This window comes from Kribbella sp. NPDC058245, from assembly GCF_042882005.1.
Classification (GTDB): Bacteria; Actinomycetota; Actinomycetes; order Propionibacteriales; family Kribbellaceae; genus Kribbella.
Genome location: NZ_JBHVWY010000031.1, coordinates 1 through 44,455 on the forward strand (window position 1 = coordinate 1; position 44,455 = coordinate 44,455).

A 44,455-nucleotide genomic window follows, 5' to 3' on the forward strand; every position below is an offset into this window, starting at 1 on the left:
GGCCCTCGCCATCGTCGTAGAGGACTGACCCGAACCGGGGGCGACCGCCCCGCGCCCCCGCCGCGGCAGTAGCGGGGGCCTTGAACAGGTCGTGGTGGGCGTGAACAGGCAATACCTTGTTCACGCCCACCGTCGCGTGTTCACGCCCACCGTCGCGTGTTCACGCCCACCGGATCAGCCCGGATCGCCGAAAGCCTCATCACCGACCGCGAACGCACCTGGCTCACCCCCACCCCCATCTGATGGGTTGACCCATCGGCTGGCGGGTTCTGTACCCGCATGGGGGTCAGGAACCCACAATCTGGTGGGTGAACCCATGCGGTTGTGGGTGGACGCACCGCATGTGATGGGCTCTCCCGCCATTTGGTGGGTTGGCCCATGGGCTGGTGGGTTCTGTACCCGCATGGGGGTCAGGAACCCACAATCTGGTGGGTGAACCCATGCGGTTGTGGGTGGACGCACCGCATGTGATGGGCTCGCCCGCCATTTGATGGGTTGACCCATGGGCTGGTGGATGGACCCACCGCTCATGCGTTGAGCGATTCGCCGGTTGGTCGGCTGGCGTGGATTCTCGAGAAGTTCTGGGAATGGACCGATCCCGCGATCCGGCAGGTGCTAGGGCGTCGGCACCGGATCGTGCACTGGTCGGAGTTCAGCCGCGGCGGGCATTTCGCGTCCCTTGAGGTACCGGATCTGCTCGTGGACGACATCCGCCGATTCTTTCGGCTGGTCCGGTAGCCGGGCCGGCGCCACGAACGTCATCAGCGATCCGTCGCGTTCGGCCACCGCATCGGGCCAGCGGCGGCGGACCATGCGGAGGCTGGCGTCGTTCGAGGCGCTGACGACGAAAAGGAAATGCGTCGCGCCGGAGGCGATGGCGTCGGCGGCTGCGACGGCGAGCATGTGGACGCCGAGGCCGCGGTGCTGCTCGTGGTCGGCGATCACGGCGGCCAGCTCGGCGACTCGGCCATCCGCCTGGTCCGGGAGGCCGAGGGTGGCCCAGGCCCACATGGCGTGGCCGATCATGCGGTCGTCGCGGAAGGCTACCCAGGCTCCGCCGGCTGGGCGCAGCATCCGGAGCAGGAGCGCGGACCGTGGTGGGCTGCCGATCGCGGTCTGGAACCGGAACCAGCGACTGAGGTCGGACAGGCCGCCGAGCAGCTGCCCGAGCCCGTCCAGGTCGGCCTCGTCGCCCCGGCGGAGGGTCATTGGCTGAGTCTGGTTCACGGATTCAGCCTGACTCCACTTGGCTAAGTCTGTCAAGCAGACTTATCGTTGAGGTATGACGACCCAGGTTCCGGAGGCGATGGCCTACTCGACGGAGAACTGCACGATCTCGCGGACGATGGAGATCCTCGGCGACAAGTGGACCTTCCACGTCCTGCGTGAGCTGTTCGTCGGCGTCCGGCGGTTCGAGGACATCCGGACCCGGGCCGGCATTCCGCGACAGGTGCTGACCGACCGGCTGGCCGCACTGATCGAGCGCGGCGTCCTGCGTCGGCACCCGTACCGCGAGCCCGGCCAGCGCGAGCGATACGAGTATCGCCTGACCCAGGCCGGCCTCGACCTCTACCCGGTCATGGTCGCGATGATCCAGTGGGGCGATCAGTACCTCGAGACCGAGGGGGGTGCGCCGATCGAGCCGCGGCATCGCGATTGCGGTGAGCACGTGAGCGTCGTACTGCGTTGCGATGCCGGCCATGAGCCGGAGCCTCGCCAGGTGGCGATCCGGCCAGGTCCGGGTGCCGTGCGGCGGGAGATTGCCGGCTAGGCGTCGAGCTCTTCGATCGCGGCGCGGAGCAGCCGCTCGGTGTCGCGCGGCTGTGCGGCGGCGATGGACAGTGCGTCCATCGTGACGACGTACGTGTCGAGGTCCTCGCGCTTGTCCAGGTAGACCGCACTGGTCAAGTGCTCGATGTAGACGATGTCCGGCAGGTCGGAGTCGTTGAACCGCAGCAGCGTGAACGCGCCGCCGGTCGCGGTGTACCCACCCTTGCCGAACGGGATGATCTGCAGCGTCACGTTGTGCCGCCGCGACTGCTCGATCAGGAACTCGAGCTGGTTGCGCAGCACCGTCTTGCTACCGATCGGCCGGTGCAGAACGGCCTCGTCGATGACTGCCCAGAGCCGGGCAGGTCGCTGCCGCGTCAACACTTCCTGGCGGCGCATCCGCAGGGCGATCAGGCGGTCCTGTTCGTCGCGTGGCAGCGGCTCCTCGAACCGGCCCATCCTGATCACGGCCCGCGCGTACTCCGGGGTCTGCAGCAGGCCGGGAACGAACTGGAGCTCGAAGGTCCGGATCAGGTCCGCGGCCATCTCCAGGCCGAGGTAGGAGTGGAACCAGTTCGGCGTCAGGTCGTCGTACCGCTGCCACCAGCCAGGGTTGTTCGCCTCCCGGGCCAGCGCCAGTAGACGGTCCCGCTCGGCCTCGTCCTCCAGCTTGTACAGCGCGAGCAGATCCTCGACGTCGCGGACCTTGAAGCCGACCCGCCCGAGCTCCAGCCGGCTGATCTTCGACTCCGAGCCGCGGATCGCCCAGCCCGCGTCGGTCCGGGAGATACCGGCTTCCTCGCGCAGCCGGCGCAGGTGTGCGCCGAGCATGATGCGCAGGGCGGTCGGGCCGCCGTACGCCGGTTCCGTCACGCCTGCCCTCCCCCTCGGTTCTTGCCGTCGTCAGCGATCATTTCACAACAGAACGTGAACACGTCCAGGGCGACCCGCGTGCACGACGTGTTCACCAGGGCCTACTGTCAGTAGAGTCTTCCCACAGACTTCCCGACGGTTGCGAGGTTCATCGAATGCCCGACTCCAGCAAGGCTCCCAGTTCGGTTCCGGTCGGGGTGGATACCACCAGGGCCAGTATCGCCCGGGTGTACGACGCCTTCTTGGGCGGCAAGGACAACTTCGAGGTCGACCGCGAGGTACTGCGGGGGGTCCAGGCCGCCGCGCCGCAGGCCCAGGACCTGGCCTGGTCGAACCGGAACTTCCTGATCCGCTCGTGCCGGTTCCTGGCGGGCCAGGCGGGGATCACGCAGTACCTGGACTGCGGATCCGGTCTGCCGACCGCCGAGAACACCCACCAGGTCGTGCAGCGGATCCAGCCCGAGGCCAAGGTGCTCTACATCGACAACGACCCGGTGGTGCTCGCGCACGGCCGCGCGCTGCTCGAGGAGAACGAGAACACGCTGTTCGTCAGCGCCGACATCTTCGAGCCGGACGAGGTGCTGAGCAAGCCCGAGGTGCGGAACTTCCTCGACTTCAGTCAGCCGATCGCCGTGATCCAGGCCGGCACGCTGCACCACTACATCGGCTCCGAAGGTGGGCAGATCATGCAGAAGTACGTCGACGCGGTGGTGCCCGGGTCGTACACGGTGATCTCGCACTTCTTCGACCCGGAGACTCCGGAGCACACCGCGGTCGCCCAGAAGATGGAGGACAAGTTCATCCACAGCCCGATGGGCAGCGGCAGGTTCCGCACCCGCAAGGAACTGATGGAGTTCTTCCCCGGCCAGGAGCTGGTCGCCCCGGGCCTGGTGCTCTGCGACGACTGGTGGCCGGACGGCCCGCGGCTCAAGCCGCTGAACCAGGTCGAGGAGTGCATCGTCGGCGCCGTCGGCCGCAAGCTCTAGCCAGGCAGTAAGTCTTAGTATGGCGAAGTGCCCCGGGACTCGACGTGTCCCGGGGCGCCTCGCGTTCTAGGCCGGGAGCGTCCAGCGCTGACCGGCGGAATTGTTGCATGCGGCAACGGTTACCGGATCGCCGAGACGTGCCGGCGCCGTCAGGCACTTGCCGTTGACCCGCAGTGAGCCGTCGCTGGCGGTGGTCCACTGCTGGTTGGCGCCGCCGTGGCAGCCGTAGGCGATCACGGTGCCGGCCTGGGTCGCGCTCGCGTCGAGACAGCTGAACAACGCGTGCAGCGTGTGGTTCTCCGCATGGACCCAGTTCTGGTTGTCCCCACCGGTGCAGCTGTAGAGCAGAACCGTCGTACTGTCCGATCCGGAGACGTCCAGGCAGCCTCCGCTGCCGCGAACCTCGCCGGATGACGAGTTGCCGATCCCGTTCTCCTGTACGGCGGTTGTCCCGGAGATCGTCACTTGGCTGTCGGCCGCGCAGCCGCTGCTCTCCGAGCTGCCGGTGAAGTGCGCCGTACTGCTGCCGCTGGTCGGTGCGGGCATCGTCAGCTTCGCGTACGGCTCGTCGTCGCAGGTGGCCTTGCTGTTGTTCCAGTCGAAGTACTCGGTCCAGCTGACCATGCCCGACGTACTGATCTGGTTGCCGGCTCCCGTCTGCAGGCTGCCGAGTTTGAACGACGTACCGGCGGTGAGGTCGCGGACGGTCACGCCGTACCAGCCGCTGCCTTCGTCGGCGATGGCGAACGCGTAGGTGTGGCCGGCGACCGGGGTGCGGTCGAGGCGGCAGCTACCGCCGGTGCCATCCTCCTGGAACTTGATGCAGTAGGTGCCGGCGTCGCCGGCGCGCCAGTCGGTCGAGTTCCAGAGTGAGTAGATGAACATGCCGACGCCGTCGCGGTGGGTCTGCAGGCCGGTGTAGCCGCCGACGTCGCGCGCGGTGAAGCCGAACTGGTTGGCCCAGTAGACGTTCGCACGGCCGGGGGAGGCGTTGATCGTCATCCGGAACTCGGCCTGGGAGAGCGAGGCCGAGTCGAAGGTGTAGTTCACGTAGGTGCCGGGCGTGACGCCGATGGCGGCCGCGGGAAGCGCGGGCACCAAGGCGCCGAGGCTGAGCAGGGCGCAGAGCAGTAGGGACTTGAGTCTCACGGGACGGACCTCCAAGACGAAGTGGGCGGACTTCGGTGCAGGAGCGCGCTCGTGGATGATGATGCGCGGAGGTGCGCAGGAATGTCCAGAGGTGAGCAGTTAACGTTACACGTGCTCGGAAATGAGCGTGGCGATCGTGCGCTCCTCCAGCCCGACGAAGACGTGCGGCAGGTCGCCCGGGTAGGAGATGTAGTCGCCGGGGTGTAGCTCGACCGGTTCGTCGGCCGGGCCGATCAGCGCGCGGCCGGTGCCGAGGATGACGTGCTCGACGACGCCCGGGTTGTGCGGCTCGGACCTGCGTCCGGGGCCGGGGCTGACCTCGATCCGGTAGATGTCACGCCGCGCGTACGGCGGACTCGAGGCGACCAGCGTCGCGCTGTACTCGGGATTCTCGGAGTAGAGCACCGGCCCTTCGCCCGCCCTGATCAGCTGAACCTTCGGCCGGGGCGGATCGAGCAATGTGGCGAACGGCGTATCGAGCGCGACCGCCAGCGCCCACAGCGTCTCGACGCTCGGGTTGCCGGTCGCCGACTCCAGTTGGGAGAGCGTCGACTTCGCGACACCCGCTCGCTTGGCGACCTCGCTCAGCGAGAGCCCGGCCCGCGCGCGGTGCCGGCGCAGGGAGGCCGCGATCACATCCAGTGGCGCCTTGCTATCCATTGGGGTTGTCCATCGGTGTTCGCTCCATCGGTCCAGTCGTTCGAGTTGACGAACGCTCGTCTCGTGTTCATCATAATGTCCATGCGTTCGATCTGGCGAACACTCGACCCCCGGCTGGCCCGTGACATCGGCCTGGTCTGCCTGGCCGACGGCGTCGTCGGTCTCTCGTACGGCGCGATCAGTGTCGGCGGCGGTCTGCCCTGGTGGGTGCCGGTGCTGCTGTCGATCATCGTGTTCGCGGGAGCATCGCAGTTCCTGTTCGTCGGGATCGTGCTCGCCGGCGGCAGCCCGATCGCCGCCATGATCGCCGGGGTGCTGGTGAACACCCGGCACGTCGCGTTCGGTCTCGCGGTCAGCGACGAGGTCGGCTCAGGCTGGCGCCGCTGGTTCGGCAGCCACCTGATGACCGACGAGAACGTCGCCTTCGCCCTCGGCCAGGACAACCCGCGGCAGCGGCGAGCGGCGTACTGGGCTTGTGGAATCGGCATCTTCATCTGCTGGAACCTCGGTGTCGTGCTTGGCTCCGCGGCCGGTTCGGTGATCACTGACACCGACGTCTTCGGCCTGGACGCAGCCTTTCCCGCAGTCCTGTTGGCTCTCGTCCTACCGGCCCTCCGCGATCGATCAACCCGTACGGCGGCCTTGGTCGGAGCCGTGATCGCGTTGGCCACAACGCCGTTCCTGCCAGCTGGGCTCCCGGTGCTCTTCGCGCTGACCGGCCTGTTGTTCTACCGCACCCCTGCTTTGGAGCCCGTCTGATGAACACTCCGTTGCTGCTGGCAGGCATCGCGATCCTTGCTATCGGCACCTTCTCGCTGCGGATCGCCGGCCCGGCGCTGCGCAGCCGGTTCGAGATCCCCGAGCGAGTCCAGAGCCTGCTCGCGGCCGCCGCGATCGTGCTGCTGACCGCACTGGTCGCGACCGCCGCACTCACCGACGGAGGCGGCTCGGCCGGGGTCGCCCGCCCGGCCGGCGTACTGGTCGGTGGTGTCCTCGCCTGGCGCAAAGCGCCGTTCATCCTGGTCGTCGTCGCGGCCGCCGCAACTGCTGCTGGACTGAGACTCCTCGGCGTTCCGTAAAACGGCTAACGTGCTGCCATGAGCAGCCCCTCCGCCACCACTGCTGCGCCGAAACGAACCCTGATCTGGATCGCACTCGGGTGTTTCGTGGTCGGCCTGGCCCTGACGGCGTTCTTCGTCGTGCGGATCGTCACGTTGGCACCGGTCGCGCCGCAAGTGATCGGCGACGATGCGACGCCGGTGACGCTGGAGGAGAGAGGGATGACGATCTACTCGTCGATCCCGGTGCTCGAGGTGCCCTGCCGGATCAAGGATGCGCAGGCCGGCGACGTACCGGTCGTGCAGCCGCACGGCACCGAGCAGATCACCGTCAACGGGGACAGCTGGTATGTCGTCGCCCGCTCGGAGAACCCGGTCCCGGCCGGCGACTACGTGGTGACGTGCACCGACAAGGAGACCAGCGCGACGTACGCCGCCGGCCCGCGATCGACCGTGGCCGGGTTCATCCTGTCGATCTTCGGGGCGATCGGTTCGGTCCTGGTGTTCGGCGCACTCGGTGGAGTGCTGCTGGTGATCGGCCTGGTCCGCCGCCGCCCGAAGCCGGTCGGCCGAGTACCGGGCTACGCGCCCCCGCCCGGTATCCCCGCCCCGCCTGGGGCCAACACCTTCCCCCCGCCCCCACCCCCGCCGTACCAGCCAGGTCCGAACCCCGACCGCCCCCAGGACCGCTAGAGCGGCAGGTTGAAGGCCGACAGTCGCGTGTAGACGCCGGGGAAGCCTGCGCGGGCGCAGCCGTGCGCCCAGGAGGTAAGCCCGGCCAGCTTGCCGTCCAAGATCAACGGGCCGCCGCTGTCGTACTCACACGTGTCCGCCTGCGTCGTCCCGGCACACACCATGCCGGCATCGAACGAGCCGCCGTACGCCGTCGTACATGTCGAATCCGCCACGATCGGTACGACGGCCTTCCGCAGTACGGCGTTGGAGTTGTCGCTCTCGGACGTCGTTCCCCAGCCGAGGACGTCGGCCGGTGCGCCGGCCGGATAGGCCGACCCGGCGTCGATCAACGGGAGCGTGGCGCGGTTCACCGCGCGGCTCAAGGTGAGCACGGCGACGTCGTTGTGCTCGACGGTGTCGCCCATGAACTTGGTTTCCTTGAACCCGGGATGCACCCAGATCTTCTTCACCGACACGGTTTCGCCGTCCTTGCCGTGCAGGTCGGCGCGGCCGAAGATGCCGCGGAGCAGGCCCGGCGTGAGCTTGAACAGGTTCGCGCAGTGCGCGGCCGTCACCACCTTGTCGGGGCGGACGAGGACGCCGCCGCAGAACTGCCCTGACGGGCGGAGCAGCATCCCGGGACTCGAGACCGCGACCATCCACGGTGGCGGGTCGACCGTCGTACCGCCGATCACTGCGTTGGCACTCGGTGCGGACAGACTGGCGGCTACGGTGAGGACCGCCGCGGCAAGCAGGAGTTGGCGTCGCATGCCTCGCACGATAATGGCTGCATGGATCTCAACTGGCCCGGTTGCCGCAACGTTCGCGATGTCGGTGGATTGCCTACTGCTGACGGTCGCACGATCAGGCCGGGCGTGCTGATCCGCTCCGAGAGTCTGCAGTATCTGACGCCCGAGGGCGTCGAGGCGGTACGGCGTTCCGAGGTCAGCCGGATCCTGGACCTGCGGACCGACGGGGAGGTCGGCGGTGCGCCGACGCCGTTCACCGGTACGCCGATCGCGGTGCGGCAGCGGCTCGCGGACCCGGCCGATCCGGACCACGGGCAGCCGACGATCGTCGCGGCCTGCACCTGGATGCTCGACCAGCGGCCGGCGTTGTTCGCGGCCGCGGTGAAGGCGATCGCGGACGAGCCCGAGGGCGCGGTCGTCGTGCACTGCCACGGCGGCAAGGACCGGACCGGGATGGTCGTCGCGCTCGCGCTCAGCATCGCCGGCGTCCCGCGCGACGAGATCATCGCCGACTACTTTCGCACCCAGTCCCGGTTGGCGCCTTGGCTGGAGGAGCAGTTGGCCGCCGAGCCGGACGTCTCCAAGCACCCGGAGATGATCGAGTTCCGCGACACCCGCGCCGAATCACTCGTCGCGATCCTGCAGCACGTCGACGAGGTCTACGGCGGCCCCGAGGCCTACCTACGCCACGGCGGCCTCACCACCGAAGACCTCACCCGTCTTCGGAATCGCTTGGTTGGCTAGACCGCACGGGCCTCATCGCCTGACCCACCCCGCGACTGCCCTCCGCGACCGCCTCATCGCCGGACCCACCCCGCGACTGCCCTCCGCGACCGCCTCATCGCCTGACCCACCCCGCGACTGCCCTCCGCGACCGCCTCATCGCCTGACCCACCCCGCGACTGCCCTCCGCGACCGCCCCATCGCCTGACCCACCCCGCGACTGCGCTGCTCACTCAGCCCGTCCAGCCCACCGGCAATTTGACTGGATATCCCTCGAGGTTGTCCCTTCTCCCCTGAAATTTCGGGGGGAGAAGGGACCATTTGAGGGGAGATCCCCTCAAACGGTCGGTGCGGGTCAGCGGGTGCGGGGTCAGACCGTACGAGCCTAAACGGTGCGGGGCTTTTCGCGGAGGCCGATGAGGAAGCCTAGGCCCCAGGACATGTGCATGGTGGCGCAGACGAGGGGCATCCAGAAGAGGGCTTTCCACGGGAGGTAACGGCCTTCGACGGCGGAGCCGATCAGGAGCAGGACGCCGTACCCGAGGGGGGCCAGGAAGCCCAGGTCGAGCCAGGCGATGCCGGTGATCAGGCCGATGATGCCGAGGATGGTGCCGAGCGCGATGCCGATCACGGCGACCGGCGGCGCGAGGTAGCGCTTGCTCGCGGTCTCGGGGTGCCGGCGGATCACCTCGCGGCGCCACTGGCCGGTGTGGAAGAACTGCTTGGCCACCGCGGACAGCGAGGACCGCGGCCGGTACGTCACCGACAGGTCCGGGCTGAACCAGATCAGTCCACCGGTCTTGCGGATCCGGTAGTTCAGCTCCCAGTCCTGGGCCCGGTGCATGGTCTCGTCGAACCCGCCGACCCGCTCGAGCGCCGTACGGCGGAAGACCCCGAGGTACACGGTGTCCGCGGGACCGGCCTTGCCACCCTGGTGGAAGGTCGACGCGCCCAGACCCAGCCGGGAGCGGTACGCACAGGCGACCGCCATCTCGGTCGGGGTCCGGCCCTCGGCCGCCATCACGCCGCCGACGTTGTCCGCGCCGCTCTCGTCCAGCACCTCGACCGCGCGGGTGATGTACCCGTCGGTCAGTGCACCGTGGCCGTCGACCCGGACCAGGATGTCGTGCCGCGCGTGCGCGATCCCGACGTTCAGCGCGGCCGGGGTCTTGCCGGTCGGGTTCGCGATGATGCTGATCCGGCTGTCGCGGTCGGCGAGCTTGTCCGCGATCTCCTGGGTCCGGTCCTTGCTCGGGCCGATGGCGAGCACGACCTCGAGCTCACCGGGGTAGTTCTGGTCGAGCACACGCCCTACTGCCTCTTCGAGATGACGTTCCTCGTTCAGCACGGGCATCACGACGGAAACGGGCGGCCACTGGGACAACGGCATATCAGGTCAGGCCTTACAGATCGAAGCGACGTCGTCGACGTCGGTGGCGGGTTTGGTCGGTGAGGTCGTCGGCTTGCTCGTCGACGTACTCGGCGTCTTGGTGGTGGAGGTGCTCTTGGGGGTGTTGGTGGTCTTACCGTCTCCTTCGGAGGCGGCCTTGTCCAGCGCTTCCGATTTCTCGATCGCCTGGGCGACCTTGGTCCGGATCAGGTCGAAGTCCGGGTTACCGGTGTGGATCAGGGGTGGGACCGCGGAGAAGCTTGACACCGGCAGCTTCTTCGCGTCCAGCGCGAGGTCGGTGAAGGTGCCCAGCTCGCCGGCCGGGATGCTCGTCTTGACCACTTGTTTGCTGGCCGACGCGATGCCCTGGAACTTGGTCAGCACGGTCGACGGCGACAGCTGGTTCAGCATCGCAGACATCACGCACTTCTGCCGAGTCATCCGCTCGTAGTCCGAGGACTCGGCCCTCGACCGGGCGAACCAGAGCGCGTGGTAGCCGTCCAGGTGCTGGTTCTTGCCGGCCTCGATGTAGCCCTTGATCGGCGAGCTGCCGCCGCCGATCGGGACCCGCTTGCCGATGTCCAGGGTGATCCCGCCGACCGCGTTCAGCAGGTCGCGGAAGCCGGCCAGGTCGATCAGCACGTAGTAGTTGATCTTCAGCCCGGTGACCGCCTGGATGGCCTGCGTGGTCGCGGTCTCACCCGGGTTCGGGTCGCCGGGGAAGAGGTTCTTGTGACCGGCCGCGTAGGTGTAGACCGCGTTCAGCAGACACTCGGCGGCGCACTTGCTCCACTGGAACCCGTTCGGGAACTGCTTGGCCATCGCCGTACCGGCGGGGAACGGGACCTTGGCCAGGTTGCGCGGCAGGCCGATCAGTACGGTCCGGCCGGTGTCGGCGTCGATGCTGGCCACCGTCATGCTGTCCGGCCGGGTACCGATCCGGTCCGCGCCGGAGTCGCCGCCCATCAGCAGCACGTTGTAGCGGCCGTGCTCGGCCTTCGACTTCTGCCCGTTGCCGAAGACGCTGGCGACGAAGTCGCGCTGGGTGTTCACGAACGAGCTGGCCCAGATCAGCGCACCGGCGACGACGAACACCAGGACGCCGTCCAGGATGCTGGTCGCGAGCCGGTGGTTGCGCTCGAGCATCATCGGCTGTGCGAGCCGGTAGGCGTCGACGAGCAGCGCGGCCCAGCCGATCGCCAGCACGATGAGCAGGATCTGCACCACCCGCAGCGTGCCCGGCCGGGCGAGCAGGTTGATGGTTCCGGAGCGCCAGATCAGCCCCAGCACGACCAGGAAGACGATGATCGCGAGCAGCCCCGCGACGACCCGCCAGGCATACCGCCCGGCCCGTTTGCTGCCTGCCACGATCTGCGCCGACCCCGGCAGTACGAGGGTCATCAACAGCAATGCCAGGGCCCGCTTGAACCGCTTCGGCTCGCTGAGGTTGCGCAGGTCTGCTTTCTCCTGCGGCATGAGGTCCTTCCGTTCTCGGCTCGGGCGGGCTGTTGCCGACCGTACCGTGTCGTCCTGGCGGTCAGTTGGTACGACGTGCCGGAGGACGCGATGGTTCGAGCCGGAGCGGGTCCGAAAACGAAGAGTAGCAGGACCGACACGGAGTGCAGGAAAACCCCTGCGTACACCCTGTTATCGGGCAGTTTCACACGGTTGTGATGGTGTTCAGTAGGTGAGATCCGCTGAGATGGGGGTGCCCAAATCGACAGTGAGGAACCGCCCCCCATGAAACTGTTCCGTCCCCTTTTTGCCGTGGCTGCGGCCACGGCGACCATCCTGACCGGCCTCGGTACTGCGCAGGCGGCGCCCGCCCCCGCTCCTGCTCCGGCCGCGGTCCGGGCGCCTGGTGGCGACTTCACCGGCATCGCAGCGCTCAGTAACTGCTCCGGCTCGCTGGTCCGGTTCGCGTCATCGGTCTCCACCGATCCGGCGCTGATCCTCACCAACGGTCACTGCTACGAAGGTGGCATGCCGAGCCCGGGCCAGGTGCTCGTCGACCGCTCGTCCACGCGGTCCTTCACGCTGCTCAGGCCGAGCTCGAGCAACGCCGGCACGGTCCGCGCCAATCGGGTCCTGTACTCGACGATGACCAAGACCGACGTCACCCTCTACCGGCTCACCGAGACCTACGCGGCGATCCAGTCCCGGCTGGGTGTTCCTGCGCTGACGCTGGCGCAGTCCGCCCCGGCCAACGGCGCCGGTATGGCGGTCGTCTCCGGCTACTGGAAGCGCATCTACACCTGCTCGGTACAGGCGACCATCCCCGAGCTGCGCGAGGCCGGCTGGGTGATGAAGAGCTCGATCAAGTACCGCCAGCCGGGCTGCGAGACCATCGGCGGGACGTCGGGTTCGCCGATCGTCAGCACCTCGACCGGTGAGGTCATCGGCGTCAACAACACCGGGAACGAGGACGGCGAGCGCTGCACGCTGAACAACCCGTGTGAGGTCGACGCGAACGGCAACATCACGGTCGACCAGGGCGCGGCGTACGGGCAGCAGGTCTGGTGGTTCTACACCTGCCTGTCCGCCACCCGCACCATCGACCTGAACAAGGCCGGCTGCCAGCTCGCCAAGCCGTAACCCGCTCTCCCCCTTTGCCTGGCTAGCCAGCGAAATCGGGGGTTCCGCACTCTGGTTCAGGGTGCGGAACCCCCCATTCGAGTGCCTAGCCAGGGAAATGGGGATTGGGGTGACGTAGGACACTGTGATTCGGGTAACGTCCCGGCCCATGGCTGTCGAATCCCCTCCCGCACCCGTGTCGTCGACGAACTGGCCGAGCCCTTTCGGGGTCCGGACCCGGCTGGTCGCGGCCAGCGCGCTGATGCTGTTCACCGAGCTCGCGCTGATCCGCTGGACCGGCTCGAACGTCGTCCACCTCAGCTACTTCTCCAACTTCGTGCTGCTCGGTTCCTTCCTCGGGATCGGGATCGGCATCCTGCGGTCCAGCCGCGCCAAGTGGCTGCCCTACTACTCGCCGGTGATGCTCGGACTGCTCGTCCTGGTGATCACCTGGAAGCCCGTCACCGTCGAACGCGGTTCCTCGTCCAACGTCATCTACTTCACCAGCCTGGACACGACGGGACCGCCCGTCTGGGTCATCCTGCCGATCATCTTCCTGGCCGCGGCCGTGATCCTGGCCGGTCCGGCGGAACTCGTCGGCCGCTGTTTCACCGAGCTGCCGCGACTGACGGCGTACAGGTTCGACCTGGTGGGTTCGCTGATCGGGATCGTGAGCTTCACGGCGCTGTCGTTCCTGGGCGCGCCCCCGATCTGGTGGGGGCTGATCGTCACGGTCGTCTTCGCCGGGCTGATGATTCCGAGGCCGCGGGGAGTGCAGTCGCTGGTGGCCGGCGTACTGAGTGGTGCGCTGGTGCTGGCACCGCTGCTGGTGATGGTCGGGGTGCTGTTCAACGAGTCGACGACGCCGGGGAACAGTTGGTCGCCGTACTACAAGGTGCAGACCGCCTATGACAAGTACCGGGGCCAGTCGCTGTTGACGATCACGGTGAACGGCGTACCGCATCAGCAGGCGATCGCCGCGGACTCGCGGTTGGCGTGGGAGCCGCAGTACGGGATGCCGTATGAGCGAGCGAACTCCGGCAAGGCGCCGAACGACGTGCTGATCATCGGTGCGGGCTCGGGTTCGGATGTCGCGATCGCGCTGAAGAAGGGCGCGGCGCATGTGGACGCGGTCGAGATCGATCCGCGGATCCGCAATATCGGCAAGGCGCTGCACCCGGACAAGCCGTACCAGGACCCGCGGGTGTCGTCGCACATCGATGACGGGCGGGCGTTCCTGTCCCGGACCGACAAGAAGTACGACCTGATCCTGCTTGCGCTGCCCGACTCGCTGACGCTGGTCAACGGCGCGAGCTCGCTGCGGCTCGAGAGCTACCTGTTCACCCAGCAGGCGTTCGAGTCCGCGCGTGACCACCTGAAGCCGGGTGGCGCGTTCGCGATGTACAACTACTACCGCGAGACCTGGCTGATCGACCGCCTGGCGTTGACCGCGGAGAAGGCCTTCGGTCACAAGCCCTGCGTGGACAAGATGGGCGACTCCCTGCAGCAGGCCGTCGTCACCGTCGGCCTCACCGCGGCCGACCAGACCTGCGCAGCCGAATGGGCCGGTGCCACGGATGTCACTCCGCCGCCGGCCACCGACAACCGGCCGTTCCTGTATCTGTTCACGGATCGGATTCCGTCGCTGTACTTGATCACTCTCGGACTGATCCTGGTCGCGGGAATCATCGGCGTCGGCATCGCGGGCGGCGGATCGTCGTACAAGCGGATGCGTCCCTACACGGATCTCTTCCTGCTGGGTGCGGGCTTTATGTTGCTGGAAACCAAGAGCATCACCGGCTTCGCACTGCTCTTCGGTACGACGTGGGTCGTCAACGCGATCGTGTTCGCCGGAGTGCTGGTCGCGGTACTCGCCGCCGTCGAAGTCACCAGGCGCTTCCGAACTCCACCGATCAAGGTGATGTTCGCGATCCTGTTCGGCGGTCTGGTGCTGTCGTGGGTCTTCCCCGACAACTGGCTGCTGTCGATGCCGCTCGGCCTGCGCGCGATCGTCGCGGTGATCATCGCCTTCACTCCGATCTTCGCCGCCAACGTCATCTTCGCGAAACGCTTCACCGACACCGAAGACGGTACGGCGTCGTTCGGCGCGAACCTCTTGGGCGCCATGCTCGGCGGCTGCCTCGAATACGCCGCGCTGATCATCGGCTTCCACGGCCTGCTGATCATCGCCGCCGTCCTGTATCTGGGAGCGTTCTTCCTGCGCCCGAAATCGAAGGCGACAGTGAGGGCCTAGTGGCCCGAATCTGAAGTTGGTTGACAGTAGGCGGTGTTCAGGTGCGTGCATCGTGGTGACGGAGAAGCTGCCTCGATGCTCTTTATCGTGGCTGTTTCTCCGGTGCCGCGAGGTGCGTGCCTGGGCGCCGCCTACGTCAAGGAACTTCGGACTCGGGTCACTAGCTGCTAGGTTCTGATGTCTGGGTCGCTCGGACCTCCGTCAGGAGGAGCGACCATGAAGGACTACTACCGCGAGCGAGCGGCGGAGTACGACAAGATCTACGAGAAGCCCGAACGGCAGGAGGACCTCGCCACGCTGCGAGGCCTCCTGCCGTCACTCGTTGCAGGACGTTCGGTCCTCGAGATCGCCTGCGGCACGGGCTACTGGACCACCGCGCTGGCCTCGTCGGCCCACTCGGTGCTCGCGACGGACATCAACGAGGAGACGCTCGCGATCGCCCGCACGCGCTCCTATCCGTCGCCGGTCCGGTTCGAGATTGCTGACGCGTTCGCCCCGATCCCGGGTGAGTTCGACACGATCTTCTCCGGCTTCTTCTGGTCCCACGTGCCGCGAGCCGACGTACGGCGCTTCGTCCGCGGCCTGCTCGAGCAAGCCGAGCTGGTGATCCTCGCCGACAACCGGTACGTCGAGGGCAGCAGCTCCCCGATCACCCGCACGAGTGCGGACGGGGACACCTACCAAACCCGCCGCCTGTCGGACGGCCGCGAGTACGAGATCCTGAAGAACTTCCCCACCCCCTCCCAGTTCGAGGCCGACGTCGCGCCCGCCGCGGTCCGCCGTACCGACCTCACCTACTTCTGGCTAGCCACCCTCACCCGCTAACCCCGCAACCCTCCAGCTGAGTGGATATCCCTCGAGCTGGAGGGTTGCCCACTCAGATTTTCGTGGGGCAACCCTCTAGTTGAGGGGATGTCCCTTGAGTTGGGGGGGTTGCCCACTCAGATTTTCAGGGGGCAAACCTCTAGCTGCGGGGGCAACCCAGGGTGTGGTGGGTTTGAACAAGGTATGACCTGTGGTGGCCCACCGTTTCCTGTCCAAGGCCCCGGTCCGTGATGATCAACGGCCGATTCGCGACCCACTCCTGCCCCGACCAACGCCGTACCGGGGCGCGGGGCATTTGAGGGGATATCTCCTCAAATGGTCCCTTCTCCGCTTGAATTTTGAGGGGAGAACCAGCGACTTGAGGGGATATCCGCTGAAATTTCGGGGCGCGGGAGCGGCGGTACGGCGGCCTGGCGTGCGGGGTGATGTCGACGGTGCACGCGGCGGGTGCGCCGGGTGATGTGGACGGTGCATGCGGCGGGTGGGTGGGGTGGTACGGGATCGGCCCGTTTGGGGTGAGGGTTGGGGGTGGGGTGGGAGGATCGTTGTATGACATGGCTGGTGAGTGGTGGGGCTGGGTATATCGGGGCGCATGTGGTGCGGGCGTTCCTTGCTGATGGCATCGATGTGGTGGTGGTCGATGACCTGTCGAGTGGGAAGGCGGAGTTCGTGCCGGACGGGGTTCCGTTCGTGCAGGCGAATCTGCTGGACGGCGCGGCGGTGCGGGGAGCGCTGGAGGGGGTGAGTGGGGTTGTGCACCTGGCGGGGTTCAAGTACGCCGGGGTTTCGGTGGATCGGCCGTTGCACACGTACACGCAGAACGTGTCGGCGATGGTGTCGTTGCTGGAGGCGATGGACGCGCAGGGCGTGCGGAACATGGTGTTCTCGTCCAGTGCGGGGGTTTACGGGACGCCGAAGGTCGAGACGGTGACGGAGGAGACCGCGCCCGCGCCGGAATCGCCGTACGGGGAGACGAAGCTGATCGGCGAGTGGTTGCTGCGCGACCAGGCCAAGGCGAGCGACCTCAAGCACACCTCGTTGCGGTACTTCAACGTGGTCGGCTCCGGGGATCCGATCGTGTACGACGCGAGTCCGTACAACCTGTTCCCGATCGTGTGCAACCTGCTCTCGCAGGGGAAGGTGCCGCAGATCTACGGCACCGACCACCCGACACCGGACGGCACGTCGGTGAAGGACTACGTGGACGTCGCCGACCTCGCGCGTGCACATGTGGCGGCGGCGCGTGCGCTGGATGCCGGTACGGCGCTCGAGCCCGTCTACAACCTGGGGAGCGGAACCGGTACGTCGGTCCGCCAGATCATGGACGCCGCACGCCGGGTGACCGGCATCGACTTCACCCCGACCGAAGGTCCGCGCCGGCCTGGTGACCCGTCGCGCGTTGTGGCGCAGGGTGAGTTGGCTGCGCGCGACCTCGGCTGGAAGAACACGCACACGGTCGACGAGATGTTCGCGTCGGCGTGGAAGGCCTGGCCCGCCAACCGCTGAGCCTCTACAGTCCGGTCATGAATGAGGAGCCGACCGCGTGCCCGTGTGGGGTGCAGGTTCGGCAGCCGTGGCGGACGCGGGACTCGACGTACAGTCCCGCGTCGTTCATCGGCGGTCTCGTGTGGATCGCGCTGGGCGTTGGCTCGGTCCTGGGTGGTTGGACCGTCTTCGGGAGCGTCCTGCTCGGGGTGCTGGTTGCGCTCGTGCTCGGCTCAGTGATCCTGCAGTCGGTACGACGGCATCGCGGCGGCTGCTTGATCACCCGCGGGGCGTGGTTCGGGATCGCCGTACCAGGGTTGCCGTTGCGGGTCGCCTACTGGCTGAACTTCTAGTACTCCTTCTTCGCGTGTCCCGAGGTGCTGAGGTTGACCAGGACCGGGCCTGTCAGGACGCCGCCCTCGACCGGCAGCGTGTGCCCGGTGATCCACGACGCGTCGTCTGAGGCGAGGAACGCGACCGCGGCGGCGACGTCCTCGGGCTCGCCGACCCGGCCGAGCGGATACATCTTGGCGAACCGCTCCAGGGTGTCCTGCTGGTTGTCCCAGTTCGGCGTCCGAATGGTGCCGGGGGCAACGACATTGAACCGGACGCCGAGATCGCCGTACCGGGAGGCGTAGTTGAGCGTCATCGCGATCTGACCGGCCTTGGCCGCGGAGTACTCGATGTTGCCGAAGGCAGCGATCCCGTTGACCGAGCTGATCGTGACTACGTTGCCGCGGCTCTTCACGAGATGCGGGAGTGCGGCCTGGATACAGCGCGAGGCGCCGACCAGCGTGAGGTCGAGTTGGCGGTGCCAGTCCTCGTCCGTGGTGTCCTCGGGAACGCTCGTGACGATGCAACCGCCCGCGTTGTTGACGACCACGTCCAGCCGGCCGAACCGCTCGACCGCGGCCGCCACGGCCGCGTCGACGTCCGCACGGTTCGTCACGTCGGTGCGGACCCCGATCGCCTGCTCACCGAGCTCAGTCGCGAGCTCGCCGATCTTGTCCTCCTGCAGATCGGTGATCACCACCGAGCCGCCCTCGGCCGCGATCCGCCGCGCCACCGCCGCGCCGATTCCCTGCGCACCCGCCGTGACGAGTGCCACCCGCCCCTCGAACCGTTGCACTAGTCCTCCAGGACTCGATCGACCTTCTCGTCCGCCACCCGGCGGTCGAGTTTCGCGGCGTCCAGGTGGCGGCACAACACGATCGAGCCGCCGCCGATGATCGCCCCGATCAAGACCCTAATTCCGTCCCGGGTCGTCAGGTCGCGAGTGGTCAGAATGCGGTCGGCGATCGGTTCCGCCGTACCGATCAGGTCGGCGTGCGTGAGTTCGTCGTACGCCGGGGAGTCGGCGGTCGGGGCGTCGAACGGGACGAACACGTCGGGGTGGTTGTAGACCTCGGCGCCGTAGTCCTGGATGCCCTCCGGAATCGGTTCGCGGAACCGGCCGCCCAGCGGCAGGAGCGCGGACGCGATCGTCTCCCGCTCACCACGGACGGCGAAGTCCGGCCCCGTGATCGCGAGGGCGCCGGTCTTGGAGGTGAGCGCGGCCCCGGCCGACCAGGTCGCCAGCGCCCAGACCACGCCCAGCCAATGCGGCGGCAAACCGATCGCAACGGTCTCGCCGGCTTCCAGGTCGTACTCGTCGACGAGGAGGTTGGCGGTCTTGGCCACCCAGTTCGCGGTGGTCACCGCGCTGAGCTCGATCCGCTCACCGGTCTCGTCGTCGTAGTAGGTGAGGAAGGGGCTCGCCCCGTCCCGGCGGACCGCAGTGGCGAAAAGCTCGGGCAGAACCTGTGACATATGGCCCACCCTACGTTTGCCGGACCGGCGTAAGTTGGCTGGGGACTAGCGCGTATCTCTCGACCCCACGCCTACTGCGCTGCACTCGGCACGGCACCTCGCCGCACTGGTGCAAAGGCCACGATGGAAAAGCATCGAGGCCTTCGCCCCAGCGCACCGAGCTACCGCACCGAGCACATGCTCGCTACGGCGCGGGATCGAGAGACACGCCCTACGGAAAGAAGGCTGGTCATGGCTCCACTGCTCGCGCTGCCCGAAGGCGGCGAATGGGTCGTCATCCTCATCATCGTGGTGTTGCTCTTCGGAGCGAAGAAGCTCCCGGAGCTCACGCGGAGTGCCGCGCAGGCGATGAAGGAGTTCAAGAAGGTGCAGAGCGACAGCGAAGACACCCCCGCCGTCGCGGCCGCGCCGACGGTAGCCGCTCCGCCCACGGCGGCCGCGCCGACGACCGAGCACAAGCCGTAGCCGTTGGGTCACACTGCTGGTGTGACCCTGCGAACCCTCCCAGGCGAGCCACCTGCCGGCCCATGGCGCGCTGTCCGGGTCGCCGTTCTCACGGAGCTGATCGCCGGTACGGCGCCGGCCTTCGGTCCGTGCATCGTGGCGGTCGACGGGCGTAGCGGCGGAGGTAAGTCCACGCTGGCCCAACGGCTGTCCGACGCAGTGCCGGACTCCACGGTCGTCCACGTCGACGACGTTGCCTGGCACGCCCCGATGTTCGGCTGGACCGAGCTGCTGGCCGACGGAGTACTTGGACCGCTCCGACGAGGCGAGGAAGTGTCCTACCGGCCCCCGGCCTGGGACCTCCACGGTCGTTCCGGTCAGATCGCTGTACCGGCCGGTCGGTCGCTGGTGATCGTTGAAGGTGTTGGCGCCGGCCGCCGAGAACTCTCCGAGCTGATCGATTGCCTGGTCTGGGTCCAATCCGACTACGCAGAGGCCGAACGCCTCGGTCTGGCTCGCGACGTCGCCTCCGCCGTCAACGGTGATCCCGCAGCCACCGTCGCCTTCTGGCACACCTGGATGGCCGCCGAGCTGCCGTTCCTCGACGCCGACCGCCCCTGGGAACGCGCCGACATCACCGTTGCCGGCACCTCCGCTCTGCCCCAGCCGCCCGGCAAGGTCCTCGTCAGCTCGCTGCCTACCGACAGGAGGTGTGGGTCCTTAGGCCGTGGTTCGGGCGGTTGCTGAGCGGGGCGGGGGCGGGCAGTGGGCGTATACGTCCTGTCCTTGTGCAGACAGCACGGCGGCGGGGCGTTGGGTGGGGGATTGACTAGGGTCGGGGCATGCTGATTCTGGGCGGCCTGGGACTGATCCTGGTGCTGACTGTTGCCACGGGCTACTTCGTGTCGCAGGAGTTCGCGTACGTGGCGGTGGACCGGAGCCGGCTGCGGACGTTGGCCGATGCGGGCGATGCGGCGGCGGTGCGGGCGTTGAAGGTGACGTCGCGGCTGTCGTTCGTGTTGTCGGGGTCGCAGGTGGGGATCACGGTGACCGCGTTGCTGGCGGGGTACTTCGCTGAGCCGTATCTGGGTGCGGGGCTCGAGGGAGTGCTCGGGTCGGCCGGGGTGCCGGAGGCGGTCAGCGTTTCGCTGTCGGTCATCTTGGCGCTGTTGCTGGCGACCGTGATTCAGATGGTGCTGGGGGAGTTGGCGCCGAAGAACCTGGCGATTGCGAAGGCCGAGGCGATCGCGCTCCGGTTGTCGCGGTCCACGTTGATGTACCTGACGATCGCCGGCCCGATCATCCGCGTCTTCGACGCCGCGTCGAACCGGATCCTGCGCCGGGTCGGGATCGAACCCGTCGAGGAGCTACCGCAGGGTGCGACCGCTCAAGAGCTGGACCGGATCATCGTTACGTCGTACGAGCAAGGGCTCCTCGACGAGGACACGATGCGGCTGCTCGATCGCGGTCTCGACTTCCGCGGCCGGATCGCGGAACACGCGATGGTGCCGCGGGTCGATGTGGTCACCGTGCATGAGGACGACCCGCTGACGAAGGTCGTCGAGCTGCAGGACACCGGCCACAGCCGGTTCCCGGTGATCGCGGGCTCGGTCGACGAGGTGGTCGGCGTGATCGCGATCGGCGATGTCGTCGAGGTCGAACCGGCCGACCGCGGCCACGTGACCGTCGGCTCACTCGCTTCGCCGCCGGTCGTCGTACCGTCGACGCTTCCCGTGCCCGTCGTCCTCGAACGCCTCCGTACGGCGCACCGCCAGCTCGCGATCGTGGTCGACGAGTACGGCGGTTTCGCGGGCATCGTCACGTTGGAGGACATCGCCGAGGAACTGGTCGGCGCGATCCGCGACGAGGACGATCTGCCGGAGACTTCGCCCGTCCAAGGTGGTGACGGGTCGTGGGTGCTGCCGGCGCGTTGGCGGCTCGACGAGGTGGCGGAAGCGACCGGGATCGCGCTCCCCGAGGACGACGACTACGAGACCGTGTCCGGGCTGGTGATGGCGCGACTCGGCCGGATTCCGGTGGTTGGCGACGAGGTGGTGATTGAGCTTCCGCATCGGCTCGACCACGAGGGCCGGCCGATTCCGCCGGAGTTCGTCAAACTCGTCGTACAGACGCTTGAACGCCGGGTGCCCGGTCTTGTCGTGATGGAGCGGACCGCATGAGTACGACGCTCGCTCTGATCATCTCGGTCGGACTGCTCGCGCTGAACGGGTTCTTCGTGGCGGCCGAGTTCGCGCTGGTCGCGTCCAAGCGGCATCGGCTGGAAGAGGCCGCGGCGAACGGCAGCCGGTCGGCGCGCGCCGCGATCGCGGGCATCAGCGAGCTGTCGTTGATGCTCGCCGGCGCGCAGCTCGGGATCACCTTGTGCACGTTGGGTCTCGGCTCGCTGAGTGAGCCGGCCGTCGCGCATCTGCTGCACCCACTGTTCGAACTCGTGCACATCCCCGAAGCCGTCGGGCACGTGATCGCGTTGATCCTCGCGGTCGTCGGGATCGGCCTGCTGCACGTCCTCTTCGGCGAGATGGCGCCGAAGTCGTGGGCGATCAGCAACCCGGAGCGCGCGGCTCAGGCGCTGGCGATGCCGTTCCGCGGTTTCACGTACGTCGTCCGCCCGCTCCTGCTCGGCCTGAACTGGGTCGCCAACCTGTGCGTCCGCCTGGTCGGCGTCGATCCGCAGAACGAGCTGGCGAGCGCTCACGGTCCCGACGAGCTCCGCCTGCTGATCGAGTCGTCCCGCGAGCACGGCACGCTGGAGGAGCCGGAGCACGAGCTGCTGACCGCGATGCTCGCCCTGCAGAACATCACGATCTCCCAGGTGATGGTGCCGATGGACCGCCTCGCCACGGTCGTGTCGACGGCAAGCGCCCGCGAGGTCGAGCTGACCAGCCGCCGCGAAGGCCGCTCCCGCCTCGCCGTCATGACCGGTACGACGATCTGCGGCATCGTGCACGTCCGTGACGCGGCTCGCGCCACCACTGGCGGCGGTACGACGCTCACCGCGGCCGAGCTGATGACCGCGCCGCTGAACCTCGCTCCGGCGACTCCAGTCGCCACGGCGATCCGGACCATGCGGGACCAGCGGTCTCAGCTGGCCGTCGTCTGCACCGGCGCCGAACCGCTGGGCGTGGTCGCTCTCGAAGACCTGCTGGAACAGGTGATCGGCGAGTTCGACGACGAGACCGACCCGATCGTCAGCGCCGCGGCAAAATCACCGGAGCGCCGGTCTGAGGATGCGGCCACACCTCCACAGGATGCCGATACACCTCGGTAAGCAGGTCGGCCGTCAGCACCTCCGCAGGGTTGCCGTCAGCAACGACCTTTCCGTGCGAAAGCACCGCCACCCGATCGGCGTAGCCCGCGGCGAGGTTGAGGTCATGCACCACAACCACCACCGCAGCGCCGGCAGCGGCAGCCTCGCGGGCTAGCTGGAGAACTGCTTCCTGATGGTGGAGGTCCAGGGCGGCGGTGGGCTCGTCGAGCAGCAGGAGTTGGGCTTCCTGCGCCAGCGCTCGAGCCAACGAGACGCGCGCACGTTCGCCGCCGGACAACGAGCTGAAGACGCGGTAGGCGAACTCGGTGATGTCGGCGGTCTGCAGAGCCTCCCGTACGGCGCGGTCGTCGTCGTCCGCGCGGGTGTCCCGTACCAGGGTGCGTGCCCCATCGAATGCAGTTGGCCAGGGCCAGGGCCAGGGCCGGGGCCGGGGCCGGGGCCGGGGCCGGGGCCGGGGCCGGGGCCGGGGTCGGCGCTGGCGCGGGCGCTCGTCGCGAGCGGAGGGGCGCCTTTGTGGTACTTCGCTGCCAGCCAGTGGCAGTAGGTCTCCACAAAGGCGAGAGCCGTGCCCACGCACGGTGGCGCCACTCGCCGTACAGAGACTGAGTGTGCGGACTGTGTCGCTGACAAGCGTTTGCCGGCAACACGCTCCGTACACTCGGCGCCGGGTCGCACGGTGGCGCCACTCGCGGGTGACGGCCGGGCACGGTGGCGCCACTCGCCGTACAGAGACTGAGTGTGCGGACTGTGTCGCTGACAAGCGTTTGCCGGCAACACGCTCCGCACACTCGGCGCCGGGTCGCACGGTGGCGCCACTCGCGGGTGACGGCCGGGCACGGTGGCGCCACTCGCGGGTGACGGCCGGGCACGGTGGCGCCACTCGCGGGTGACGGCCGGGCACGGTGGCGCCACTCGCCGTACAAGGGTTGAATGCCGCTGCCCAATCCGCTAGCCCCGTCCCCTCTGACCGCTGCCCGCCCGCCGCCCCGTCCCATTTGATGGGTTCACCCCAAGGCCGGTTAGTTAGCCAATTCGGCGCGATGTCAACGACGGATCCCAATGTCATAACGTCCGAACAACCGCAGAGCCACCCTCCGGTCTTTCGGACGTTACGCGAGCACGACCACTAACGTCCGAACAACCGGAGAGCCCCCCTCCGATCCTTCGGACGTTGGGCCCGGCGACAGTCCCGCTCCCCGAACCGGTTCCGGGGAGCGTCTGCGCTCCGCGCGTGGTGATCTGGGGAGGATTCACCCCCCGAATGCGTCGGGGATCCTCCCCAAAACGGTTCGGGGAGGATCAGCCAGGACGGTCCAGAAGGGCGGGGAGTTCCACCACTCGATTTGGTGGGGTAGCTCCCAACGGCCGCCGTGCTGCGCCGTCGTTGGCGCCACCCGGAACCGCCTTAACCAACCGGCTTTGGGGTTCACCCATCAGGTTGTGGGTTCTCCACCCGCATGCGGTGGGGGAACCCACAAGCTCGTGGGTCCACCCATCAGATGCGGTTGGTTGGGTGGGCGAGGCGGTGGGGTGGGGTTGTCCGGTGGGTGGGGCTCGGTGGGTGGGGCTCGGAGGGTGGGGAACCACCGCCTCACCCCGGCACGGGCTGTTGTGCGGGGGGCCGGGAGCTACCGTTGGGGCATCTGTGGGCTGAGGAGGATGCGGCGTGGTTGAGCGGATCGGGCTTGTGGTTCACCAGGGGCGGGAGATGGCCGTCCGGACGGCGGAGACGGTGCGGGCCTGGGCTGATAAGCACGGGATCGGGTGTACCGATATCGACGTGTGGAAGGGCCATGAGGGCCGGCGTAGCGGGATGGCCGAGCTGCATCATGCGGGGGATCCGGATCTGGTGGTGACACTGGGTGGGGACGGGACGTTCTTGCGGGGTGCCCGGATCGCGGCGAAGAACAATGCCGCCGTACTGGGGGTGGATCTGGGGAAGGTCGGGTTTCTGACCGAGGTCGCGTGCAAGGACGTGGAGGCGGCGCTGGAGGCGGTGCACCACGGTGGGGCGACGATCGAGGAGCGGATGACGCTCACGATGCGGGCTTCGCGGGCGTTGGAGATTCCGGATGGGATCGAGTCGCTGCTGCGGTACGGGCATGGGCCGGCGTTGCCGCCGCCGGCGGTTCGGCCGGAGAGTACTGAGGGAAACGGGTGGGGTGTCGCGCTCGACGTGACGGCGCTGAATGACGTCGTACTGGAGAAGTTGGCACGGGATCACCAGGTGGCGCTCGGGGTTTATCTGGCCGGGCGGTTGCTCGCGTCGTACTCGGCGGACGCGGTGATCGTGGCGACGCCGACCGGGTCGACGGCGTACAGCTTCGCGGCGGGTGGTCCGATTCTGTCGCCGAATACGAACGCGATCGTGTTCACGCCGGTGGCGCCGCACATGACGTTCAACCGGAGTGTGATCGCCGCACCGGATGAGCCGATCGCGCTGCGGGTACTGCCGCATTCGGGGCAGGCCGCGGTGAGCATCGACGGGCAGTTGCGCGGCGTGCTGGATCCGGGGGACTGGATCGGGGTGTACGGGTCGACGCGTCCGTTGCGGCTGGTGCGGTTGCGGCCGACCGACTTCTACGGGCGGCTGCGGGACCGGTTCCGCCTGACTGACGCGCCGGCGACCGGGGTCGACGGGGAGTCGGATGCGTTCTTCCTGCCGTCGGATTCGCCGGTGCCGCCCGACCTCGCGCACCTGCGGCTGCCGCCGGCACCTTCCGCGGCCCGGTAGGGTTCCTCCTCATGCGAAACGTGGTGATCCTGGCCGGGGGCTCGGGGACACGGCTGTGGCCGCTGTCCCGGGACGACAGGCCGAAGCAGGTGCTGCCGTTGGCGGCCGGTGAGTCGCTGCTGCGGGTGGCGTACAACCGGCTGCAAGGACTCGTCGAGCCGGCGAACATCTACGTGTGCACGGTCGGTGCGTACGCCGACGTCGTACGCAAGGAGCTTCCGGAGCTCGGCCCGCACGCCATCATCGGTGAGCCGGCCCGCCGGGACACCGCGAACGCGGTCGGTCTCGCGTCGGCCGTGGTCGCGCGGAACGACCCGGACGCGGTGGTCGCGTTCGTCGGGTCGGACCACCTGATCAGCCCGGAGGACGAGTTCCGGGCCGCGATCGAGAACGGGTTCGCGGTGGTCGAGCAGCGGCCCCGGTCGCTGGTGACGTTCGGGATCGAGCCGACGCATCCGCATACCGGGCTGGGTTACATCGAGCGCGGTACGGCGATCGACGGTACGGCGGCCTTCGTCGTGGACCGGTTCCGGGAGAAGCCGGACCTGGCCACGGCCGAGGAGTACCTGGCGACCGGACGGTTCTGGTGGAACTCCGGGATGTTCGTCTGGCGGGCCGAGACCGTGCTGAGCGTCCTCGACGAGCTGCTGCCGGAGTCGGCCGCGAACCTGCGTCAGGTCGCGTCCGTGTGGGACACGCCCGAGCGTGAGGCGACGCTGGCCGGTATCTACCCGAACCTGCGCAAGATCAGCGTCGACTACGCCGTCATGGAACCCGCATCCCAGGGCAAGGTCGACGCCGAGGTGGTCGTCGTACCGATGCCGGTGCACTGGCTCGACGTCGGCTCCTGGGCCGCGCTGGCCGGCACCTACAGCTCTGACCCCAACGGCAACCGCACCGACGGTACGACGCTGTCCTGCCTGCTCGACTCGCACGACAACATCGTCGTCACCGACGACCCCAACCACCTGATCGCCACCGTGGGCCTGCGCTCCCACATCATCGTCCACACCAAGGACGTCACGATGGTCTGCCCCCTCTCCGACGGCGAACGCGTCAAGGACCTGGTCGCCCAAGTCCAGTCCGACCACGCCACCAAGTACCTGTAAATGGGGACTTGGGACGAGAGTGTGTTCGGGAACGACACGGCGGCTGACTGGGGCGCCAACCTGGCTGATGCCGACGATGAGCAGGTTGTGAGGGCGACCCTTGAACTAGCTGAGGGTGGCGACTTCCTGGGGGCGTCCGACGGGATGAAGGTGTTGGCGGCTGCGGAGGTGGTTGCGGCTGCGGGTGGACGGCCGCTGGTGGCGAATGCGTACAGCGAGGAGGTGCTCGCGTGGGCGGCGGCGCGGCCGGGGTTGGCTGAGTTGGCGCCGCTGGCGGTGCGGGCGGTGGTTCGGGTGGTTGGGGATGGCTCCGAGCTGCGAGAGTTGTGGGAGGAAGTCGGCGCGTCGGACTGGGTGGCGACGGTTCAGGATCTTCTGGGCCGCCTGCAATAACGCAGAACGCCCTCACGGCCGAGGGCCGGGAGGGCGTCAAGGCGTTGTCGATCAGCCGCCGTTGGGCTCTTGGGCGTCGGTGGCGGGGTACTTCTCCATGAAGTTCTTCAGGGCCTCGCCGCTGACGGAGCCGCAGAACTGGCGGTGGCCGAAGGCGTCTTTGGCGCCTTCCTTGTTGCCCGACCAGTGCGCGAAGGCGAGGTTCTTGCCGTCCGGCCAGGGCTTGCCCTCGTCGGCCTTGAAGGGGGCCGCGATGAACTTGCCGAAGGAGGTCTCCGGGAGCTTGCCCTTGGAGATCTGCTCGATCTGGTCGATCTGCTCCTTCGGGAGGGTGTCGCGGTACCAGAGCAGCGTGTAGCCGTGCTCCAGGTTGTGCACCAGGTTGGAGACCGGCGGGCGGTCGGCGACGGTGTAGAACTTCTTGCCGAACGGCGCCCAGGTCGCGTAGTGCGGACCGGACGACGGCGGGGACTGGTCGTACATGATGACCGTGCCGTCGGGCTTGTGGTCCTGGGTGCCGCCGGCCTTGTCGTCCGTGGGGGTGTCGCACGAGGCCGCGCTCGCGGCGACGCCGAACTCGTTCACCGCCTGACCCTTGGTCTGTGAGTCCTGGATCAGCTTGATCGCCGGGTAGGCGATGATGGCCAGGCCGACGACGATCGAGGCGATGACGATCAGGACGGTCCGGTTCCGGTCGGACTTGGCCTGGTCGCGCTGCATCTTTTCGATCATCTCGCGGCGTGACTGCTTCTGCGACGACGCTTTACCCACAGTGTTGGACTTCCCGGATCCGGGCGGCCATCGTCGCCGCCGTGCGGATGCAGTGTACGAGAGGTACCTAAGAAGTTGCCTAGAGTGTGGCCAACAACTTCCCCGCCTACTGCGCTGCACTCGGCACAGCACCTCGCCGCACTGGTGCAAAGGGCACGATGCTCCGCATCGAACCCTCCGCCCCAGCGCACCGAGCTACTGCACCGAGCACATGCTCGCTACGGCGCGGAAGTCGTCGGCCACACTCAGAAAACTACTCCGACCGTGAGCCGAACGTGATCGTCGCCTCGCTCCCCGGCCCGATCCGCACGCTGACGCCGTAACCCTCGGCGTGCAGCAGGACCGCCAGCCGCTCGGCGATCACACCCACCGTCACTGGCTCCCCACCGAAGACCGTGACCGCGTCATCGAGCACCTGCAGGTGGATGCCTTCAAACGAGTCCAGCAGGCCGGCCCACAGCGCCGGATCGACCTCACGCGGCCCAGCGGGCGCAGAGCGATCCAGTACGGCGGCCCGCGCGGCCTCACGCGTCCCCAGGCTGAACATGTCGTGTTCGGCGTCCCGCACCAGCGCCCGAGCGCCCGGACCGTGCTCTCCGGCCGGCAGGACCACGTCCTCCAGCCCGCGCAGCACAGCTACCGGTACGCCGTCGGCCTTGCCCTTCACCAGCTCACTGGCGCTCGCGATCTCGTCGGCCAGCGCAGGCTCGGTCACCGCGAGCACATTGCCGTGACTGTCCGTCGTACCGCGGAGGTCTTCCACCACGCGCACTCCAGCTGCACCGATGGCCAGATCGATCTGTCCGTTGCGCCATGGCCGCCCCAGCGTGTCCGTGATGACCACACCGACGTTCACGTCGTACCGGGCCTTCAGAGCCTCGCGCAGCGCCCGCGCAGACGCATCTGGGTCGACAGGCAGCAGCAGGACGGTTCCCGGCGCGGTGTTGGAGGTGTCCGTGCCCGCAGCGGCCATCACGAGCCCGTGGCGGGTCTGAACGATCCGGGTGTCGCCACGCTGCGCCACAACTCGCACCAGCTCGGCGTCGATCGCCTCCTGGCGGCTGCCGAACGTCAGCTGCCCCTCCGCCTTGCTGACGATCTTCGAGGTGACCGAAACGACGTCTCCGTCGCGCAGGTCCGTCCCGTCCCCGATCAGCGCGGTCAGGTCGTCTCCTGCTGCCACCTCGGGCAGTCCGGTCACCGGGAAGACTTCCAGGTGTTTCCTCATCGCCGTACGGCCTCCGCGAGGTTCAGAGCCGCGTCAGCCATCGCGGCGGTGGTGGTCTCGTCCGTCATCCACAACGGCACCGCCTGCACGTGAATTCCGGCTCCGGCGATCGAATCGGCCTGGATCGAGTCCGAGGTGTCGATCAGCCAGCCGTCCAGTACGCCGCCCGTCGTCCGGGACCCATAGAACCGGGCAACGGCGGAGGCGGTCGAGGCGACGCCGACCGCGGCCAGCACCTTGTCGGCCATCCCACGGACCGGACCGGTACCGATGATCGGCGACAGCCCGATCACCGGGGCGGCGGTCTCCCGGACGGCGTCCCGGATCCCCGGTACGCCGAGGATGGTGCCGACCGAGACCACCGGGTTGGACGGCGGGATCAGCAGCACGTCGCAGTCCGCGATCGCTTCGAGCACGCCAGGGGCCGGCTTGGCCTTGTCCTGGCCGACGGCGACGATCTGGTGCGCGGTGACCTCGGCGTGCCAGCGCACCCAGTACTCCTGGAAGTGGATGGCCTTGCGCTTGCCCGGCTGGTCCGGGTCGTCGACCACGACGTGGGTCTCGACCCGGTCGTCGCTCATCGGCAGCAGCCGCACCGGCAGCTTCCACCGCTGGCACAGCGCCTCGGTGACCGCGGTCAGGCCGTAGCCGGCGTCCAGCATCTGGGTCCGGACCAGGTGGGTGGCCACGTCCCGGTCGCCGAGACCGAACCAGGTCGGCTCGACGCCGTACTCGGCGAGCTCCTCCTTGATCACCCAGGTCTCGTCCTCACGGCCCCAGCCGCGCTCTTTCGAGATGCCGTTGCCGAGGGTGTACATCACCGTGTCCAGGTCGGGACAGACGCGGAGTCCGAACAGGGTGATGTCGTCGGCGGTGTTCCCCACCACGGTGATCTGGGCGTCGGGGCGGGCCTTCAGTAGCCCGCGGATGAAGGTGGATCCACCGACGCCGCCGGCCAGCACTGTCAATCGCATGGGAAGAGTCTGCACGAGTCGTCAATGCGGCGAGCCACCGCACGACTATGCTGCGGTGGGTCCGAACATCCGCACAGCTCAGTTGTACGGCCCCCAACATCCCGAGGAGCCCTCGTGGTCACCGACGCAACCAAGAAGCTCAGAGAGCCGGTCGCGTACATCCTGCTCGCCTTCGCTGCCCTGTCCGTGCTGGCGGTCCTGATCCTGCTGTTCTTCGGCGGCAGCACGTTCGCGACCAACGCCCTCCGGGCGCAGACCCGGCTCGCGCCGACCGATGTCAGTGGCATCGTGCTGCTGCTGACGCTGGCCGCGTCGGTGTGGCTGGTCAACGAAGCCGGCGAGCGTACGACGAACGCCCGCCTCGTCACGATTGTCGCCCTCGCGATCACGGGTGTGGCTCTACTGGTCGGGCTCATCGCAACGTTCTCCGTCTTCGCGTCCGACGGCTCTGGTGGCCTGCTGACCGCCACCTTCGTCTGGTCGCTGGCCGGACTCGCGCTGACCGGCGCCGTCGGGTACTACATCTTCAACACCTTCCAGGGTCTGCCGGCCGCGGTGCGTGCGCCGAAGCCGGGTCAGTTCGCACCCCAGGGCCAGTACGGCAACCAATACGGCGGCCAGCAGGCGCCGTACGGGCAGCAGGGTGGTCAGAGCGGCCAGTACGCCCAGCAGGGTGGCCAGCAGCCGCAGTACGGCCAGCCGGGCTACGAGCAGGGCCAGCAGAGCCAGTACGGCGGTTATGGCGCCGCAGCCGGTGCCGGTGCGGCCGCTGGTGCCGCCGGTGGTTACGCCGCGGGTCAGGGCGAGCAGCAGTGGCCGCAGGAGCAGAGCTGGAACCAGGGCGAGCAGCAGCCGACCTGGTCCGCCAGCGAGGCCGAGGCCCAGCAGCACCAGCCGGCCGCCGAGCAGGCGTGGTCCGCCGGCGCCATGCCGGGCACCGAGGCGACCCAGCCGTGGAGCTCGGAAGGGCAGCAGCAGTGGAGCGGCCAGGAAGCTCAGGGCAACCAGTGGCCGCAGGAGCAGCAGCCGCAGGGCTCGCAGTGGAACGACGGTAGCCAGCAGCAGTGGTCCGGTCAGGACTACCCGCAGCAGGAGTGGCCGTCGCAGTCGGGCCACGCCGCCGAGCAGCCGCAGCCGGAGGGCCAGCCGACCTGGCAGTCCGGTGAGCAGCAGCAGGCCTGGCCGGCCGAAGAGGCTCCGGCCGAGGAGCCGGAGGCTGCCGAGCAGCCCGCGGCCGCCGAGCCGGCCGCCGACGAAACCCGCGTGGATCCGCGGGTTTCCGACCCCGAGAAGAAGGACGACCAGGGTCAGCAGGGCTGGTGGTCACAGCCGTCCTGACCCTCAGGATGCCTGTGAGGTAAGGGTGCAAGCCCTTACCGAAGCTGCTGACGAAACAACTTCATCGAGTTTCAGTACGTAGCACATGAACACGAGAGGCCTGTGTACACAGGCCTCTCGTTGTTTTGCAGCCATGTTGCGGATGATGCCAATAGCAGACCACAGCTTGACTTTCGTGCATTGCAGGAATGTAATTTCAACCGTGTCGTTCGTTGACACTCGGTATCGGGGACCGTTTGAGCACACCAGACGGTCGAGGTCAGGCATGTGGACCGCAAACCCACATGTACAGGGGAACGAACAGGGTCGAGGAGGTCGTACCGTGACAGAGCTACTGGCGATTGTCGACGGTGAGGCGATCGAGGAGGAGCCGAACTGGCAGGAACGGGCGTTGTGCGCCCAGACCGATCCAGAGGCTTTCTTCCCGGAGAAGGGCGGTTCCACCCGCGAGGCGAAGAAGGTCTGCCTCGGGTGTGACGTCCGAGGTGAATGCCTGGAGTACGCACTCCACAACGACGAGCGTTTCGGAATCTGGGGCGGGCTGTCGGAGCGGGAGCGCCGCAAGCTGAAGAAGAAGGCTGTCTGACCGCCAACAGACACACAGCGTTAGACAACTTCAGATGAGCTTTCCGCGAGGCCCCGGGCGACGACCTGTCACCGGGGCCCGCGGCTTTTCGGACCGCTACCCACGCGGCTGTATGGTGACCCAGACCGTCCGTAACCACTGAGGTGTCACAGCTCCGCATGGAACAAGAAGCTCCGGCCGGCTGGGAGTTCTTCGACTCTGTCGACTTCCCCACCGATCACACCGATGACCCGATGGGTCGACCGCGGGTCCGGCACGTCGTCACCGCGGTGGTGGTCGGGCACGAGGGTGCTGCCTGGTTACCGCGGCTGTCCGAGGCCTTGTGGGCGCTGAACCCGCGGCCGGACCGCCTGATCGCGGTCGACACCGGATCCACCGACGAGACCGCCGAACTGCTCGCCTCGATGCCCGGCGTCGAGCCGGTCGTCAGCGTCTCCGCCCGCACCGGCTTCGGTACGGCGGTCGCCCGTGGCGTCGAGACGGTCGGTTTCGCGCCGATCCCGTCGCCGTACGGGCCGTACGGCGACGACGGGCACATGCCGGTGATCGAGTGGCTCTGGCTGCTCCACGACGACTGCGCGCCCGCCCCGAAGGCCCTGGAGAAATTGTTGCTCCAGGCCACTATCTCGCCCGATGTCGGCATCTGGGGCCCGAAGCTGCGGCTCTGGCCACGGGACCGCGATCTGCTCGAGGTCGGCGTCACCACGTCGCTCGGTGGCCGTCGCGATACCGGCATCGAGAACGGTGAGCTCGACCAGGGCCAGCACGACCAGCCGCGGAACGTGCTGGCGGTCAGCTCGGCCGGCATGCTGGTCCGTCGCGACGTCTGGGAGTCGCTGAAGGGTTTCGACCCGCGCCTGCCGATGTTCCGCGACGACATCGACTTCGGCTGGCGCGCGAGCCGGGCCGGCTTCCAGGTCGGCGTGGCGCCGGATGCGGTCATCTACCACGCACAGGCCGCCGCAACCGGTGAGCGTGCGCTGGCTGGTACCCGCCGGCACGCCTACCAGCTCGACCGCGCCCACGCGTACTACACCGTCCTGGCGAACGCTCCTGGCAAGCTGTTGCCGCTGCTGATCCTCAGGTTCCTGCTCGGCACGATCATGCGCTCCGTCTGGTTCCTGATCGGCAAGACTCCGTCAGGTGCTGTTGACGAGTGGACGGCACTGCTCGGCACGTTGCTGGCCGGTGGCTGGACGCAGGCCCGCAAGGACCGCCGCAATCTGGACAGAGTCCCGTACGACGACATCAAGGGACTGTTCTCCCGGTCTGTGCACGCATTGCGGCACAACCTGGAGGAGACCACCAGCACCATCTCCGAGCGGATCCGTGAAGCCTGGGCGGACGAGCCGGAAGAGCAGGTGGTCACCACTGCGCGCCGTGCGAAGACCACAGCGCGGGTAGCGGTCGACCAGCCACGCTGGCGCCGTCAGCTGATGCGGCGGCCGTTCCTGGTCGCTTGGGTCGTGCTGGCCCTCGGGACGTTCATCGCCGCGCGCAGTCTGATCGGGAGCGGCGTACTGCGCTCCAACCTGTTGTTGCCCGCGCATGAGAGCCTCCCCGCGCTCTGGCATGCCGCAGCTTCCGCACCGCCCGGTGTGACGCCGCCCGCTTGGCTGGCGCAGTTCTGGGCCTTCTCCGCTGTCATGTTCGGACCTTCGGGTGCGGCCAACGTTCTGCTGCTCGGTGCGATCCCACTGGCCGCGCTGGCCTCGTGGGCGTTGCTGCGGGCGTTCATCGTCAACCGTGGCGCTCGCGCGTGGGGAGCGTCGGCGTACGGCATTGCTGTCTTTACGAACGGCGCGATCACGCAGGGCCGGATCGGGACTGTGGTGGCGGCGATCGTGCTGCCCCTGCTCGGTGCTGCTGTCCACACCGTGGCGCGTCGGCGTCGTGTCGTCATCCAGGGCAGTTGGCGAGCCGCATGGTTCGCCGGTATCTGCCAGGCTGTCCTGTTCGCCTTCACTCCGGCTCTTGGCCTACTGGTCGCCGTCACGCTGGCAGTCGGTGGCGTGCTGGGTCTGGGCTGGCGTCGACAGGGCCGGCAGCTCGTCTTCTCGGTGGTGCTCGGTCTGCTGCTGGTGCTGCCGTGGACGATCCAGCTAGTGCTGCACCCGTCGTTGCTGGGACAGGAGGCGGGTGGTCAGCCGACCACTGCGATCGGTCCGGGCGACAGCCTGCCGCACCTGCTGACCGGTACGCCGATTGGCGGTCCGACGCCGTGGTGGTTCGCCGTACCGCTGATTGTGGTGGCTTTGGTCAGTCTGCTGCGTGAGTCGCGGCAGCGGTACGAATTGCTGGGCTGGTTCGTCGCACTGGCCGGACTGATCGGCACGCTGGTCGCTAGCCGCTTGGGCGGTGGCAGTGGCCCGCTGATGTTCCTGATGAGCGCCGGCTGGGTTGTTGCGGTCACGGTGGCCTGGGACTCGGTGGGCAAGACGAACGAGATTCTGATCCAGGGCGTGCTCGGCATCGTGCTGGTGACGACGATCGTCACGGCCGGCTTCTGGCTGGTGCGTGGTGTGGACGGTCCGCTGTGGCGTGGGCCGGTCCAGGACCTCCCGGCGTACCTGGTATCTGCTCAGGGCCCACCGACCAACGACTCGATTCTGGTTGTGCGCAAGGCCCCTGGCAGCCCGATGCGGTTCTCGCTGGTCAAGGACGGCGGTCCGCGGATGGGTTCGGTCGAGGCTGCGCCGAAGGCCGCGCAGATCAAGCCGCTCACCGACGTGCTGGCGACCCTGGGTGGTGGCGGCTCCGGTGAAGAAGGACGTCAGCTTGCTGCGCTGGCCGTTGACTACGTCTACCTGCCGGCGCCAGTGGACCCGACGCTGCAGTCGACGCTCGACTCGCTGCCGGGCCTGTCGCGTGCCAGTGCGAACGAAGGCGATGCCGCCTGGCTCGTCGACCGGTCGGGCGGTGGCGGCACGTCCCCGCTGAGCGACGTGACCCACAACCTGTGGCGCATCCTCGGTCTGATCGCGTGGATCATCGCGCTGATCTTCTGTCTGCCGACAGTCCGCCGGACCGTCGCCATACCGCATGGCACGCACGCGAGGAGGGACCGATGAGCAGCTTGCTGTCGGATCCGCGTATCCGGCTCGGCGGCTGTGTGCTGGCGATGGCCGTGGTCGGTGGGCTGGCTGTCGTCACCCACCCCAAGCAGCCGGACGTCAATCCGCAGGCCGCGTCGCAGTCCCCGGCCCGCACTGTCGTCAACCGGACCGCACTGGCGTGCCCGGCGCTGACTGGCGACAAGCAGACCAGCGTGGTCAACGGTGTGGCGCCAGTGCTGCCCGAGGACACGCCAACCGCTGGCGGCAACGCCACTCCGCTGTCGATCAGCCCGCTGGCCACCACCTCCGGTCCGGTCGGCTCACTACTGGTCCGCGGCAAGATCGGATCCAGTACGGCGACAGCGAAGCCGGAGACCCTGTCGATCCGGGGCACCGGCCCCATGGCCGCAGGTGCGGTCGGAACCAGTACGACGGTCTCCACGACCGGTGTGAACAGCGGAATGGCCAGTGCGCCCTGCCAGCTGCCTGGCTCGGATTTCTGGTACGTCGGCGCCTCCACCGCGGCTGGTCGTCGGGACGTGCTCACGCTGACCAACCTGGACAGCGTCAACGCCGCAGTGAACGTGACGATCTACTCGAACAAGGGCCAGCTGGATCTGCCGAACGCCCGCGGACTGGTGATCCCGGCCCGATCGACGTACGAGCTGTTCCTCGATCAGGTCGCCCGCAGTCAGAAGGACCTGGCGCTGCACGTCGTGTCGACCGGTGGTCGCGTGGCTCCGGCTTTGCGGGACTACGCGAGCAAGGCGGACAAGACGCCGGCCGGTGTGGACTGGATCGGCCCGACAGCGGCTCCTGCAACCAAGGTCTACGTGCCGGGGGCAGCGCCGGGTGCTGGGCAGCGCACGCTGGTGCTGGTGAACCCCACTGACCTGCAAGCGACGATCAGCCTGACGGTGAACGGTCCGAACGGCCCGTTCAAGCCGGCTGGCCTGGAGACGGTTCGGCTGCCTGCTGGTGCGGTCAGCACGATCAAACTCGAAGACGTGCTGCACGGGGACGCGAGCGGGATCAGCCTGGTTTCGGACCAGCCTGTGGCCGCGTCACTGCGGATGGCCGACAAGAGCGGTTCGGACTTCGCGTCGATCGGTGGGGCCGAGGTGCTGACCGGACCGGCGTACCTGGTGCTGCCCGCTCACAAGGAACAGGCTGTCTTCCAGGTGACGGCTCCGGGGAAGGCATCGAGCGTGAAGCTCGACCTCCACGACGCAGCCGGCAAGTCGCTGCTGAGCCGGGCCGTCGATGTCGTGGCTGGTTCGACGACGCAGATTCCGCTCAAGGCGGCGTCAGGTCCGACGTATCTGACGGTTGAGCAGACGCGCGGGACGGTCGTTGCAGGCGTCACGCTGATGCCGCCGAAGAAGCTGGACGACGACGACACGCCGCAGGTGGCCGCCTGGCCGCTGAGCACGTCGCTGGTCTTCCGCGCCCAGCTCGGCGCGCAGCCCGACGTACGGGCGGCTCTGCGTTAAAGCTCGGCGTTAGTTAGTTGCCGTCGGGGTCGCGCAGCATCCGCAGGTGACCGCGGCGGGTCACCTCGACCGGCGCGCCCGGCATGTCGGTGCCCGGCTCCCGGCGGGGGAGCGGCCGGGCGGCCTCGCGCACCGCGTTGGCCAGCGCCTCCAGGTCGTCCGTCGACGGTCCGGCGGCGGCCGGGTCCGGAGCGAGCCGGATGACTTCCCAGCCGTTCGGAGCGGTCAACCGGTCGGCGTGGTCGGCGCAGAGGTCGTAGCAGTGCGGTTCGGCATACGTCGCGAGTGGACCGATCACACAGGTCGAGTCGGCGTAGACGTAGGTGAGCGTCGAAACGGCCGGTTGATGACAGGCGGCGCGCGAACAGATCCTGGCGATGCTCACGTCAAGACGTTACCCCCACTAGGCTGAGCGCGTGACCGAGGCTCGCCGTCATCGCAGGCACATCGACCGCCATGGCCGCGGCATGCTCGGACCGATCAGCCGGCCGAGCCCGTTCGCGCCGCGTGGTCTGCCGCTGCAGCGCTCGGCCGCTGCCCAGTTCGACGAGGTGGTCGCGATCGAGGTGACCCGGCTCGAGAAGCGGCTGCCGCAGGTCATCGCGCGGGTCGAGTTCGCTATCGAGGACGTGCCGAACCTGGAGCTGGACGCGACCGAGATCCCGCTCACTCACGCCACCGGCGGTACGTCGCACGAGCCGTACCGGATCGTGGTCTTCCGGCGCCCGATCGAGCTGCGGGCCGAGCGCTCCGGCGCCGGGCTGTCGTGGCTGGTCCGGTCCGCCCTCGTGCTCGAGCTGGCCGACGTACTGGCCCTCTCCCCGGAGCAGATCGACCCCGAGTTCGACACCGACGAGGACTGACCTCGCGCCCCCGCCACCACTGGTGGCAGGAGACACGAAGTGATGGCCGGAGACCTGGTGTGCGGGGTCTCCGGCCGTCAGTCGCTGTCTCGAGCCAGTACTGATGGCCGGGGCGGCGGGGGTTGGCGGGCCTGCGACACTCGGTCGGAAAGTGTTCGATCTTGTTCCGTAGTGTGGAAAGCGCATTGTCGTGACCACGTTGCCGGGAGAGGATCGATGCTGTGAACGATCAAAAACTGCGCGTCGGAGTCGTCGGGCTCGGCTTTGCCGGCCGAACCGCCCTGGAAGCGTTCTCGGAGCTGCCTGAGGTCGAGGTGATCGCACTCGCTGGGCTGGAGAAGGATCTCCTGACCAGCCTGGGCGGGAAGCACGACGTACCGCATCTCTACGAGAAGTGGGAGGACCTGCTCCAGACCGAGGGTCTGGACGCGGTCAGCATCGGTACGCCGACGCAGTTGCACGCCCCGATCGCGCTCGCAGCGCTGGAGAAGGGGCTGCACGTGCTGTCGGAGAAGCCGCTGTCCCGGACGGTGGCTGAGGGCACTGCGATGGTGGAGGCCTCCAAGAAGGCCGGCCGGGTGCTCAAGGTCGTCTTCAATCACCGTGAGCGCGGTGACGTCATCGCACTGAAGCATCAGATCGACGAGGGCCAGCTCGGCCGCATCTACTACGCCAAGGCGCACTGGATGCGTCGCAACGGGATCCCTGGCATGGGTGGCTGGTTCACCAACCGCGAGCTGTCCGGTGGCGGCCCGCTGATCGACCTGGGCGTCCACATCCTCGATATGGCGCTGCACCTGCTCGGCGAGCCGCAGGTGACCACCGTGTCGGCCAACACGTTCGCCGAGCTCGGGCCGCGTGGCCGGGGTGGTGCGCACAGTGCGGAGCGTCCGGTCGTCGACACGCTCGGCACGAAGTTCGAGGTCGAGGATCTGGCGACGGCGTACCTGCGACTCGAAGGTGGCGGCGCACTGCAGCTGGAGACCAGCTGGGCGACCTACCGGGCGCCGGGGGACAACTTCGGCATCGAACTGTTCGGTACCGAGGGCGGCGCGAAGATCGACGTCCAGAACTACACGAACGACGACACGCTGCGGATCTACACCGACGTGGCCGGTATCCCGGCCGAGGTGCGCCCCGCGACCGGACCGGGCCTCGGCCACCGCGCAGTGGTGCGGGAGTTCGTCCGGATCGTCCGCAGCGGTGAGTGGGAAGGGCAGAACGGGTCGGAGGCGCTCCTCCGGACCGAGGTCATCGACGCCTGCTACGCCTCGGCGAAGGCAGGACGAGAGGTAGTGCTGCATGACTGATCCCATTCGCGTCACCGTCTGGGGCGAGAACGTCCACGAGGACCGTGACGAGACCGTCCGCAAGCTCTACCCGGACACCATGCACGAGACGATCGCCTCCGCCCTGCGGGACAAGCTCGGCCAGGACGTCGTCGTTCGGACTGCTTGGCTGCAGCAGGACCAGCACGGTCTGACCGAGGAGGTGCTGGCCGAGACCGACGTACTGACCTGGTGGGGGCACGCCGCCCACGACCAGGTCGATGACGCAGTCGTCGAGCGCGTCCACAAGCACGTGCTGTCCGGCATGGGCCTGATCGCCCTGCACTCCGCGCACTTCAGCAAGATCTTCGTCAAGCTGATGGGTACGACGTGCTCGCTCGACTGGCGCGCCGAGAACGACCGCGAGCTGATCTGGACGGTCGCCCCCGGCCACCCGATCGCCCGCGGCATCCCGCACCCGCTGATCATCGACAGCGAGGAGATGTACGGCGAGCTGTTCGACATCCCGCAGCCCGACGAACTGGTCTTCATCAGCTCGTTCAGCGGCGGCGAGGTCTTCCGCTCCGGCTGCACCTACCGCCGTGGCCAGGGCCGGGTCTTCTACTTCCGCCCCGGCGACCAGGAGTTCCCCACCTACCACCACTCGGATGTGCAGCAGGTGATCGCCAACGCGGTCGGCTGGGCGGCTCCCACGAGCCCCCGTCAGCTGCCTGAGGTTCATCACCGGGGCGAGTCCGGCTGGTTCCAGAAGGGCTGAAATACAGCTTTTACACTGGGCCGGATAGGGTCCACGCATGGTTGACGTTGCGGCGATCTTCAAGGCGTACGACGTTCGCGGGATCGTTCCGGACCAGTTCGACGAGTCGGTGGCCCGGGCGACCGGGGCGGCGTACGTGGAGGTCCTGGACGTGCTCGCGGGTTCTGGTGCGGTCGTGGTCGGGTACGACATGCGGCCGTCCAGCCCGGCGCTTGCGGCGGCCTTCGCCGAGGGTGTGGCCAGCACTGGTGCCGACGTGATCAACATCGGGCTGGCCTCGACCGACCAGCTGTACTTCGCGTCCGGGCGGCTGAACCTGCCGGGTGCGATGTTCACGGCGAGCCACAACCCGGCGCAGTACAACGGCATGAAGCTGTGCCGCGCGGGTGCGGCGCCGGTCGGTGCGGACTCGGGGTTGCGGGACATCGCCGACCTGGTGGCGAAGGCGCTCGTGGACGGTCCGGTGCCGAGCGCCGTACCGGGCAAGATCCGCGAGAAGGACCTCCTGACCGCGTACGCCGATCATCTGCACGACCTGGTCGACCTGACCAAGATCCGGCCGCTGAAGGTGGTCGTCGACGCCGGGAACGGGATGGGCGGCCACACCGTGCCGGCCGTCTTCGCGACCGGTCCGGTCGAGATCGTGCCGATGTACTTCGAGCTCGACGGCAGCTTCCCGAACCACGAGGCGAACCCGCTGGACCCGAAGAACCTGGTCGACCTGCAGGCCAAGGTTGTCGAGGTCGGAGCTGACCTCGGGCTCGCCTTCGACGGCGACGCGGACCGCTGCTTCGTGATCGACGAGAAGGGCGACCCGATCTCGCCGAGCGCGATCACCGGCGCTGTCGCCGTGCGGGAGCTGGCCAAGCACCCCGGTGCGACCATTCTCTACAACCTGATCACCTCCAAGGCGGTGCCGGAGCTGGTCACCGAGCACGGCGGTGTGCCGGTGCGGACGCGGGTCGGGCACTCCAACATCAAGCAGAAGATGGCCGAGACCGATGCGGTCTTCGGTGGCGAGCACTCGGCGCACTACTACTTCAAGGACTTCTGGCGGGCCGACACCGGCATGCTGGCCGCACTCCACGTGCTGGCCGCGCTGGGTGAGCAGGACAAGCCGGCCAGCGAGCTGTTCGCCATCTACGAGCGGTACGTCGCTTCCGGCGAGCTGAACAACAAGGTCGACGACGCGGCGGCCACGGTCGCCGCGATCGAGGACACCTACGGCAGCCAGGCCGACATCACTGTCGATCGCCTGGACGGCCTGACCGTGTCCGCGCCACAGTGGTGGTTCAACGTCCGTGTCTCGAACACGGAGCCATTGCTGCGGCTGAACGTCGAAGCCGCGGACCGCGCCACGATGGAGCAGGTCCGGGACGAAGTGCTGGCGCTGATCACCGGCACGCCTGCGACAGCGTTGTCGAACGAGGGGAAGAACTGATGGCAGTCAATCTGGACCCGGACCTGCTGAGCATCCTGGTCTGCCCGAAGTGCCGCTCGGAGTTCCGGGTGGACGACGAGGCGAACGAGCTGGTCTGCACGAACACCGGCTGCGCCCTGGCCTATCCGGTGCGCGATGACATCCCCGTGCTGCTGATCGACGAGGCGCGGGACACCCGCACCGAGGAGACCGCGGACCAGGCATGAGCGTCTTCGATGACTCGCGGTTGGACGACCCGGCGGCGCTTCAAGCGACTGATCACCTGCTGCGGCGGTTGGCGATGGCCGGTGCGCGTGTGCGCGCCGAGCTGGAGGCAGCAGACGACGTACTGTCCTCGCTGACCTCGGACGGCTTCCGGCCGCGCGCCATTGTGGCCGCTGGTCGCGACGCCCGGCTGGTGCGCGCCGTGCTGGAGCCTGTCTGCCCAGTGCCGTTCGTGGCGTGGCCCGGTCCGGGTCTGCCCGGGTGGGCCGGTCCGCTGGACCTGGTGATCGTGCTGGGCGGTCAGAGCGAGGACAATGATGCAGTGTCGGCTGCTGCCGAGGCTGCGCGTCGTGGTTGCGGTCTGATCATCGCCAGCCCGGAGGACTCGCCGGTTGCGATCGCATCGGCCGGTCTGCGGCATGCGATCCGGCTGCCGTCGCAGTCCGATGACCAGCTCGCTGCTGCGGTCGCCGTACTGCAGGGGCTGCACCAGATGGAGCTCGGGCCGGAGGTGGACGCCAAGTCCGTCGCCGCCATGCTCGACGACGTAGCGATCGAGTGCTCGCCCAACAACGACGTAGCGTCCAACCCGGCCAAGGAGCTCGCGCTTGTGCTAGCCGACGCGCTGCCGCTCGTGTGGGGCGGCTCGGTGCTGGCTGCCCGCGCAGCGCGCCGAGTGGTCGAGGCACTGCGTCTGGCGAGTGGACGGCCTGCTCTTGCTGCGGACGCCGGTCACCTGCTGCCGGTGCTCAACCAGCCGCCGCGGGACCTGTTCGCGGACCCGTTCGACCAGGGCGACGAGCTGCGACCCGCACTGATCATTCTGGACGACGGTCTGGCCGACACTGCGGTCACTGAGACCCGCAACAAGCTTGCAGTCAAGGCGGAGCGTCATGAGGTGCGGGTGCATGTCGTGACGCAGGCTGCCGGCACAGACATCGCCCGGTACGCCGCTCTGACCCAGCACGGCCGCTATGCCGCGGCGTACCTGGGTATTGGGCTGGGCCGCTACGGCACTGCCGTTGACGACGGACCGACCGAGCCAGGCATCCCGTCGGAGGACCCGGCGTGGTAGTTCGGCTGCTGAACACCATCCGCGACTACGCGTGGGGATCGCCGACCGCGATCCCGGCACTGCTCGGCGTCGCGCCGGACGGTACACCGCAGGCCGAGATGTGGATGGGCGCGCACGAGTCCGCGCCCTCCATTCTGCCGAGCGGCGATTCCTTGTACGACGTGGTCCAGGCCGGCGCATCCGACGTACTGGGCGTGGAAGTCGCTGAGGAATTCGAGGGGCGGTTCCCGTTCCTCGCCAAGCTGTTGGCGGCAGCGCAGCCGTTGTCGATCCAGGCGCACCCGTCGCGGGCGCAAGCGATTGACGGGTACGCACGCGACGAGGCGGCCGGGATTCCGCGCGATGCCGCGGACCGGAACTACAGGGACGCCTGGCCGAAGCCAGAGATCCTCATTGCTTTGGAGCCGTTCGACGCGCTGGTCGGCTTCCGGCCGTTGGCGTCGACGGTTGCCTTGCTGGAGGCACTAGCCCCGGTCGGTCTCGACGGACTGACCCAGCAGTTGCGCGACGGCAAGCTGCAGGAAGCCTTCACAGACTTCATGAGCAGCGACCGGGATTCGATCCGGCCGCTCGTCGCCGCGGTGGGCGAGGCCTGTGCGCAGTACGTCGGTTCGGCGTACGCGCTCGAGATCGAGACGCTGGCGAAGTTGTGTGCGGACTTCCCGGATGACCCCGGCGTACTGGCGGCATTGCTGCTGAACCGGGTCCGGCTGGAGCGCTTCGAGGCGGTCTATCTGCCGGCTGGCAACGTGCATGCGTATCTGCACGGACTCGGGTTCGAGGTGATGGCGAACTCGGACAACGTGCTGCGTGGTGGACTGACGAGCAAGTACGTCGACGTACCGGAGCTGGTGTCCGTGGTCGACTTCGAGCCGCTGACGGACCCGGTGCTCACCGCAACCGATGGTGTCTACGCGACCGGATGCGAATACTTCGCCGTACGGCGGGTGGAGCTCGACGGCGGTGAACAAACGGTCACCGGGTCCGGGCCGCGAATCGTCTGCTGTGTGGACGGATCGATGGAGGTCGGTGCCGGAGGCACCTATGACGGTGTGACGTTGTCCGCCGGGCAGTCCGCGTTCGCGGGTGGACCCGAGGGACCCTGTAACCTGCGTGGTTCCGGCACGGCGTTCGTCGTGTCCGCACCCTGATTGATCTTCACGGAGGACCTGAACAACCATGGCTGGTGGCGGAAACAAGGCCGTGGTCGCGGCCCTGCTGGCGAACACCGGGATCGCGGTCACCAAGTTCGCTGCCTGGGGGCTGACCCAGTCGGCCTCGATGCTGGCCGAGGCGATCCACTCGCTGGCCGACGCCGGCAACCAGGTGCTGCTGCTGGTCGGTTCGCAGCGGGCCAAGCGCGAGGCCGACGAACTGCACCAGTTCGGCTTCGGCCGGGAGCGCTACGTCTACTCGTTCATCGTGGCGATCGTGCTGTTCAGCGTCGGTGGTCTGTTCGCGCTCTACGAGGGCTGGCACAAGGTCCACGACCCGCACGGCATCGACAACTGGAAGTGGGTGCCGGTCGCCGTTCTGTTGGCTGCGATCGTGATGGAGTCGCTGTCGTTCCGGACCGCGATCATCGAGGCGAACAAGATCCGCGGGCACATCTCGTGGCCGAAGTTCATCCGCCAGGCCCGCTCACCCGAGCTGCCGGTGATCCTGCTCGAGGACTTCGCCGCGCTGACCGGTCTGGTGCTCGCGCTGATCGGTGTCGCGCTGACGCTGATCACCGGCAACGGCCTCTTCGACGGTCTGGGCTCGATGGCGATCGGCGCGCTGCTGGTCTTCGTCGCGATCTTCCTGGCGATCGAGATGAAGTCGCTGCTGCTCGGTGAGTCCGCGACCCGCGAGGCGCAGCAGAAGATCGTCGACGCCATCGAGGGCACCTCCGGTGTCCAGCGCCTGATCCACATCAAGACCCTGCACCTCGGTCCCGAGGAGCTGCTCGTCGCCGCCAAGCTCGCCGTCGAGCCGACCACCGACAGCGCGGTCGTCGCCGAGACCATCAACGCCGCCGAGCGCGCCATCCGCGCCGCCGAACCGATGTCGGTGCACATCTACCTCGAACCCGACATCTTCCACGAGAACTACACCCCCGACGAGCGCCCCGCCGTACCGGAAGCTCCTTCGCACTAACCCCATGCCCCGCCGTACCGGAAGCCCCTTCGCGCTAACCCCATCTGATGGGTTACCCCACGAGCTTGTGGGTTCTGTACCCGCATGCGAGTGGGGAACCCACAACCTGATGGGTTAGCCCATGAGATGGTCAGCGCGCTGATGGGTTAACCCATGAGATGGTCAGCGCGCTGGTGGGTTAACCCACGAGAGATGGTGGGCCTTGCCCCCGGTTCGTGGACACGGGTGGTGGATTACGCCGCTGATGGGAGCGTAGTGGCGGTGCTGGTTTCGTAGGTGGTTGGGGACTGGT

43 protein-coding genes and 1 pseudogene are annotated in these 44,455 nt (G+C 68.0%); 30 read left to right on the forward strand and 14 right to left on the reverse strand.

Annotated elements, in window-relative coordinates:
* Positions 1-615: 615 nt before the first annotated feature.
* Entirely contained in the window at positions 616-1,209 is a 594-nt protein-coding gene (locus ACFVWG_RS40795) for a GNAT family N-acetyltransferase (RefSeq protein ID WP_391548904.1), read from the reverse strand.
* Between the two features lie 73 nt (positions 1,210-1,282).
* Here ACFVWG_RS40795 and ACFVWG_RS40800 point away from each other — a divergent pair, with 73 nt between their 5' ends.
* A complete protein-coding gene (locus tag ACFVWG_RS40800; protein WP_391548905.1) occupies positions 1,283-1,771 on the forward strand; it encodes a winged helix-turn-helix transcriptional regulator in 489 nt (162 codons plus the stop codon).
* Here ACFVWG_RS40800 and ACFVWG_RS40805 read toward each other — a convergent pair.
* Positions 1,768-2,601 carry a helix-turn-helix domain-containing protein gene (locus ACFVWG_RS40805; protein WP_391548950.1) on the reverse strand — a complete coding sequence of 278 codons (834 nt, stop codon included), beginning with the start codon at positions 2,599-2,601 and terminating at the stop codon, positions 1,768-1,770. The genes ACFVWG_RS40800 and ACFVWG_RS40805 overlap by 4 nt on opposite strands.
* A gap of 197 nt (positions 2,602-2,798) precedes the next feature.
* Here ACFVWG_RS40805 and ACFVWG_RS40810 point away from each other — a divergent pair, with 197 nt between their 5' ends.
* Entirely contained in the window at positions 2,799-3,629 is an 831-nt protein-coding gene (locus ACFVWG_RS40810; RefSeq protein ID WP_391548906.1) for an SAM-dependent methyltransferase, read from the forward strand.
* A gap of 66 nt (positions 3,630-3,695) precedes the next feature.
* Here ACFVWG_RS40810 and ACFVWG_RS40815 read toward each other — a convergent pair whose 3' ends face one another.
* Positions 3,696-4,778: a ricin-type beta-trefoil lectin domain protein gene (locus ACFVWG_RS40815; RefSeq protein WP_391548907.1), complete on the reverse strand. Its 1,083-nt coding sequence runs from the start codon at positions 4,776-4,778 to the stop codon at positions 3,696-3,698.
* Positions 4,779-4,883: 105 nt separating this feature from the next.
* Positions 4,884-5,438, reverse strand: coding sequence for a helix-turn-helix domain-containing protein (locus tag ACFVWG_RS40820; RefSeq protein WP_391548908.1), 555 nt, complete (start codon positions 5,436-5,438; stop codon positions 4,884-4,886).
* An 81-nt stretch (positions 5,439-5,519) separates the two neighbouring features.
* On the opposite strand from ACFVWG_RS40820, the gene ACFVWG_RS40825 reads away from it, so the two are divergent.
* The 3 genes from ACFVWG_RS40825 to ACFVWG_RS40835 are packed head-to-tail and all read left to right on the forward strand — an operon-like array spanning position 5,520 to position 7,189.
* Positions 5,520-6,197: an AzlC family ABC transporter permease gene (locus tag ACFVWG_RS40825; protein WP_391548909.1), complete on the forward strand. Its 678-nt coding sequence runs from the start codon at positions 5,520-5,522 to the stop codon at positions 6,195-6,197.
* Positions 6,197-6,517, forward strand: a complete 321-nt coding sequence (locus tag ACFVWG_RS40830; RefSeq protein ID WP_391548910.1) for an AzlD domain-containing protein — start codon at positions 6,197-6,199, stop codon at positions 6,515-6,517. The genes ACFVWG_RS40825 and ACFVWG_RS40830 overlap by 1 nt, the downstream gene beginning before the upstream one ends.
* Before the next feature lie 18 nt (positions 6,518-6,535).
* On the forward strand, positions 6,536-7,189 hold the full coding sequence (locus ACFVWG_RS40835; RefSeq protein ID WP_391548911.1) for a hypothetical protein: 654 nt from the start codon (positions 6,536-6,538) through the stop codon (positions 7,187-7,189).
* Here the strand turns inward: ACFVWG_RS40835 and ACFVWG_RS40840 are convergent.
* The gene (locus ACFVWG_RS40840) at positions 7,186-7,941 is read right to left on the reverse strand and encodes a S1 family peptidase (RefSeq protein WP_391548912.1); all 756 of its coding nucleotides are present in this window, start codon (positions 7,939-7,941) and stop codon (positions 7,186-7,188) included. The genes ACFVWG_RS40835 and ACFVWG_RS40840 overlap by 4 nt on opposite strands.
* A 21-nt stretch (positions 7,942-7,962) precedes the next feature.
* Here ACFVWG_RS40840 and ACFVWG_RS40845 point away from each other — a divergent pair, with 21 nt between their 5' ends.
* Positions 7,963-8,664, forward strand: a complete 702-nt coding sequence (locus tag ACFVWG_RS40845) for a tyrosine-protein phosphatase (RefSeq protein WP_391548913.1) — start codon at positions 7,963-7,965, stop codon at positions 8,662-8,664.
* Between the two features lie 364 nt (positions 8,665-9,028).
* On the opposite strand, the gene ACFVWG_RS40850 is transcribed toward ACFVWG_RS40845, so the two are convergent.
* On the reverse strand, positions 9,029-10,033 hold the full coding sequence (locus tag ACFVWG_RS40850; protein ID WP_391548915.1) for a glycosyltransferase family 2 protein: 1,005 nt from the start codon (positions 10,031-10,033) through the stop codon (positions 9,029-9,031).
* Between the two features lie 6 nt (positions 10,034-10,039).
* Positions 10,040-11,509: an LCP family protein gene (locus ACFVWG_RS40855; RefSeq protein ID WP_391548916.1), complete on the reverse strand. Its 1,470-nt coding sequence runs from the start codon at positions 11,507-11,509 to the stop codon at positions 10,040-10,042.
* Positions 11,510-11,800: 291 nt separating this feature from the next.
* On the opposite strand from ACFVWG_RS40855, the gene ACFVWG_RS40860 reads away from it, so the two are divergent.
* The 5 genes from ACFVWG_RS40860 to ACFVWG_RS40880 all read left to right on the forward strand — a co-directional run bounded on the left by ACFVWG_RS40860 (position 11,801) and on the right by ACFVWG_RS40880 (position 17,524).
* On the forward strand, positions 11,801-12,628 hold the full coding sequence (locus tag ACFVWG_RS40860; RefSeq protein WP_391548917.1) for a serine protease: 828 nt from the start codon (positions 11,801-11,803) through the stop codon (positions 12,626-12,628).
* 148 nt (positions 12,629-12,776) lie between these two features.
* Positions 12,777-14,861, forward strand: a complete 2,085-nt coding sequence (locus tag ACFVWG_RS40865) for a spermidine synthase (RefSeq protein WP_391548919.1) — start codon at positions 12,777-12,779, stop codon at positions 14,859-14,861.
* Between the two features lie 216 nt (positions 14,862-15,077).
* Positions 15,078-15,686, forward strand: coding sequence for a class I SAM-dependent methyltransferase (locus ACFVWG_RS40870; RefSeq protein ID WP_391548920.1), 609 nt, complete (start codon positions 15,078-15,080; stop codon positions 15,684-15,686).
* 549 nt (positions 15,687-16,235) lie between these two features.
* Complete coding sequence (gene galE, locus ACFVWG_RS40875; RefSeq protein WP_391548921.1) at positions 16,236-17,192, forward strand: UDP-glucose 4-epimerase GalE; 957 nt, start codon at positions 16,236-16,238, stop codon at positions 17,190-17,192.
* A 17-nt stretch (positions 17,193-17,209) separates the two neighbouring features.
* Positions 17,210-17,524 (forward strand): hypothetical protein, encoded by a 315-nt coding sequence (locus ACFVWG_RS40880; RefSeq protein WP_391548922.1) that lies wholly within the window; start codon positions 17,210-17,212, stop codon positions 17,522-17,524.
* Here the strand turns inward: ACFVWG_RS40880 and ACFVWG_RS40885 are convergent.
* Positions 17,521-18,300: an SDR family NAD(P)-dependent oxidoreductase gene (locus ACFVWG_RS40885; RefSeq protein ID WP_391548924.1), complete on the reverse strand. Its 780-nt coding sequence runs from the start codon at positions 18,298-18,300 to the stop codon at positions 17,521-17,523. The genes ACFVWG_RS40880 and ACFVWG_RS40885 overlap by 4 nt on opposite strands.
* Positions 18,300-18,980, reverse strand: a complete 681-nt coding sequence (locus ACFVWG_RS40890; protein WP_391548925.1) for a TIGR03089 family protein — start codon at positions 18,978-18,980, stop codon at positions 18,300-18,302. The genes ACFVWG_RS40885 and ACFVWG_RS40890 overlap by 1 nt, the downstream gene beginning before the upstream one ends.
* Before the next feature lie 231 nt (positions 18,981-19,211).
* Here ACFVWG_RS40890 and tatA point away from each other — a divergent pair, with 231 nt between their 5' ends.
* The 4 genes from tatA (at position 19,212) to ACFVWG_RS40910 (ending at position 22,713) form a co-directional block, all read left to right on the forward strand.
* A complete protein-coding gene (gene tatA, locus ACFVWG_RS40895; RefSeq protein WP_391548926.1) occupies positions 19,212-19,445 on the forward strand; it encodes a twin-arginine translocase TatA/TatE family subunit in 234 nt (77 codons plus the stop codon).
* Positions 19,446-19,466: 21 nt separating this feature from the next.
* Positions 19,467-20,171, forward strand: a complete 705-nt coding sequence (locus ACFVWG_RS40900; RefSeq protein ID WP_391548927.1) for a uridine kinase — start codon at positions 19,467-19,469, stop codon at positions 20,169-20,171.
* A gap of 95 nt (positions 20,172-20,266) precedes the next feature.
* Complete coding sequence (locus tag ACFVWG_RS40905) at positions 20,267-21,604, forward strand: hemolysin family protein (protein WP_391548928.1); 1,338 nt, start codon at positions 20,267-20,269, stop codon at positions 21,602-21,604.
* Positions 21,601-22,713 carry a hemolysin family protein gene (locus ACFVWG_RS40910; protein ID WP_391548929.1) on the forward strand — a complete coding sequence of 371 codons (1,113 nt, stop codon included), beginning with the start codon at positions 21,601-21,603 and terminating at the stop codon, positions 22,711-22,713. The genes ACFVWG_RS40905 and ACFVWG_RS40910 overlap by 4 nt, the downstream gene beginning before the upstream one ends.
* Positions 22,714-22,963: 250 nt before the next feature.
* Here ACFVWG_RS40910 and ACFVWG_RS40915 read toward each other — a convergent pair.
* Positions 22,964-23,779: pseudogene (locus tag ACFVWG_RS40915) on the reverse strand (hypothetical protein); the annotation flags it as partial.
* A gap of 600 nt (positions 23,780-24,379) precedes the next feature.
* Between ACFVWG_RS40915 and ACFVWG_RS40920 the strand changes: the two are divergent.
* The 3 genes from ACFVWG_RS40920 to ACFVWG_RS40930 are packed head-to-tail and all read left to right on the forward strand — an operon-like array spanning position 24,380 to position 26,949.
* Complete coding sequence (locus ACFVWG_RS40920) at positions 24,380-25,447, forward strand: NAD(+)/NADH kinase (RefSeq protein WP_391548930.1); 1,068 nt, start codon at positions 24,380-24,382, stop codon at positions 25,445-25,447.
* A gap of 11 nt (positions 25,448-25,458) precedes the next feature.
* Positions 25,459-26,556, forward strand: a complete 1,098-nt coding sequence (locus ACFVWG_RS40925) for a mannose-1-phosphate guanylyltransferase (RefSeq protein ID WP_391548932.1) — start codon at positions 25,459-25,461, stop codon at positions 26,554-26,556.
* Positions 26,557-26,949 (forward strand): DUF4259 domain-containing protein, encoded by a 393-nt coding sequence (locus ACFVWG_RS40930; protein ID WP_391548933.1) that lies wholly within the window; start codon positions 26,557-26,559, stop codon positions 26,947-26,949. It begins immediately after the preceding gene.
* Positions 26,950-27,000: 51 nt separating this feature from the next.
* Here ACFVWG_RS40930 and ACFVWG_RS40935 read toward each other — a convergent pair whose 3' ends face one another.
* From ACFVWG_RS40935 to cofD, 3 genes are all read right to left on the reverse strand, one after another.
* Complete coding sequence (locus tag ACFVWG_RS40935; protein ID WP_391548934.1) at positions 27,001-27,681, reverse strand: DUF3105 domain-containing protein; 681 nt, start codon at positions 27,679-27,681, stop codon at positions 27,001-27,003.
* Positions 27,682-27,973: 292 nt separating this feature from the next.
* Positions 27,974-28,948: a coenzyme F420-0:L-glutamate ligase gene (locus tag ACFVWG_RS40940; protein WP_391548935.1), complete on the reverse strand. Its 975-nt coding sequence runs from the start codon at positions 28,946-28,948 to the stop codon at positions 27,974-27,976.
* Complete coding sequence (gene cofD / locus ACFVWG_RS40945; protein WP_391548936.1) at positions 28,945-29,922, reverse strand: 2-phospho-L-lactate transferase; 978 nt, start codon at positions 29,920-29,922, stop codon at positions 28,945-28,947. Before cofD ends, ACFVWG_RS40940 begins: the two co-directional genes overlap by 4 nt.
* Positions 29,923-30,036: 114 nt before the next feature.
* On the opposite strand from cofD, the gene ACFVWG_RS40950 reads away from it, so the two are divergent.
* The 4 genes from ACFVWG_RS40950 to ACFVWG_RS40965 all read left to right on the forward strand — a co-directional run bounded on the left by ACFVWG_RS40950 (position 30,037) and on the right by ACFVWG_RS40965 (position 36,395).
* On the forward strand, positions 30,037-31,260 hold the full coding sequence (locus tag ACFVWG_RS40950) for a hypothetical protein (RefSeq protein ID WP_391548937.1): 1,224 nt from the start codon (positions 30,037-30,039) through the stop codon (positions 31,258-31,260).
* A gap of 334 nt (positions 31,261-31,594) precedes the next feature.
* Entirely contained in the window at positions 31,595-31,846 is a 252-nt protein-coding gene (locus tag ACFVWG_RS40955) for a WhiB family transcriptional regulator (protein ID WP_203589828.1), read from the forward strand.
* Between the two features lie 158 nt (positions 31,847-32,004).
* Entirely contained in the window at positions 32,005-34,917 is a 2,913-nt protein-coding gene (locus ACFVWG_RS40960; RefSeq protein WP_391548938.1) for a glycosyltransferase, read from the forward strand.
* Positions 34,914-36,395, forward strand: coding sequence for a DUF5719 family protein (locus ACFVWG_RS40965; RefSeq protein WP_391548939.1), 1,482 nt, complete (start codon positions 34,914-34,916; stop codon positions 36,393-36,395). The genes ACFVWG_RS40960 and ACFVWG_RS40965 overlap by 4 nt, the downstream gene beginning before the upstream one ends.
* Before the next feature lie 13 nt (positions 36,396-36,408).
* Here the strand turns inward: ACFVWG_RS40965 and ACFVWG_RS40970 are convergent, their stop codons facing one another.
* Positions 36,409-36,780, reverse strand: a complete 372-nt coding sequence (locus ACFVWG_RS40970; protein WP_391548940.1) for a DUF3499 domain-containing protein — start codon at positions 36,778-36,780, stop codon at positions 36,409-36,411.
* A 31-nt stretch (positions 36,781-36,811) separates the two neighbouring features.
* Here ACFVWG_RS40970 and ACFVWG_RS40975 point away from each other — a divergent pair, with 31 nt between their 5' ends.
* The 8 genes from ACFVWG_RS40975 (at position 36,812) to ACFVWG_RS41010 (ending at position 44,163) form a co-directional block, all read left to right on the forward strand.
* Positions 36,812-37,258, forward strand: a complete 447-nt coding sequence (locus tag ACFVWG_RS40975; protein ID WP_391548941.1) for a metallopeptidase family protein — start codon at positions 36,812-36,814, stop codon at positions 37,256-37,258.
* A 221-nt stretch (positions 37,259-37,479) separates the two neighbouring features.
* Positions 37,480-38,568, forward strand: coding sequence for a Gfo/Idh/MocA family protein (locus tag ACFVWG_RS40980; protein WP_391548942.1), 1,089 nt, complete (start codon positions 37,480-37,482; stop codon positions 38,566-38,568).
* Positions 38,561-39,304 carry a ThuA domain-containing protein gene (locus ACFVWG_RS40985; protein ID WP_391548943.1) on the forward strand — a complete coding sequence of 248 codons (744 nt, stop codon included), beginning with the start codon at positions 38,561-38,563 and terminating at the stop codon, positions 39,302-39,304. The genes ACFVWG_RS40980 and ACFVWG_RS40985 overlap by 8 nt, the downstream gene beginning before the upstream one ends.
* A gap of 37 nt (positions 39,305-39,341) precedes the next feature.
* A complete protein-coding gene (locus ACFVWG_RS40990) occupies positions 39,342-40,745 on the forward strand; it encodes a phosphomannomutase/phosphoglucomutase (protein ID WP_391548944.1) in 1,404 nt (467 codons plus the stop codon).
* Entirely contained in the window at positions 40,745-40,951 is a 207-nt protein-coding gene (locus tag ACFVWG_RS40995; protein ID WP_132174184.1) for a Trm112 family protein, read from the forward strand. Before ACFVWG_RS40990 ends, ACFVWG_RS40995 begins: the two co-directional genes overlap by 1 nt.
* A complete protein-coding gene (locus tag ACFVWG_RS41000) occupies positions 40,948-42,024 on the forward strand; it encodes an SIS domain-containing protein (protein WP_391548945.1) in 1,077 nt (358 codons plus the stop codon). Before ACFVWG_RS40995 ends, ACFVWG_RS41000 begins: the two co-directional genes overlap by 4 nt.
* Positions 42,018-43,175 carry a mannose-6-phosphate isomerase, class I gene (gene manA, locus ACFVWG_RS41005; RefSeq protein WP_391548947.1) on the forward strand — a complete coding sequence of 386 codons (1,158 nt, stop codon included), beginning with the start codon at positions 42,018-42,020 and terminating at the stop codon, positions 43,173-43,175. The genes ACFVWG_RS41000 and manA overlap by 7 nt, the downstream gene beginning before the upstream one ends.
* Before the next feature lie 28 nt (positions 43,176-43,203).
* Positions 43,204-44,163, forward strand: a complete 960-nt coding sequence (locus tag ACFVWG_RS41010) for a cation diffusion facilitator family transporter (protein ID WP_391548948.1) — start codon at positions 43,204-43,206, stop codon at positions 44,161-44,163.
* The last annotated feature ends 292 nt before the right edge of the window (positions 44,164-44,455 follow it).

Bases quoted from the DNA above. Each gene is read 5' to 3' on its own strand.
- ACFVWG_RS40795 (WP_391548904.1), bottom strand. From the start codon at position 1,209: ATGACCCTCCGCCGGGGCGACGAGGCCGACCTGGACGGGCTCGGGCAG.
- ACFVWG_RS40800 (WP_391548905.1), top strand. From the start codon at position 1,283: ATGACGACCCAGGTTCCGGAGGCGATGGCCTACTCGACGGAGAACTGC.
- ACFVWG_RS40805 (WP_391548950.1), bottom strand. From the start codon at position 2,601: ATGCTCGGCGCACACCTGCGCCGGCTGCGCGAGGAAGCCGGTATCTCC.
- ACFVWG_RS40810 (WP_391548906.1), top strand. From the start codon at position 2,799: ATGCCCGACTCCAGCAAGGCTCCCAGTTCGGTTCCGGTCGGGGTGGAT.
- ACFVWG_RS40820 (WP_391548908.1), bottom strand. From the start codon at position 5,438: ATGGATAGCAAGGCGCCACTGGATGTGATCGCGGCCTCCCTGCGCCGG.
- ACFVWG_RS40825 (WP_391548909.1), top strand. From the start codon at position 5,520: ATGCGTTCGATCTGGCGAACACTCGACCCCCGGCTGGCCCGTGACATC.
- ACFVWG_RS40830 (WP_391548910.1), top strand. From the start codon at position 6,197: ATGAACACTCCGTTGCTGCTGGCAGGCATCGCGATCCTTGCTATCGGC.
- ACFVWG_RS40835 (WP_391548911.1), top strand. From the start codon at position 6,536: ATGAGCAGCCCCTCCGCCACCACTGCTGCGCCGAAACGAACCCTGATC.
- ACFVWG_RS40840 (WP_391548912.1), bottom strand. From the start codon at position 7,941: ATGCGACGCCAACTCCTGCTTGCCGCGGCGGTCCTCACCGTAGCCGCC.
- ACFVWG_RS40845 (WP_391548913.1), top strand. From the start codon at position 7,963: ATGGATCTCAACTGGCCCGGTTGCCGCAACGTTCGCGATGTCGGTGGA.
- ACFVWG_RS40850 (WP_391548915.1), bottom strand. From the start codon at position 10,033: ATGCCGTTGTCCCAGTGGCCGCCCGTTTCCGTCGTGATGCCCGTGCTG.
- ACFVWG_RS40855 (WP_391548916.1), bottom strand. From the start codon at position 11,509: ATGCCGCAGGAGAAAGCAGACCTGCGCAACCTCAGCGAGCCGAAGCGG.
- ACFVWG_RS40865 (WP_391548919.1), top strand. From the start codon at position 12,777: ATGGCTGTCGAATCCCCTCCCGCACCCGTGTCGTCGACGAACTGGCCG.
- ACFVWG_RS40870 (WP_391548920.1), top strand. From the start codon at position 15,078: ATGAAGGACTACTACCGCGAGCGAGCGGCGGAGTACGACAAGATCTAC.
- galE (WP_391548921.1), top strand. From the start codon at position 16,236: ATGACATGGCTGGTGAGTGGTGGGGCTGGGTATATCGGGGCGCATGTG.
- ACFVWG_RS40880 (WP_391548922.1), top strand. From the start codon at position 17,210: ATGAATGAGGAGCCGACCGCGTGCCCGTGTGGGGTGCAGGTTCGGCAG.
- ACFVWG_RS40890 (WP_391548925.1), bottom strand. From the start codon at position 18,980: ATGTCACAGGTTCTGCCCGAGCTTTTCGCCACTGCGGTCCGCCGGGAC.
- tatA (WP_391548926.1), top strand. From the start codon at position 19,212: ATGGCTCCACTGCTCGCGCTGCCCGAAGGCGGCGAATGGGTCGTCATC.
- ACFVWG_RS40905 (WP_391548928.1), top strand. From the start codon at position 20,267: ATGCTGATTCTGGGCGGCCTGGGACTGATCCTGGTGCTGACTGTTGCC.
- ACFVWG_RS40910 (WP_391548929.1), top strand. From the start codon at position 21,601: ATGAGTACGACGCTCGCTCTGATCATCTCGGTCGGACTGCTCGCGCTG.
- ACFVWG_RS40925 (WP_391548932.1), top strand. From the start codon at position 25,459: ATGCGAAACGTGGTGATCCTGGCCGGGGGCTCGGGGACACGGCTGTGG.
- ACFVWG_RS40930 (WP_391548933.1), top strand. From the start codon at position 26,557: ATGGGGACTTGGGACGAGAGTGTGTTCGGGAACGACACGGCGGCTGAC.
- ACFVWG_RS40935 (WP_391548934.1), bottom strand. From the start codon at position 27,681: ATGATCGAAAAGATGCAGCGCGACCAGGCCAAGTCCGACCGGAACCGG.
- ACFVWG_RS40940 (WP_391548935.1), bottom strand. From the start codon at position 28,948: ATGAGGAAACACCTGGAAGTCTTCCCGGTGACCGGACTGCCCGAGGTG.
- cofD (WP_391548936.1), bottom strand. From the start codon at position 29,922: ATGCGATTGACAGTGCTGGCCGGCGGCGTCGGTGGATCCACCTTCATC.
- ACFVWG_RS40960 (WP_391548938.1), top strand. From the start codon at position 32,005: ATGGAACAAGAAGCTCCGGCCGGCTGGGAGTTCTTCGACTCTGTCGAC.
- ACFVWG_RS40965 (WP_391548939.1), top strand. From the start codon at position 34,914: ATGAGCAGCTTGCTGTCGGATCCGCGTATCCGGCTCGGCGGCTGTGTG.
- ACFVWG_RS40985 (WP_391548943.1), top strand. From the start codon at position 38,561: ATGACTGATCCCATTCGCGTCACCGTCTGGGGCGAGAACGTCCACGAG.
- ACFVWG_RS40990 (WP_391548944.1), top strand. From the start codon at position 39,342: ATGGTTGACGTTGCGGCGATCTTCAAGGCGTACGACGTTCGCGGGATC.
- ACFVWG_RS40995 (WP_132174184.1), top strand. From the start codon at position 40,745: ATGGCAGTCAATCTGGACCCGGACCTGCTGAGCATCCTGGTCTGCCCG.
- ACFVWG_RS41000 (WP_391548945.1), top strand. From the start codon at position 40,948: ATGAGCGTCTTCGATGACTCGCGGTTGGACGACCCGGCGGCGCTTCAA.
- ACFVWG_RS41010 (WP_391548948.1), top strand. From the start codon at position 43,204: ATGGCTGGTGGCGGAAACAAGGCCGTGGTCGCGGCCCTGCTGGCGAAC.